The sequence below is a fragment of the Porphyrobacter sp. LM 6 genome (assembly GCF_001720465.1).
Classification (GTDB): Bacteria; Pseudomonadota; Alphaproteobacteria; order Sphingomonadales; family Sphingomonadaceae; genus Erythrobacter.
This window is the reverse complement of record NZ_CP017113.1, coordinates 2,030,619-2,086,965: the sequence shown is the minus strand read 5'-3', so window position 1 is coordinate 2,086,965 and position 56,347 is coordinate 2,030,619. Positions and strand designations below refer to the sequence as shown.

The 56,347-nt window shown below is 64.5% G+C and carries 54 protein-coding genes and 1 tRNA gene (2 of these 55 only partly in view); 34 read left to right on the top strand and 21 right to left on the bottom strand.

Annotated elements, in window-relative coordinates:
- The 15 genes from BG023_RS14755 to BG023_RS09930 form a co-directional block, all read left to right on the top strand.
- Positions 1-42, top strand: the 3' end of a protein-coding gene (locus tag BG023_RS14755; protein WP_150122852.1) for a zinc metallopeptidase. Its footprint begins 135 nt before the window's first position; only the last 42 of its 177 coding nucleotides appear in the window; its start codon lies beyond the left edge, outside the window; the stop codon is at positions 40-42.
- Entirely contained in the window at positions 42-1,334 is a 1,293-nt protein-coding gene (gene nuoF / locus BG023_RS09995; protein WP_069310319.1) for an NADH-quinone oxidoreductase subunit NuoF, read from the top strand. The genes BG023_RS14755 and nuoF overlap by 1 nt, the downstream gene beginning before the upstream one ends.
- Positions 1,334-3,349: an NADH-quinone oxidoreductase subunit NuoG gene (gene nuoG / locus BG023_RS09990; protein WP_069310318.1), complete on the top strand. Its 2,016-nt coding sequence runs from the start codon at positions 1,334-1,336 to the stop codon at positions 3,347-3,349. The genes nuoF and nuoG overlap by 1 nt, the downstream gene beginning before the upstream one ends.
- Positions 3,346-4,392, top strand: coding sequence for an NADH-quinone oxidoreductase subunit NuoH (gene nuoH / locus BG023_RS09985; RefSeq protein ID WP_069310317.1), 1,047 nt, complete (start codon positions 3,346-3,348; stop codon positions 4,390-4,392). Before nuoG ends, nuoH begins: the two co-directional genes overlap by 4 nt.
- A complete protein-coding gene (locus tag BG023_RS09980) occupies positions 4,389-4,802 on the top strand; it encodes a hypothetical protein (protein WP_069310316.1) in 414 nt (137 codons plus the stop codon). Before nuoH ends, BG023_RS09980 begins: the two co-directional genes overlap by 4 nt.
- 1 nt (position 4,803) lies before the next feature.
- Entirely contained in the window at positions 4,804-5,292 is a 489-nt protein-coding gene (gene nuoI, locus BG023_RS09975) for an NADH-quinone oxidoreductase subunit NuoI (RefSeq protein WP_069310315.1), read from the top strand.
- Positions 5,293-5,417: 125 nt separating this feature from the next.
- Positions 5,418-6,041, top strand: coding sequence for an NADH-quinone oxidoreductase subunit J (locus tag BG023_RS09970; protein WP_069310314.1), 624 nt, complete (start codon positions 5,418-5,420; stop codon positions 6,039-6,041).
- A complete protein-coding gene (nuoK, locus tag BG023_RS09965) occupies positions 6,038-6,343 on the top strand; it encodes an NADH-quinone oxidoreductase subunit NuoK (protein ID WP_069310313.1) in 306 nt (101 codons plus the stop codon). Before BG023_RS09970 ends, nuoK begins: the two co-directional genes overlap by 4 nt.
- A gap of 6 nt (positions 6,344-6,349) precedes the next feature.
- On the top strand, positions 6,350-8,338 hold the full coding sequence (nuoL, locus tag BG023_RS09960; RefSeq protein ID WP_069310312.1) for an NADH-quinone oxidoreductase subunit L: 1,989 nt from the start codon (positions 6,350-6,352) through the stop codon (positions 8,336-8,338).
- A 14-nt stretch (positions 8,339-8,352) separates the two neighbouring features.
- The gene (locus BG023_RS09955; RefSeq protein WP_069310311.1) at positions 8,353-9,918 is read left to right on the top strand and encodes an NADH-quinone oxidoreductase subunit M; all 1,566 of its coding nucleotides are present in this window, start codon (positions 8,353-8,355) and stop codon (positions 9,916-9,918) included.
- Positions 9,918-11,396, top strand: a complete 1,479-nt coding sequence (nuoN, locus tag BG023_RS09950) for an NADH-quinone oxidoreductase subunit NuoN (RefSeq protein WP_069310310.1) — start codon at positions 9,918-9,920, stop codon at positions 11,394-11,396. Before BG023_RS09955 ends, nuoN begins: the two co-directional genes overlap by 1 nt.
- Complete coding sequence (locus BG023_RS09945; RefSeq protein WP_069310309.1) at positions 11,393-12,103, top strand: biotin--[acetyl-CoA-carboxylase] ligase; 711 nt, start codon at positions 11,393-11,395, stop codon at positions 12,101-12,103. The genes nuoN and BG023_RS09945 overlap by 4 nt, the downstream gene beginning before the upstream one ends.
- A gap of 17 nt (positions 12,104-12,120) precedes the next feature.
- A complete protein-coding gene (locus BG023_RS09940) occupies positions 12,121-12,915 on the top strand; it encodes a type III pantothenate kinase (protein ID WP_069310308.1) in 795 nt (264 codons plus the stop codon).
- 23 nt (positions 12,916-12,938) lie between these two features.
- A complete protein-coding gene (locus BG023_RS09935) occupies positions 12,939-14,594 on the top strand; it encodes a ribonuclease J (RefSeq protein WP_190315750.1) in 1,656 nt (551 codons plus the stop codon).
- Positions 14,594-14,875 carry a DUF1467 family protein gene (locus BG023_RS09930; RefSeq protein ID WP_069310307.1) on the top strand — a complete coding sequence of 94 codons (282 nt, stop codon included), beginning with the start codon at positions 14,594-14,596 and terminating at the stop codon, positions 14,873-14,875. The genes BG023_RS09935 and BG023_RS09930 overlap by 1 nt, the downstream gene beginning before the upstream one ends.
- On the opposite strand, the gene BG023_RS09925 is transcribed toward BG023_RS09930, so the two are convergent.
- On the bottom strand, positions 14,876-17,428 hold the full coding sequence (locus tag BG023_RS09925) for an ATPase (RefSeq protein WP_069310306.1): 2,553 nt from the start codon (positions 17,426-17,428) through the stop codon (positions 14,876-14,878).
- Positions 17,429-17,497: 69 nt separating this feature from the next.
- Here BG023_RS09925 and BG023_RS09920 point away from each other — a divergent pair, with 69 nt between their 5' ends.
- The 4 genes from BG023_RS09920 (at position 17,498) to BG023_RS09905 (ending at position 21,506) form a co-directional block, all read left to right on the top strand.
- Entirely contained in the window at positions 17,498-17,809 is a 312-nt protein-coding gene (locus tag BG023_RS09920) for an Hpt domain-containing protein (RefSeq protein ID WP_069310305.1), read from the top strand.
- A 96-nt stretch (positions 17,810-17,905) separates the two neighbouring features.
- Positions 17,906-19,102: a hypothetical protein gene (locus BG023_RS09915; protein ID WP_069310304.1), complete on the top strand. Its 1,197-nt coding sequence runs from the start codon at positions 17,906-17,908 to the stop codon at positions 19,100-19,102.
- Positions 19,103-19,158: 56 nt separating this feature from the next.
- Complete coding sequence (locus BG023_RS09910; RefSeq protein WP_150122851.1) at positions 19,159-20,091, top strand: hypothetical protein; 933 nt, start codon at positions 19,159-19,161, stop codon at positions 20,089-20,091.
- A gap of 8 nt (positions 20,092-20,099) precedes the next feature.
- Complete coding sequence (locus tag BG023_RS09905; protein WP_069310302.1) at positions 20,100-21,506, top strand: sensor histidine kinase; 1,407 nt, start codon at positions 20,100-20,102, stop codon at positions 21,504-21,506.
- Between the two features lie 7 nt (positions 21,507-21,513).
- Here BG023_RS09905 and BG023_RS09900 read toward each other — a convergent pair whose 3' ends face one another.
- The 3 genes from BG023_RS09900 to gltX are packed head-to-tail and all read right to left on the bottom strand — an operon-like array spanning position 21,514 to position 24,480.
- Complete coding sequence (locus BG023_RS09900) at positions 21,514-21,702, bottom strand: hypothetical protein (RefSeq protein WP_069310301.1); 189 nt, start codon at positions 21,700-21,702, stop codon at positions 21,514-21,516.
- Between the two features lie 13 nt (positions 21,703-21,715).
- Entirely contained in the window at positions 21,716-23,002 is a 1,287-nt protein-coding gene (locus BG023_RS09895; RefSeq protein ID WP_069310300.1) for a citrate synthase, read from the bottom strand.
- Between the two features lie 41 nt (positions 23,003-23,043).
- Entirely contained in the window at positions 23,044-24,480 is a 1,437-nt protein-coding gene (gltX, locus tag BG023_RS09890; protein WP_069310299.1) for a glutamate--tRNA ligase, read from the bottom strand.
- Between the two features lie 65 nt (positions 24,481-24,545).
- Here gltX and BG023_RS09885 point away from each other — a divergent pair, with 65 nt between their 5' ends.
- Positions 24,546-26,834 carry a ComEC/Rec2 family competence protein gene (locus BG023_RS09885; RefSeq protein WP_069310298.1) on the top strand — a complete coding sequence of 763 codons (2,289 nt, stop codon included), beginning with the start codon at positions 24,546-24,548 and terminating at the stop codon, positions 26,832-26,834.
- Positions 26,835-27,031: 197 nt separating this feature from the next.
- Here BG023_RS09885 and lexA read toward each other — a convergent pair whose 3' ends face one another.
- From lexA to BG023_RS09840, 9 genes are all read right to left on the bottom strand, one after another.
- Entirely contained in the window at positions 27,032-27,718 is a 687-nt protein-coding gene (gene lexA / locus BG023_RS09880) for a transcriptional repressor LexA (RefSeq protein ID WP_069310297.1), read from the bottom strand.
- Between the two features lie 208 nt (positions 27,719-27,926).
- On the bottom strand, positions 27,927-28,949 hold the full coding sequence (locus tag BG023_RS09875; protein WP_335673834.1) for a molybdopterin molybdotransferase MoeA: 1,023 nt from the start codon (positions 28,947-28,949) through the stop codon (positions 27,927-27,929).
- 154 nt (positions 28,950-29,103) lie between these two features.
- Positions 29,104-29,577 carry a cyclic pyranopterin monophosphate synthase MoaC gene (gene moaC, locus BG023_RS09870; RefSeq protein ID WP_069310296.1) on the bottom strand — a complete coding sequence of 158 codons (474 nt, stop codon included), beginning with the start codon at positions 29,575-29,577 and terminating at the stop codon, positions 29,104-29,106.
- Complete coding sequence (trpC, locus tag BG023_RS09865; RefSeq protein ID WP_069311252.1) at positions 29,574-30,374, bottom strand: indole-3-glycerol phosphate synthase TrpC; 801 nt, start codon at positions 30,372-30,374, stop codon at positions 29,574-29,576. The genes moaC and trpC overlap by 4 nt, the downstream gene beginning before the upstream one ends.
- A 5-nt stretch (positions 30,375-30,379) precedes the next feature.
- Entirely contained in the window at positions 30,380-31,372 is a 993-nt protein-coding gene (trpD, locus tag BG023_RS09860; RefSeq protein WP_069310295.1) for an anthranilate phosphoribosyltransferase, read from the bottom strand.
- Entirely contained in the window at positions 31,369-31,980 is a 612-nt protein-coding gene (locus tag BG023_RS09855) for an anthranilate synthase component II (RefSeq protein ID WP_069310294.1), read from the bottom strand. The genes trpD and BG023_RS09855 overlap by 4 nt, the downstream gene beginning before the upstream one ends.
- The gene (locus tag BG023_RS09850; protein ID WP_233992983.1) at positions 31,977-32,792 is read right to left on the bottom strand and encodes a phosphodiester glycosidase family protein; all 816 of its coding nucleotides are present in this window, start codon (positions 32,790-32,792) and stop codon (positions 31,977-31,979) included. The genes BG023_RS09855 and BG023_RS09850 overlap by 4 nt, the downstream gene beginning before the upstream one ends.
- Positions 32,793-32,812: 20 nt before the next feature.
- Positions 32,813-34,345: an anthranilate synthase component I family protein gene (trpE, locus tag BG023_RS09845; RefSeq protein ID WP_442956765.1), complete on the bottom strand. Its 1,533-nt coding sequence runs from the start codon at positions 34,343-34,345 to the stop codon at positions 32,813-32,815.
- Between the two features lie 18 nt (positions 34,346-34,363).
- A complete protein-coding gene (locus tag BG023_RS09840) occupies positions 34,364-36,298 on the bottom strand; it encodes a peptidylprolyl isomerase (RefSeq protein ID WP_069310292.1) in 1,935 nt (644 codons plus the stop codon).
- 242 nt (positions 36,299-36,540) lie between these two features.
- On the opposite strand from BG023_RS09840, the gene tpiA reads away from it, so the two are divergent.
- The 3 genes from tpiA (at position 36,541) to BG023_RS09825 (ending at position 39,588) form a co-directional block, all read left to right on the top strand.
- On the top strand, positions 36,541-37,314 hold the full coding sequence (gene tpiA, locus BG023_RS09835; protein WP_069310291.1) for a triose-phosphate isomerase: 774 nt from the start codon (positions 36,541-36,543) through the stop codon (positions 37,312-37,314).
- A 121-nt stretch (positions 37,315-37,435) separates the two neighbouring features.
- Complete coding sequence (secG, locus tag BG023_RS09830) at positions 37,436-37,831, top strand: preprotein translocase subunit SecG (protein WP_069310290.1); 396 nt, start codon at positions 37,436-37,438, stop codon at positions 37,829-37,831.
- Positions 37,832-37,950: 119 nt separating this feature from the next.
- A complete protein-coding gene (locus BG023_RS09825; protein WP_069310289.1) occupies positions 37,951-39,588 on the top strand; it encodes a CTP synthase in 1,638 nt (545 codons plus the stop codon).
- A 397-nt stretch (positions 39,589-39,985) separates the two neighbouring features.
- Here BG023_RS09825 and BG023_RS09820 read toward each other — a convergent pair whose 3' ends face one another.
- Positions 39,986-40,471, bottom strand: coding sequence for an Hsp20 family protein (locus BG023_RS09820; RefSeq protein ID WP_069310288.1), 486 nt, complete (start codon positions 40,469-40,471; stop codon positions 39,986-39,988).
- 153 nt (positions 40,472-40,624) lie between these two features.
- Between BG023_RS09820 and grxC the strand changes: the two genes are divergently transcribed.
- The 4 genes from grxC (at position 40,625) to BG023_RS09800 (ending at position 42,293) form a co-directional block, all read left to right on the top strand.
- Positions 40,625-40,888, top strand: coding sequence for a glutaredoxin 3 (gene grxC, locus BG023_RS09815; RefSeq protein ID WP_069310287.1), 264 nt, complete (start codon positions 40,625-40,627; stop codon positions 40,886-40,888).
- Complete coding sequence (locus BG023_RS09810) at positions 40,888-41,709, top strand: carbon-nitrogen hydrolase family protein (protein WP_069310286.1); 822 nt, start codon at positions 40,888-40,890, stop codon at positions 41,707-41,709. The genes grxC and BG023_RS09810 overlap by 1 nt, the downstream gene beginning before the upstream one ends.
- Positions 41,710-41,715: 6 nt before the next feature.
- Positions 41,716-42,183 (top strand): DUF1178 family protein, encoded by a 468-nt coding sequence (locus BG023_RS09805; protein ID WP_069310285.1) that lies wholly within the window; start codon positions 41,716-41,718, stop codon positions 42,181-42,183.
- A gap of 33 nt (positions 42,184-42,216) precedes the next feature.
- Positions 42,217-42,293, top strand: a tRNA-Arg gene (locus BG023_RS09800).
- Between the two features lie 10 nt (positions 42,294-42,303).
- On the opposite strand, the gene BG023_RS09795 is transcribed toward BG023_RS09800, so the two are convergent.
- Entirely contained in the window at positions 42,304-43,509 is a 1,206-nt protein-coding gene (locus tag BG023_RS09795) for an MFS transporter (protein ID WP_069310284.1), read from the bottom strand.
- Positions 43,506-44,423, bottom strand: coding sequence for a haloalkane dehalogenase (locus tag BG023_RS09790; RefSeq protein WP_069310283.1), 918 nt, complete (start codon positions 44,421-44,423; stop codon positions 43,506-43,508). Before BG023_RS09790 ends, BG023_RS09795 begins: the two co-directional genes overlap by 4 nt.
- A 145-nt stretch (positions 44,424-44,568) precedes the next feature.
- Between BG023_RS09790 and BG023_RS09785 the strand changes: the two genes are divergently transcribed.
- The 4 genes from BG023_RS09785 to BG023_RS09770 all read left to right on the top strand — a co-directional run bounded on the left by BG023_RS09785 (position 44,569) and on the right by BG023_RS09770 (position 48,728).
- Entirely contained in the window at positions 44,569-45,738 is a 1,170-nt protein-coding gene (locus BG023_RS09785) for an acyl-CoA dehydrogenase family protein (protein ID WP_069310282.1), read from the top strand.
- Between the two features lie 105 nt (positions 45,739-45,843).
- On the top strand, positions 45,844-46,146 hold the full coding sequence (locus BG023_RS09780) for an FtsB family cell division protein (protein WP_069310281.1): 303 nt from the start codon (positions 45,844-45,846) through the stop codon (positions 46,144-46,146).
- Between the two features lie 146 nt (positions 46,147-46,292).
- Positions 46,293-47,360, top strand: a complete 1,068-nt coding sequence (gene pdhA / locus BG023_RS09775) for a pyruvate dehydrogenase (acetyl-transferring) E1 component subunit alpha (protein WP_069310280.1) — start codon at positions 46,293-46,295, stop codon at positions 47,358-47,360.
- A 3-nt stretch (positions 47,361-47,363) separates the two neighbouring features.
- Positions 47,364-48,728 carry a pyruvate dehydrogenase complex E1 component subunit beta gene (locus BG023_RS09770; RefSeq protein WP_069310279.1) on the top strand — a complete coding sequence of 455 codons (1,365 nt, stop codon included), beginning with the start codon at positions 47,364-47,366 and terminating at the stop codon, positions 48,726-48,728.
- A gap of 57 nt (positions 48,729-48,785) precedes the next feature.
- Here the strand turns inward: BG023_RS09770 and BG023_RS09765 are convergent, their stop codons facing one another.
- Genes BG023_RS09765 through BG023_RS09755 form a run of 3 tightly spaced genes read right to left on the bottom strand, consistent with a single transcriptional unit; the run spans position 48,786 to position 50,987 of the window.
- Entirely contained in the window at positions 48,786-49,250 is a 465-nt protein-coding gene (locus tag BG023_RS09765; RefSeq protein ID WP_083234645.1) for a TadE/TadG family type IV pilus assembly protein, read from the bottom strand.
- On the bottom strand, positions 49,250-49,702 hold the full coding sequence (locus BG023_RS09760) for a TadE/TadG family type IV pilus assembly protein (RefSeq protein WP_069310278.1): 453 nt from the start codon (positions 49,700-49,702) through the stop codon (positions 49,250-49,252). Before BG023_RS09760 ends, BG023_RS09765 begins: the two co-directional genes overlap by 1 nt.
- A gap of 1 nt (position 49,703) precedes the next feature.
- Positions 49,704-50,987: a TadE/TadG family type IV pilus assembly protein gene (locus tag BG023_RS09755; protein ID WP_069310277.1), complete on the bottom strand. Its 1,284-nt coding sequence runs from the start codon at positions 50,985-50,987 to the stop codon at positions 49,704-49,706.
- Positions 50,988-51,150: 163 nt separating this feature from the next.
- On the opposite strand from BG023_RS09755, the gene BG023_RS09750 reads away from it, so the two are divergent.
- Complete coding sequence (locus BG023_RS09750) at positions 51,151-51,930, top strand: hypothetical protein (RefSeq protein ID WP_150122850.1); 780 nt, start codon at positions 51,151-51,153, stop codon at positions 51,928-51,930.
- A gap of 45 nt (positions 51,931-51,975) precedes the next feature.
- Positions 51,976-52,434: a hypothetical protein gene (locus BG023_RS09745; RefSeq protein ID WP_069310275.1), complete on the top strand. Its 459-nt coding sequence runs from the start codon at positions 51,976-51,978 to the stop codon at positions 52,432-52,434.
- On the opposite strand, the gene trmFO is transcribed toward BG023_RS09745, so the two are convergent.
- Positions 52,435-53,820, bottom strand: coding sequence for a methylenetetrahydrofolate--tRNA-(uracil(54)-C(5))-methyltransferase (FADH(2)-oxidizing) TrmFO (trmFO, locus tag BG023_RS09740; RefSeq protein ID WP_069310274.1), 1,386 nt, complete (start codon positions 53,818-53,820; stop codon positions 52,435-52,437). It abuts the gene before it with no gap.
- Between the two features lie 77 nt (positions 53,821-53,897).
- Between trmFO and BG023_RS09735 the strand changes: the two genes are divergently transcribed.
- Complete coding sequence (locus tag BG023_RS09735; protein ID WP_069310273.1) at positions 53,898-54,563, top strand: lysoplasmalogenase; 666 nt, start codon at positions 53,898-53,900, stop codon at positions 54,561-54,563.
- Here the strand turns inward: BG023_RS09735 and gyrA are convergent.
- Positions 54,556-56,347, bottom strand: partial view of a DNA gyrase subunit A gene (gyrA, locus tag BG023_RS09730; RefSeq protein ID WP_069310272.1) — the 3' portion only. It continues 986 nt past the right edge of the window; 1,792 of the gene's 2,778 nt are visible here — the last part of the coding sequence; its start codon lies off the right edge, out of view; the stop codon is at positions 54,556-54,558. The two genes, BG023_RS09735 and gyrA, sit on opposite strands and share 8 nt — an antisense overlap.

Below are 56,347 nucleotides of genomic sequence, written 5' to 3'. Positions count from 1 at the left end.
CTGGTGCGGCTGAAGCGCGCCAAACAACAAGGGAAGCAGTGATGCTGGCGGATAAGGACCGCATCTTCACCAACGTCTATGGCTTTCAGGACTGGGGCCTGAAGGCAGCGCAGAAGCGCGGCGATTGGGACAACACCAAGGCACTGCTCGCGCGCGGGCCCGAGGCGATCATCGAAGAGATCAAGGCCTCCGGTCTGCGTGGTCGCGGCGGGGCAGGCTTCCCCACGGGTCTGAAGTGGTCCTTCATGCCCAAGGAATCGCGCGACGGCCGTCCGAGCTTCCTCGTCATCAATGCCGACGAATCCGAACCCGGTTCGTGCAAGGACCGCGAGATCATCCGCCACGATCCGCACAAGCTGATCGAAGGCGCGCTGATCGCCGGCTTCGCCATGCGCGCGCGCGCGGCCTATATCTACATCCGCGGCGAATACATCCGCGAGGCCGAGACGCTGCAGAAGGCGATCCACGAGGCCTATGCTGCCGGCCTGATCGGCAAGAACGCCTGCAAGTCTGGCTATGACTTCGACGTCTTCATGCACCGCGGCGCGGGCGCTTACATCTGCGGCGAAGAGACCGCCATGATCGAGAGCCTCGAAGGCAAGAAGGGCCAGCCGCGCCTCAAGCCTCCGTTCCCGGCGGGCGCAGGCCTCTATGGCTGCCCGACCACGGTCAACAATGTCGAGAGCATCGCGGTCGCGCCGACGATCCTGCGGCGCAGTGCGGCGTGGTTCAGCAGCTTCGGGCGCGAGAACAACAAGGGCACCAAGCTGTTCCAGATCAGCGGCCACGTGGAAAAGCCCTGCGTCGTCGAGGAATCGATGAGCATCAGCTTTGAAGAGCTGATCGAGAAGCACTGCGGCGGTATCCGCGGGGGGTGGGACAATCTGCTCGCGGTAATCCCCGGCGGCTCGTCCGTTCCGCTCGTCCCCGCCGCGCAGATCCGTAATGCGCCGATGGATTTCGACGGGCTCAAGGAACTGGGCTCGGGCCTCGGCACGGCAGCGGTGATCGTCATGGATAAGTCGACCGACATCGTCCGCGCGATCAGCCGCCTCAGCTACTTCTACAAGCACGAAAGCTGCGGCCAGTGCACCCCCTGCCGCGAAGGCACGGGCTGGATGTGGCGCATGATGGAGCGCCTGCGCACGGGCGATGCGGCGATCGAGGAAATCGACATGCTGCAGGAAGTCACAAAGCAGGTCGAAGGCCACACTATCTGCGCACTCGGCGATGCGGCCGCATGGCCTATCCAGGGCCTCATCCGCCACTTCCGCCCCGAGCTCGAGCGTCGGATCACCGAACATAACGCCAAGTTTGCAGAGGCAGCCGAGTAATGCCTAAGGTCACCGTAGACGGTCAGGAAATCGAGGTCCCGGCGGGCGCCACTGTCCTTCAGGCGTGCGAACTGGCGGGGAAGGAAATCCCGCGCTTTTGCTATCACGAGCGGCTGTCCATCGCGGGCAACTGCCGGATGTGCCTCGTCGAAGTGAAGCCCGGGCCGCCCAAGCCGCAGGCTAGCTGCGCGCTGCCCGCTGCCGATGGTCAGGAAATCCGGACCGACAGCCCGATGGTCAAGAAGGCCCGCGAAGGGGTGATGGAGTTCCTGCTCATCAACCACCCGCTCGATTGCCCGATCTGCGATCAGGGCGGCGAGTGCGACCTTCAGGATCAGGCGGTCGCCTATGGCCGCGGCGGCTCGCGTTTCCAGGAAAACAAGCGCGCCGTCACCGAGAAGTACATGGGCCCGCTGATCAAGACGATCATGACCCGCTGCATCCACTGCACCCGCTGCGTGCGCTTCTCTGAAGAGATCGCAGGCGTGGACGAAATCGGCGCGCTGTACCGCGGCGAGGACATGCAGATCACCACCTATCTCGAGCAGGCGGCGGCGCATGAGCTTTCGGCGAATGTGATCGATCTGTGCCCGGTCGGCGCGCTGACATCGCGGCCCTATGCCTTCGAAGCTCGGCCGTGGGAGTTGAAGAAGACCCTGTCGATCGACGTTTCGGACGCGGTGGGCGCGAACATCACGCTCCATTCCAAAGGCCGCGAAGTCATGCGCGCGCTCCCGCGCATCAATGACGACGTCAATGAAGAGTGGCTGTCGGACAAGGGCCGCTATCAGGTCGACGGCCTCACCAAGCGCCGCTTGGACCGCGTGTGGGTGCGCCGAGATGGCAAGCTCCAGCCGGCCGAGTGGACCGAAGCCTTTGGCATGATCAAGAGCGCGCTCGGACGGAGCAAGGCAAGCATCGCGGCGGTCGCGGGCGATCTGCTCGATGCCGAGACCATGTTTGCCGCCAAGGCGCTGGTCAACGCCTGCGGGTCGGAGCTGACCGAAGCGCGCCAGACGGGCATGACCTACGACGTGTCGAACCTCGCGGCGGTGAACTTCAATTCCACCTTTGCAGGCATCGAAACGGCTGACACCATCCTGATCGTGGGCAGCAATGTCCGCTGGGAGGCCGCGCTCCTCAACGTCCGCTTGCGCAAGGCGGTCAAGGCGGGGGCCAAGGTCTACATCATCGGCCCCGAATGGGATCCGACCTATCCGGCGACCTTCCTCGGCAATGACCTGAAGATCCTCAACCGCATCCCCAAGGAACTGGGTGATGCGATGAAGGCTGCCAAGCGCCCTGCGGTGATCCTCGGCGCGGCGGCACTCGCCAAGGGCGCGCTTCCGGCGGCATTGAAGCTGGTCGACAAATTCGATCTGGTGCGTGAGGGCTGGAACGGCTTCAACGTGCTGCACATTTCGGCCGCGCGCATGGCATCGCTCATGCTCGGCTTCACGCTGCCGGGCGGGATGGGCGACATCGCCGCCGCCAAGCCCAAGGTTCTGCTCAGCCTCGGCGCGGACGAGATGGACTATGCCCCCTACGCAAAGAGCCTGAAGGTCTATATCGGCCACCACGGTGACAAGGGAGCGCATCACGCCGACATTATCTTGCCCGGCGCATCCTACGCCGAGAAGGACGGGACATACGTCAACGCCGAGGGCCGGGTGCAGTTTGCCGAAAAGGCCGTCTTCGCCCCCGGTGACGCCCGTGAAGACTGGACGATCCTGCGCGCGCTCGCCGATGCGCTGGGTGTGACCGTCGGCTTCGACAGCTTCGGCGAGCTTCAGGCCAAGATGATCGCCGCCGTCCCCGCGCTGGGTGAAGAGGGCCTTGCCGATTACGGAGCGCTGCCCAAGGCAGATAGCGGCGCCAAGTTCGAGGGCGAGCTTGCGGGCTACCCGATCAAGGACTTCTACCTCACCAACCCCATCGCCCGCGCGAGCGAGGTGATGCAGCGCTGCTCGGATGAACTACTTCATGGCGCTGACGTTCGGGAGGCCGCGGAATGACCGCCTTTTTCCAATCCCTCGGCCTTAGCTACGACTGGGCGTGGACTGTCGCGACGCTGACCGGGATCATCGTGATCTCGCTGCTCGTTATGTTCAGCGTGGCGATGGTGATCTATGTCGACCGCAAGGTGCTCGGCGCGATCATGATGCGTCGCGGGCCGAACGTGGTCGGGCCGTTTGGTTTGCTCCAGTCCTTCGCAGACGGCCTCAAGGTCTTCCTGCAAGAGACGATCATCCCGAGCGCCGCGAACAAGGGCATCTTCCTGCTCGCGCCGATCATCACCTTCACGGTGGCGCTCGCCGCGTGGGCGGTGATCCCGTTTGACGCGGGCGTGGTGCTGTCAGACATCAACGTTGGTCTGCTCTACATCCTCGCGATCTCCTCGATGGGGGTTTACGGCGTCGTGATGAGCGGGTGGGCGTCGAACTCCAAATACCCGTTCTTCTCGGCGATGCGCGCCTCGGCGCAGATGATTTCCTACGAAGTTTCGATTGGCTTCGTGCTGGTGTGCGTGGTGCTGTTTGCGGGCACGTTCAACCTTTCGGGCATCGTTGGCGCGCAGAAGGGCTTCGGGCTGGGGCTGATCAATGCCTATGCCGTGCACCCGCTGCTGTTCCCGATGTGGGTGGTGTTCTTCATCTCGGCCCTCGCTGAAACCGCCCGCGCGCCCTTCGACCTCACCGAGGCCGAGAGCGAGCTCGTCGCGGGCTACCAGACCGAATATTCGAGCATGAGCTTCGCGCTGTTCTGGCTCGGCGAGTATGCCAACATCCTGCTGATGTGCTCGCTCAACACCCTGCTGTTTTGGGGCGGGTGGCTGCCGCCGCTCGACATTCCGGTGCTCTACATGGTGCCGGGGATCATCTGGTTTCTGCTGAAGACCTTCGTGTTCTTCTTCATGTTCAGCTGGATCTGGGCGACCGTGCCACGATACCGTTATGATCAGCTGATGCGTCTGGGCTGGAAGGTGTTCCTGCCGATGAGCCTGCTGTTTGTCGCGGCGACCAGCGGCTACCTGATGGCGACGGGGCATTTCGGATGATTGCCTTCGCTCTCCTCGCAGCCCTTGTCAGCGCCGATTGGCAGCCGCTGGAACTCGACAAGTTCCGTGCGCCTCCCTCAATGTTCTTTTGCAAGGGCAACGAGGCTGGGGCGGGCATTTTTACGGTGTTTTTCCGTCACGATGGTGACGTGAGCGTCGTTGATGTGACGAAGACCTCCGAATACCAGACAGACCAGATCAAGGATCGCTTTCACGATTTAGTTTACCGTGATCCGAGCAATGGCCGGTTCGACATCAAGATACCTGTGACTTCGGGAGCAAACAGCGCCGTGGTTGTGGTGACACTCGGAGATGGTCCAGAGCAGGCGACACTCCTCTGGTCGAACGGAACTACAGAATACTCGGCAGCGTGCACGGGCGCGCCCGTTCCCCCTGGACGGACAGAATGAAATGACCACAGTCTCCCACCTCATCAAGAGCTTCACCCTCTGGGAATTCCTCAAGGCGCATGCCTTGACGCTGAAGTATTTCTTCAAGCCCAAGGTGACGATCAACTACCCCTTCGAGAAGGCTCCGCTCTCGCCCCGCTTCCGCGGCGAGCATGCGCTGCGGCGCTATCCGAACGGCGAGGAACGCTGCATCGCGTGCAAGCTGTGCGAGGCCGTTTGCCCCGCGCAGGCGATCACCATCGAGAGCGAGCCGCGCGAGGACGGCAGCCGCCGCACCACCCGTTACGACATCGACATGACCAAGTGCATCTTCTGCGGCTTCTGCCAGGAAGCTTGCCCGGTCGATGCGATCGTCGAAGGGCCGAATTTCGAATACGCCACCGAAACCCGCGAGGAGCTGCTTTACGACAAGGCCAAGCTGCTTGCGAATGGTGACAAATGGGAACGGGCCATCGCGGCCAATCTTGAAGCCGACGCACCCTATCGCTAGGGCGCGCCGAAACAGAACAACACCCGCTCGGGCTGAGCCAGTCAAAGCCCTATGCGCAACTTGGGTTCAGTAAGGACGGGCCTCCGGCAAGCTCAGGTTGAGCGGATCGGAGGGTAGGGATCGACATGATACAGGCCATCGCCTTCTATTTCTTTGCGGCCATTGTCGTCGCCAGCGCCGTCATGGTGATCTGGTCGCGCAACCCTGTGCACTCGGTGCTTTGGCTGATCCTCGCGTTCTTCAATGCTGCGGGGCTGATGGTGCTGCTGGGGGCGGAGTTCATCGCGATGCTGCTGGTGATCGTCTATGTCGGCGCGGTCGCGGTGCTGTTCCTGTTCGTGGTGATGATGCTCGACATCGATTTCGCCGCGATGCGCGCAGGCTTCAGCCGCAATGCGCCGCTGGGTCTGGCGATTGCCGCGATCCTGCTCGCCGAACTGCTGCTGGCGGTGGGGGCCTATAACGCGGGTGGTCTGACGCTCGGCAAGCCGCTGGGTGATGCGGCGCAGCCGGCCGACGTCAGCAATATCGCGGCGCTCGGCGCACTGCTTTACGGCAAGTACATCCTGCTGTTCGAGGTGGCAGGGATCATCCTGCTGGTCGCCATGATCGGCGCGATCGTGCTGACCTTCCAGCCGCCCAAGCCCGGCGCCCGCGCACGCCAGGATGTCGGCAAGCAGATCCGCCGCCGGCCGGAAGATGCAACCGTTATGAAGAGCCCTGAAGTGGGCCAAGGGGTCGAGCTGTGATCGGCATCGAACATTATCTCACCGTCGGCGCGATCCTGTTCGTGCTCGGCGTGCTGGGGATCTTCCTCAACCGCAAGAACGTGATCGTCATCCTGATGGCGGTCGAACTGATCCTGCTCGCGGTGAACCTTAATCTCGTCGCCTTCAGCGCCTTCATGCAAGACCTTGTGGGGCAGGTGTTCGCGATGTTGGTGCTGACCGTGGCTGCGGCCGAGGCGGCGATCGGTCTGGCGATCCTGGTGATCTACTTCCGCACCCGCGGCTCGATCGCGGTCGACGATATCAACCGGATGAAGGGGTAACAGCCGATGCATCCGATCCTCGTCATCGTTTTTGCGCCGCTGCTGGCTGCCCTGATTGCAGGGCTCGGCAACCGCATGATCGGCAATGTCGCAGCCAAGAGCGTGACCACCGCTGGCCTCTTCCTTGCAGCGGCCCTCAGCTGGCCGATCTTCCTTGGCTTCCTTGGCGGCACGGCGACCCCCGAGGTCGTGCCCGTGCTGAAGTGGGTCCAGAGCGGCACGCTAACCTTCGATTGGGCGCTGCGCGTCGACACCATGACCGCGATCATGCTGGTCGTGATCAACAGCGTTTCAGCGCTCGTGCACCTCTACTCGTGGGGGTACATGGAGGAAGACCCGGATCAGCCGCGCTTCTTCGCCTACCTCTCGCTGTTCACCTTCGCGATGTTGATGCTGGTGACGGCCGACAACCTCGTCCAGATGTTCTTCGGATGGGAAGGTGTGGGCCTTGCCTCCTATCTGCTGATCGGATTCTGGTTCAAGAAGCCCTCCGCGGGTGCAGCCGCCATCAAGGCTTTCGTGGTCAACCGCGTGGGTGACCTTGGCTTCATGCTCGGGATCTTTGGCACCTATCTGGTGTTCCAGACCACCTCGATCCCCGAAATCCTTGCCGCCGCACCGGCGATGAGCGGATCGACGATCACTTTCGTGGGCATGCGCCTCTACACCATGGACATCCTGTGCATCCTCCTCTTCATCGGGGCGATGGGCAAGTCGGCGCAGCTGGGCCTTCACACGTGGCTGCCGGACGCGATGGAAGGCCCGACCCCGGTGTCGGCGCTGATCCACGCAGCAACCATGGTGACTGCGGGCGTGTTCATGGTGTGCCGCCTTTCGCCGATGTTCGAGACCGCGCCGACCGCGCTCACCATCGTCACCATCGTTGGCGCTTCGACCTGCTTCTTTGCCGCGACGATCGGCACCACCCAGTGGGACATCAAGCGGGTGATCGCCTATTCGACCTGTTCGCAGCTGGGTTACATGTTCTTTGCAGCGGGCGTGGGCGCTTATGGCGCGGCGATGTTCCACCTGTTCACCCACGCCTTCTTCAAGGCGCTGCTGTTCCTTGGTGCGGGCTCCGTGATCCATGCGATGCACCACGAACAGGACATGCGCTATTACGGCGGGCTTCGGAAGCACATCCCGCTGACCTTCTGGGCGATGATGGCGGGCACGCTCGCGATCACCGGGGTCGGTATCCTCGGGGTGTTCGGGTTCGCGGGCTTCTATTCCAAGGACGCGATCCTTGAAGCCGCCTACGCACGCCACAACGGGGCAGGGCAGTTCGCCTTCTGGGCGGGTGCGATCGCTGCGCTGCTGACGAGTTTCTATTCCTGGCGTCTGATGTTCCTCACCTTCTGGGGCAAGCCGCGCTGGATCGAGAGCGAGCACATCCAGCATTCGGTTCACAAGACCCCCGAACAGGCGGGCGAGGACACTACGGGCGGCTATCATCCGCATGAAAGCCCGCTGCCGATGCTGGTTCCGCTCGGGGTGCTGGGCATCGGCGCAGTGCTGGCGGGCTTTGTCTTCCATCACGAGTTCATCGATGGCGCGGCCTTCTGGGGCGGGTCGATCTTCTACAACGAGGACCTGATCCATGCGATGCACGGCGTGCCGCTGTGGGTGAAGCTGACCGCAACGGCGGTCATGCTGATCGGCCTTGCGGGCGCATACCTCGCCTATATCGCCAAGCCCGATATCCCGGCGAAGTTCGTCAAGACCTTCTCCGGCCTGCACAACTTCGTCTTCCGCAAGTGGTACTTCGACGAGCTCTATGACGCGATCTTCGTGAAGCCTGCCTTCGCGCTCGGCCGCGCGTTCTGGAAGCTCGGCGATATCGGCACGATCGACCGCTTCGGTCCCAACGGCATCGCCTGGGTGGTCGAGCGGTCCTCGGTCGCGGCCAAGTCGATCCAGTCGGGCTACGTCTACACCTATGCGTTGATCATGCTGCTCGGGCTGGTCGCCGCTGTCACCTACGTTCTGCTTTAGGAGCGCGCTTCGTAATGGAAGGCCTTCCCATCCTGTCGCTGATGATGATCGTGCCGCTGGCCGGTGCGGCGGCGTGCCTGTTTTCGCCCGCCAACGCCGCGCGCTGGATCGCGCTCGGGGCGACGCTTGTCACCTTTGCGCTCGGCATCGTCCTGTGGTCGAATTACCAGATCGGCGGCCCGCAGTGGCAGTTCCAGGAAGAGGCCGACCTCTTCGCCGGCTTCAAATATGCCCTGGGGATCGACGGGATTTCGCTGCTGCTGATCATGCTCAGCGTGTTCCTGATGCCGATCTGTATCCTCGCCAGCTGGGACGCGATCGAAAAGCGCGTGGGCGAATACATGGCCGCGTTCCTGCTGATGGAGGTGCTGATGATCGGCACCTTTGCCGCACAGGACCTGTTCCTGTTCTACGTCTTCTTCGAGGCGGGCCTTATCCCGATGTACCTGATCATCGGGGTGTGGGGCGGGGACAACCGCATCTACGCGAGCTACAAGTTCTTTCTCTACACGTTGCTCGGCTCGGTGCTGATGCTGATCGCGATGTTCTGGATGGTGGCCCAAGCCGGCACGTCCGACATTCCGACCCTGATGCAGACCAACTTCCCGCCGGAAGCACAGACGTGGCTCTGGCTGGCGTTCTTTGCGAGCTTTGCCGTGAAGGTGCCGATGTGGCCGATGCACACTTGGCTGCCGGACGCGCACGTGCAGGCGCCGACCGCAGGTTCGGTGATCCTTGCCGGCGTGCTGCTGAAGCTCGGCGGTTATGGCTTCATCCGTTTCAGCCTACCGATGTTCCCTGAAGCCTCGGCGCAGTTTGCGTGGCTGGTGTTCGCCCTTTCGATGATCGCCGTGGTCTACACCTCGCTGGTTGCGCTGGTGCAGTCGGACATGAAGAAGCTCATTGCCTATTCCTCGGTCGCGCACATGGCGATTGTCACGGTCGGGCTGTTTGCCTTCAACGTGCAGGGCCTCGAAGGTGCGATGATCGTGATGCTGAGCCACGGGCTCGTGTCGGGCGCGCTGTTCCTGTGTGTGGGCGTGATCTACGACCGCCTCCACACCCGCGAGATCGCGCGTTACGGGGGGCTTGCGATCAACATGCCCTATTATGCGCTGTTCTTCCTGCTGTTCACGATGGCGTCTATCGGCCTGCCGGGGACCAGCGGCTTCGTCGGCGAGTTCCTGTCGCTGGCGGGCATTTACCAGACCTCGAGCCTTGTCGCGCTGGTCTCTACCACCGGGATCATCCTTGGTGCGGCCTATATGCTCTACCTCTATCGCCGCGTGGCGTTTGGCGGTCAGACCAATGAAGACGCCGCCGCCATGCCCGACATTTCGGCGCGCGAATGGGTGATGATGGCACCGATTGCCGCAGCGGTGCTGTGGATGGGTGTCTATCCCGAAAGCTTCCTCGCGCCGATGCGCGCGGACATCGCCGTGCTTGATGCGCGCATTGCCTCGGCCGCTCCGGTGAGTGACGCCGAGCTGGCGCCTGGTACGCCGCGTGCGGAGGCGGCCAACGCGTTGTCGCATCACAAGGGCACGGAACACGAAAGCGCCAAGGAGGGCGCGCACTGATGGATTTCGCTCACTCCTTCGGCCTCGTCATCCCCGAGCTGCTGCTGAGCGGCGCAGGGCTGCTGTTGCTGCTCGTCGCCGCCTGGGGCGGTGACAAGGCTGCGCGCCCGATAGCCATCGCCGCCGCTGCCGCGCTGTTCGGTGCAGGCATCCTGCTCGTGCCCGGTCTCCATTTCGGTATCGATGGCCCGGAGACGACGGCGTTCGGCGGCCTCCTCAAGGTCGATAGCTTCGCGCTTTTTGCCAAGGCGCTGATCTACCTCGCGGCCATTGGCGCGTTGATGGTCGCGCCCGCGTTCTTCAACAGTGCGGCTGCCGGCACGGAGCGCGGGATGCGTGCCGAATATCCGGTGCTGGTGCTGTTCGCTGCGGTCGGCATGAGCATCATGGTTTCGGCCAATGACTTCATGAGCCTCTATCTCGGGCTCGAGCTGAACAGCCTCTCGGCCTATGTGCTCGCCGCGATCCTGCGGCGCGATACCCGTTCGGGCGAAGCGGGTCTCAAGTACTTCGTGCTTGGCGCACTGGCCTCGGGGATCCTGCTTTACGGCATGAGCCTGCTTTACGGCTTTACCGGTGGCACGGCCTTTACGGCGGTGCGCGCCGGGTTGACCGGAGAGATGGGCACCGGCTCGCTGTTCGGGGTAATCTTCGTGCTGTCGGGCCTTGCCTTCAAGATCAGTGCCGTGCCGTTCCACATGTGGACGCCCGACGTGTATGAAGGCGCGCCGACCCCGGTCACCGCCTTCTTCGCGACCGCACCCAAGGTCGCCGCCGTGGCGCTGACCGCGCGGGTGGTGTTCGAAGTGTTCGGCGCACAGGTCGCCGCGTGGCAGCAGATCGTGATGTTCACGGCGCTCGCCTCGATCGTGTTCGGCGCGCTCGGGGCGATCGGGCAGGAGAACCTCAAGCGCCTGCTGGCCTATTCCTCGATCAACAACATCGGCTTCATCCTGCTTGGCCTTGCGGTCGCCAATGCCGAAGGCGCGAGCGCGATGCTGGTGTACCTGTTCATCTACGTCGCCATGAGCCTCGGCAGCTTTACCGCGCTGCTGATGCTGCGGGACGGAGACGGCGCGCTGTTCGAAACTTTCGCCGATATCCGCGGGCTCTCGGTCACGCGGCCGGCGATTGCCTGGGCGCTGCTGGTCTTCATGTTCAGCCTTGCCGGTATCCCACCGCTGCTCGGCTTCTTCGCCAAGTTCGCGGTGTTCCAGGCGACGGTAGAGGCCGGACTGGTGGCGTTTGGCGCCATCGCGATTGCCGCCAGCGTGATCGGGGCGTTCTACTACATCAAGTTCGTCAAGGTGATGTTCTTCGATGAGCCCGCGGGCGTCGTCACCGGTAAGAGCGGCGCGGCGCATTGGGTGTTGCTGTTCCTGACGGCCGCGATTGTCTCACCGCTCGGCTACCTCCTGACGCCGTCGCTGACCGATCTGGCCGACAAGGCGGCTGCCTCGCTGTTTCTCGCAGTTTGATCGAGATCGTCGCACAGACCGGTTCGACCAACGCTGATCTCGCAGAGAAACTGCGTTCGGCAGAAGGTTGGCCCGAGGGACATTGGCTGGTCGCCCGCCGACAGATCGCTGGTCGCGGCCGACAGGGGCGCGAATGGTTCGATGGGGCGGGCAACTTCATGGGCTCGACCGTCGTCGCGCTGGGCAAAGGTAATCCGCCACCGGCTTCGCTCAGCTTTGTTGCCGCGCTGGCCGTCCATGATGCGGTTGCAGCTGCTCTTGCAGACGATGCCGAACTGGCGCTCAAGTGGCCTAACGATGTGCTGCTGCACCAGGGCAAGCTTTCGGGCATCTTGCTTGAAATGGTGCGCGATCATGTGATCGTCGGCATCGGCGTGAATTTGGCCCGCGCGCCTCAACTGCCCGACCGCAAGACCGCAGCGCTCGCCGATCTTCGCCCGCCGCCAGAGGTAGCGGATTTTGCCTCTGCACTGGCCGTTGCGTTCGCGCAGCGGTTGAGTGACTGGCGGAACCACGGCCTCGCGGCGACGCTTGCTGCCTTTCTTCAGCGCTCAATTCATGCGCAGGGCTCGCCGGTTACGGTTCATGACACTGACGGCTCAAAGCTTTCGGGCACCTTTGCTGGACTGGATGAATCCGACGGAGCCTTGCGCCTGCGCTTGGCGGATGGCAGCGAACGTGTCATTCGCGCTGGCGACATATCCTGAAGGAAGGAACGCATCCGATGCTGCTTGCCGCTGATGTCGGGAACACCAATGTTGTCTTCGCGCTGTTCGATCTGCACGACGATGGCACGCACGCCATTCGCGCGCGCTGGCGGATCGCCACCGATCCGCGCCGGACGGGTGACGAATATGCCGTTTGGCTGCTCCAGCTGCTCAAGATCGAGGGCGTCGAGCGCGAGGAGATCACCCAGATCATCGTCGCCTCGGTGGTGCCGCGCGCCGACCACAACCTTACCGTCCTGTGCGAGAAGTATTTCGGTATCACCCCGCTCTTCGCCGGGCAGGGAACCGCGCGTTGGCGGTTCGAAATCGATGTCGATCAGCCGTCGTCGCTCGGCGCTGACCGCGCTCTCAACATCCTCGCCGCGCACCACAAGTATGGCGGCGACCTGATCATTGTCGATTTCGGCACGGCCACCAAGTTCGAGGCGGTCGACTTTACCGGCGCCTACAAGGGCGGTTCGATCGCTCCGGGGATCAACCTCTCGCTCGATGCACTCGTCGGCAAAACGGCCAAGCTGCCGCGTATCGCCATCCGCGCACCTGCCAGCCGCAGCGTCATCGGCCGCAATACCGAGGACCAGATGCTGATCGGCGTGTTTTGGGGCTATGTCGCGATGATGGAAGGCATGGTCGCCAAGATGAAGACCGAGATCGGCCGCCCGGCCAAGGTCGTGGCGACCGGCGGCCTTGCGATCCTGTTCGATGATGCGACCGAAATTTTCGACCATGTCGATGCCGATCTGACCTTGGACGGCCTCGCAATCCTTGCTCGCCAGGCCGAAACCGCCTGAGCTTTGCCAACGTAAGAGACAATGTGAAAAACGATTTTTCCCCTGAAGACGAATTGCTGTTCCTCGCGCTGGGCGGTTCCGGCGAGATTGGAATGAACGTCAATCTCTACGGCTGTCAGGGCAAGTGGCTGATGGTCGATCTCGGCATGACCTTCTCGGGCAATGAATATCCGGGTGTCGATCTGGTGTTTGCCGATCTCGACTTCATCGAGGAACGTAGCGCTGACCTGATCGGAATTGTGCTGACCCACGCGCACGAGGATCACATCGGCGCGGTGCCCTATTTCGCGGGCGAGCTCGGCGTGCCGCTTTATGCCACGCCGTTCACCGCCGATCTTGTCGCGCGCAAGCTTGAGGAAGCGGGGCTGCTCGGCAAGGTCGAACTTAACATCGTGGGCGAGGATGACGGGCCGCTGCAACTTGGGTCGTTCACCGTGACCTATCTGCCGCTGGCACACTCGATCGCCGAGGGAAATGCGGTCCTGATCGATACCCCGCACGGCCGCGTGTTCCATACCGGCGACTGGAAGCTCGACGAGGAACCGATCATCGGGGAGCCCACCACCGAGGCGGATCTGCGCGCGATCGGTGCGGAAGGCGTGCTCGCGCTGGTGTGCGATTCGACCAATGTCTTCAATCCGAAGCCCTCGGGCTCGGAAGGTGCGGTGCACCGGGCGTTGATGGAAGAGGTCGCTCGCCACACCGGCAAGCGGGTCGTCGTCACCACCTTTGCTAGCAACGTAGCCCGCCTCCAGACGCTCGGCGACGTTGCGCGCGAGACTGGGCGACAGATCTGTGTAGCGGGCCGCTCGCTCGACCGGATCATCGAGGTCGCGCAGGACAATGGCTATCTTGCGGATTTCCCTACACCCGTCGATTTCGACACTGCGATGGGCCTCCCACGCGGGCAGGTTCTGATCATCGCGACCGGCGGGCAGGGCGAACCCCGCGCGGCGCTCGCACGGATGGCGGAGAACAACCATCCGATCGAGCTCACCGCGGGCGATGTCGTGCTGTTCTCCTCGCGCCAGATTCCCGGTAACGAAATTCCGATCGGCCGCATCCAGAACCAGCTCGCCGCGCGCGGAATCACGATGGTGACGGACCGTCAGGCATTCATCCATGTGTCGGGCCATCCCGGACGGCCAGAGCTTGAAGCGCTCTACGAATGGCTTCAGCCCGAAATCCTCGTGCCAGTGCACGGTGAGATGCGGCACATGGCCGAACAGGCGCGCGTCGGTAAGGCCTGCGGCATCCCCTCGCAGGTGGTGCAGAAGAACGGCGATCTGGTCCGCCTTGCGCCGGGTAAGCCGGGCAAGCTGGCCGAGGTGCGCGCCGGTCGTCTGGTGCTCGATGGCGATATCATTGCGCCCGCCAATGGCGAGGCGATGACCATGCGCCGCCGTATCGCCGCAGAAGGCGTGCTGGTGGTGGTTCTGACCCGCGGCAACCAGCCGGTGATCGAGGCAATCGGCCTGCCGCTCGACGAGGACCTGCCGGAATTCATCGAGGAAGCCGCCGGCGACGTGCTTACCGCGATTGGACGCCTCAAGGGCAAGGATGCCCGCGATCCGGCAGCGATCCATGAGGCAGCGCGCCTTGCCGCGCGCCGGGCCGTGCAGCGCTGGTCGGGCAAGCGCCCGCAGGTTCGGGTGGTGATGCCGGGCGGAGAGGCCTGATGGCGTGGACCTCGATCGCGGCGATCTATTTCCTGTTTTTCGTGATGAGCGCCTTCATCATGCTGCCCTTCGGTGTGCGAACGGCGGACGAGGCAGGGGTCGCGAAGGTGCCGGGGCAGGCGGATAGCGCTCCCGTCAATTTCCAGCCCGGGAAAGTGGCCACGCGAGCATCCGTGGTGGCAGCGGTCGCGACGGCGCTCTTCGTCGCCAATTACCAGTATGGCTGGATTACTGCCGCCGACATCGATTTTCTGCCCAAGCCACCGGCGGCCGCGCGCTGATCAGCGCAGCCGCTGGATCGCCTGCGCCAGCGCCACATAGAGCTTGCCGATTTCCGATCCCAGCACCGTCACCGAAAGCGTGTGGCCATCGCGGGTCGAGAGCAGGGTGCGTAGCATTGCCTCGAAATCGTGGATGTAGCGATTGACGTTGGCGCGGAAGTCTTCGTCATCGCCGTAAAGCGTGGCGATATCCCGTGCGGTGCCGTTGTCGATCAGGCGCACTGCGCGGCGCGTAAAGATGCCGCGATCGCCCTTGAGATAGGCATCCCACGCTGTATCGCTGACTTCGGTGGCGAGCGCGGTGGTGATGTCGATTGCCGCCGAGTTCAGGCTCTCGGTGATCAGCGCCATGCGACGCGAGAAGTCGTTATTGACCTGTTCTTCGGCCAGTTCGCGGGTGCGGGCGACGCGTTGTTCAAGATTGCCGGTCAATTCGTTGACCCGTGCCAATTGGTCGCGCAGCTGCACCACTGCTTCACGTCCGACGCCGGAGGCGTGAGCCGCTGATTGTTCGAGCTTCCCAATCGTTGCTGCTGCCTCGTTACGCAAGGCTCGCTCCAGCGCCTCGACCGCTTCGGTGCCGATCCGCTCCGCAAGGAGGATGGCCTTTTCGCGGGCGCCTTCATCCAGCGTTGCAAAGGCCTTGTCGATGGCTGCTTCGAGCGTTCCGAGCGACTCGAGTAATTGGGCGTGGGTTTGCGTGGCGAGCGTTCCGCTTTCCTCGGCCAAGCGGACAAATCCGCTGCGCAGACCCTGTAGGCGGGCGAGAGCGTCTTCGGTTTCGCTGGCAAGCTGGGTCTTGAGGCCGGCGATGGCGATTTCGGCCGCATCGATCTCGCCGCGGGTCTGCACCAGATATTCCGATAGATCGGTGCCATGCTGGCTCGAACGGAGCATCAGCTGGTTCACCTTGTCGGCGCGGGCTTCAGCTTCGCTCAAGGAGGCATCGGCTGCCGCGATGGCCGCCGGAAGCTCCTCGCGGGTCGAGCGCACGCCGGACTGGATGATTTCGAGCAGGCGGATGCCGCTTTCGGTCAGGCGCGTGAGGCGGGCCTCGGTATCCTGCAAGGCGGCGCGCTTTTCGGCCAGCTGCTGGTCAAGCGTGCCGAAGCCCGCCGTGAGGCTTGCACGCGCGCTCTCGCCGTGTTCGCCGATAGCGATCATCACCTTGCCAAGCTGATCAATCTTCTCGGCAATCGCCTCGCCTTGAGCGAGCAGCTTTTCGGTATCGGCAATTTGCGCCTCGCGCCGCTGGGCGAGGGCATCGTCGAGCGCGCTCAGACGCTGCGACAGGACCTCGCTGGCCTGTGCTTCATGGGTATCGAGCGCCGCCTGACGTTGTTCGATCTGCTCGGCCAAGGCACGGCTGCGCTCGGCCATCTGGTTTTCGAAGGTCTGCACTTCGGCGCGCAGCGTGGCGATCCGCTCGCTCGCGGCGGCGCCGTTGGCGCGGTCGACTTCGTCGATCATCGCCAGCTTGGCGAGCAAGCCTTCGTGAACCTGCGCGATGCTCGCTTCAAGCTGTTCCTGAGTGGCGCTGCTGGCTGCGCGCAGGCGCTCTGCAATCGCTTCGGTCGCCGAGGCGGTTTCCTGCGCGCGTGCTCCAAGCGCGGCGAGCGCCTCGTTCTCCAGCTCATCAATCTGCGTGCGATAGGCTTCCGCATCGGCCTGGAGGGCGACGAAGCGTTGCGATACCAATGCCTCGATCCGTCCGAGCTGGTCTTCGAAACCGGCAAGCGTTGCACCCACCTGCGTGCCAAGGCGCGTGACCTGCTTTTCGCTGGCGGAACCGAAGGTGTTGAGCCGTTCGAACCCGGCCACCAACCGCTCGAGCTGGTCCTGCGCGTTGCGACCGGCCCCGCCGATCTGGTTGGCGACATCGCGCGCCGCATTGGCCACGACCGGAAGATCATCGCGCAGCCGATTCATGTTGCCCAGCGCTGTTTCGCTGGTCGCCCCGATCGCATCGACCTGAGCCCCGTTGTTCACGATCAGCGTCTGAAGCTCGGCCGCATGGGTGGAGATCCGTTCGGCCGCAATCCGGCCCAGCGCCTCAAGATCGCGCGACTGTGCAGCGAGGAATTCGCGCGCAAGGCTCAGCTCGCGGTTGACCACCTTGAGGCGGGCTTCAAGCGCTGCGCTTTCCTCGCGCATCAACGCTGCGCTGGCAGCAAATCGCCGCGCTTCCGCCTGTGAGGAGCGCATTGCCAGCAACCAGACAACGCCGATCAGCGCCACCGGCACGGACCATTGCACCAGCCATGTCGCCCAGGTCGCGGGTGCAGCGCCGGCCAGCATCGCGGTCTGGTGCGCCCAGCCGAAGAAACCGGTCCAGCCGGCGACGGTGATGAAAGCAAGGGAAGGGGCCAGCCAACCGAAACGTGACGCAGAAGCGGTCTCTTCGGCCGTATCAAGCCATTCCTCGGACGCCTCAAACTCGGCCGCGTTTTCTTCCGCAGAGCTCTCTACCGAACTTTCGGTTTCACCCGTGCCCGTAGCGGTATCGTCGCCGCGCCCGCGCCCGAAAGCGCGCATCTGATGTCGTCCTGCCATAGGCACCTCATACCACAGGCGGAATCGGGATAAACCCCGCTTTAACCCAATTCAGCCTATCGGAGCTTTATGGCTTACGATGGTGGTGCTCTCGATGCGACGCTGGCTGCTGCAGCCGGCAACGATCCCGCGCTGATGCGCGAGCTTCGTGCTGCCTTTCTCGAGAGCGCCCGCAGCCAACTCGATCTGCTCAAGCGCGCGCGGTGCGATGGCAACTGGAACGTGGCTGCGATGCGGATCAAGGGGCTGGCCGCCAGTTTCCATGCAGACGAATTGCTCCAGGCAGCCGAATTTGCGCTCAACGCTGCACCTGGCGAGCCGATGGCGATCCGCGAAATTGAAGCCGTGCTGACCCGTTTCTCGCGCTCGGTCGCCCGCTGACAACAGGGATCCGCGCGCATTGCCGCGTTGATGCTTGAACGATCTGCCTGAAACCGCCAATCCTGGGCCTGCCTTGCGGGATGGGATGGGGGAACGATGCGGACCGGCCTGATTGCAGCGAATGTTCGCACCCCTGATGGAGAGCTGCGCGCCGAGCTGATGCTCGCCGGACGCAGTGTGCTGGCATGGCAGATCGACCTGCTGCGCGCTCTTGATGTCGAGCGGATCATCTGCCTGTGTGACGCGCCGACCAGAGAGATCCTGAACCTTCAGCATGAAGTTGAAGGGGCAGGGCTCACGTTCCAGGCGCTCAAAGGCTTTGCCGCACTTCCCGCGCTGGTTCGTGCCGAAGACGATCTCGTCATTCTGCGCGATGGCCTCGTGCCCGATGCGGCGGTCGTCAAGGCAGTCTCGGCCGCTGGGGAGACCATCAGGCGTATGGTCATGGCCCTTCCTGCCGAGCACGCTCTGGTTCAGGCTCATCCCGACGATTTCGAGCGTATCGATGCCATTCGCCATTGGGCGGGGTTGCTGGTGATGCGCGGCGCTCCGGTGCAACAACTGGCCGACTTTCCGGGCGATGCCGATCCGGTGTCGGTGCTGTTGCGCCTTGCGCTGCAAGCCGGGACCCCTTGCCAAATGCTCGACGCCGCGCAGGCGAGCGAGGGGCGTTGGCTGCTGGCCGATAGTGCTGGCGCAGTGACGCGTTATGAGCAGGCGCTGATCGCGAGCGCCGCCCCGCTGACAGATTGGCGCGCGCCCCTTGTAAGCCTTGCGACGTTACTGGTTCAGCAACTTGCACCGCGCGGCATGGCGCAAGGCGCACAGATCGCCGGGTTCGTAGCGCTTATCCTGTTGCTGACAGGGGTTGGTGTCGCTGGTCTTGGCTCGGCGCCGGCCGGGCTTGGCGTGGCGGCCGCTGGCAGCTTTGCGGGTCGGATCGCGCTTGCTTATGCCGCGCTGGCGGCGAGCTTGCGCCGAAAGTCGGGGCGTGGGCGAGGTCGGGCCTTGTTGACGCTCGCAGTCGATGGCCTTGGTGCGGCAACCTTGTGGTTCGCGCTCGCTCCCTGGCCGCAATGGCAGCCACTCGCGATCTGCGGCCCGCTTCTGATCGGGCTTGCGCGCCTTGCCGAAACGAGCGGGCCACAACCCGTTGCGGCCCTAGCATCCGACCGGACAAGCCTGCTTGCCGTTCTCGCCGTGGCTGCGGTGATGGGAGTTTTTCCGGTTGCGGTTGCCGCGCTGTGCACGCTTTTGTTGGCCGCTTTGCTACTGCAAGCCCGCCCGAATTGAACTAACGCCGCCTTAACTATCCCTCCGCTATCTATGCAAGGATGGGCGAAGACACCATGGACCTGGCCGCCGACCGCAATGTCGAGGCGCTCCTGAAGGGCGAACTCGCGCGCGAGTACCGCGCGGTGTCGGCTGTTGTCCCGGTGCTGCGCCATCTGCTCGCCAGCGATGCACAATCGATGCTCAGCGATGCAGTGCTCGCGCGGGTCCGGGGCATGATGAGCGATTGCGCCGCGCAGCTGCTCGCGGCGAGCGAGGGACGCGATCCAGCCGCCCGTATGGCCCATCCTGGCGATCCCGTCGTGATCGACCGCTGGACGGACGCGCTGATGCAGGATGAAGCCTTGCTCGGCTTCTGTCACGCCCTCGCGCTCGAGGCCGTGCTGGCCGAACGCTTCCAGCAGCGCCATGCCATCGATCCGGTGCTCAGCCCGCTGCTGCAGGAACTGATTGCCTCGCCCGATCCGGGTGTCGCAGCGCTGGCAATGAGCACACTGGCAGCGCAGTCGCGGTTTCTCCAGACCCAGCGCCGGATGGAACTGCCGCTGGGCGAACTTCCTGCCGAGCTATTCTTCGCTGTCATTGCACGGTGTCAGGGGCTGGTCGCCGATCCCGCCGCACGCAGCCGAATCGCGCTGCTGCAGCAGAGCTATGACGAAGCCAGCAGCCGGCTTGGCCTTCTGGCACGGCTCGTCGCCGCCATGCGACAGGGCGCGTTTGCCGCGCTTGCGCTTGATCATGCGGGCATTGCGCTGTGCGCGACCACATTGGCGGCTCGGCATCGACAATCGCACGGGGAATGGGTGCTGGCGTGCCACGAAGGGCAGGGCATCCGGTTCGCACTGGCGTTGCGGGCAGCAGAAGTGGCGCTTCCCGTGATTGAACGGCAATTCGCGCTGGTGGAGCCCTCGGCCCGCCTTCCGCGGGCAATTGCGGAGCTTTCGGCCGAACGGGCCGCCGCCCTGCTTGCCGCAGGGGGCGGGATGTGAGCCGCGTCATGGATCGCCACGAAAACCTCTTGGGCGCGTGCGGACTGACCGACGCGCGTGATCATCTGCTGAGCGCTGACGAGGCGCTCGCGGAACTTCAGGAGCGATGCGGCGGCGATGTGCCCGGCACGCTGGCCATTCCCGAGCTGCTTGCCCTCGTGCAGCAATCGCGCCGCATGGGCCTGAAGCTGGCGCGCAATTTCACCGCCTTTGACGGCGAATCCTTGGTGAGCGGCTTTGTACGCATCCATCCGCTAGGCGAAGCGGAAGGTGGGGGATGCGAATTGCTGGTCGAGAACTGGCAGCGCAGCGCGCTCGCGGCACCCGGCAGTCGTGAATTGGCCGAAACGATGGACGCGATTGACCGGGCCACTGCGGAAGTCAGTGCCCGGCTCGATGCGCAGCAGCGGGTGCAAGTGCTGAGCACGCTTGCGACCGATGCCGCAGAGCTTCAGGCCGCGGCGCTGGCACAGCCGGGAATCCCCTGGAGCGATCTTGTCGAACTGGCAGCAGTCAGTCATCATCAGTCGCTTCACTGGCGGCTGCTCGATGGCACCTTGTGCCGATTTGCCGGATCGCGGCGTAACTGGCGCATTCGCCTGATCCCGCTCGGCCCGGACGTGCACAGCCCGGCCGGCTTTGAGCTCTTGCTGATTGCCGAGGAGCCGCTGGTTGCAGGTGCATCGCAAGGACCGGACGAGGGAGCAGGGAGCGGGGATGCCTCTCCCACGCGGCTGATTGGCTCGGCGCTCACGCCGGTGCTTCGCCAGCCGATCGCCCGCATCATCGCCAATGCCGAAACCATCCGCGCGCGCCTCGCGGGGCCGCTCCGTGATGAATACAGCGAATATGCCGGAACAATCGCAAGCGCCGGGCAGCACCTGTCCGCGATGCTCGATGATCTGGCCGATCTCGAAGTCGTCGAGACCCCGGGCTTTGCCACTGCGCGCGAACCGGTCGATCTTGCCGATGCGGCGACGCGGGCCGCAGGCATTCTCGGCGTACGGGCGCAGAACCGCGATACGGTGCTCGAAATGGTTGCCGCCTCGGGGGAAACTATCGCGATCGCCGAATTCCGCCGGGTGCTGCAGATCCTCATCAACCTCATCGGAAATGCGATCGCCTATTCGCCGGCGGGCAGCACCGTGCGGATCGCTACTGAACGGATGGCGTCGGGTCAGGTGGCGGTGAGCGTCGCGGATGAAGGCCCGGGCGTAACGCCCGAGCAGGCCAGCCGCATCTTCGACAAGTTCGAACGCCTGGGGCGGGACAGTGACGGCGGCAAGGACAAGGGATCAGGCCTAGGCCTGTTCATCTCGCGGCGACTGGCCGAAGCAATGGGTGGCACTCTGACAGTCACCAGCGCCGAAGGGGGCGGGGCGCTGTTCCGGCTTGAACTGCCCGCGCAGCAATAGCTGCGCGTCAGCCGCCGCGCGGACGACCGAGCCACACCACCAAAGCTCCGATAGCTGCAGTGATCGCCCCGTAAAGCGCCCATTCGCGGCGCGCGAGCATGAAGCTTTCCGCAGGCCAGGTCAGCAGGCCAAGGCCCTGTAGAGCCCAGATGGTGCCCAGCACGATCAGCACACCGCCAATCACTCTGAGCACCATCGGGAAAGCTCGCTTAGCGCTGGCTCAGCGGAACATAGTCGCGCTGGGTCGGGCCGGTATAGAGCTGGCGCGGACGACCGATCTTCTGGCCGGGGTCCGAAATCATTTCGTTCCACTGGGCCACCCAGCCCACGGTGCGGGCGAGCGCGAACAGCGCGGTGAACATGGTGGTCGGGAAGCCGATCGCCGAGAGGATGATGCCCGAATAGAAATCGACGTTCGGGAACAGCTTCTTCTCGATGAAATAGGGATCGTTGAGCGCGATCTCTTCGAGCCGCAGCGCGGTTTCGAACAGCGGATCGGTGACCTTGAGCGCGTCGAACACCTCGCGCACGGTCTTCTGCATCACGGTCGCCCGCGGATCGTAGTTCTTGTATACGCGGTGACCGAAGCCCATCAGGCGGAACGGATCGTTCTTGTCCTTGGCACGCTCAATGTAGTGCGGAATCTTGTCGGGCGTCCCGATTTCCTTGAGCATGTTGAGGGCGGCCTCGTTCGCGCCGCCATGCGCCGGGCCCCATAGGCAGGCGATGCCGGCCGCGATGCAGGCAAACGGGTTCGCGCCCGAGGACCCTGCAAGACGCACGGTCGAGGTCGAGGCGTTCTGCTCGTGGTCGGCATGGAGGATGAAGATCCGGTCCATCGCGCGTTCCACCGCCGGGATCACCTCGTACTCTTCGGCCGGAACGCCGAAGGTCATGCGCAGGAAGTTGCCGGTATAGGACAGCTTGTTGTCCGGATACATGAAGGGCTGGCCGACCGAATACTTGTAGGCCATCGCCGCGATCGTCGGCATCTTCGCGATCAGTCGGTGCGATGCGATCATGCGCTGCTGCGGATCGGAAATGTCGGTGCTGTCATGGTAGAACGCCGACAGCGCGCCAACCACGCCGCACATCACCGCCATCGGGTGCGCGTCACGGCGGAAGCCGCGATAGAAGGTCATCAGCTGCTCGTGCAGCATGGTGTGGCGGGTGATGGTGTAGGTGAAGTCTGCGAGTTCCTGCTGGCTCGGCAGTTCGCCGTTGAGCAGCAGGTAGCTGACTTCCATGAAGCTCGAATCTTCGGCCAGCTGCCCGATAGGATAGCCGCGGTGGAGCAGCACGCCCTCATCACCATCGATGTACGTCAGCGCGCTTTCGCAGCTCGCGGTCGAGGTGAAGCCGGGGTCGAAGGTGAACGCGCCCGTCTGTGCGTAGAGCTTGCGGATGTCGATCACGTCCGGGCCGGTGCTGCCTTCGAGCACCGGATAATCGAAAGTCTTCCCGCCGATTTCGAGTTTCGCCGTCTTGTCTGCCAAGATCTATCTCCTGTCCATAATCCCTGCTATCGCCCGCGGCGTCACGCAGCCTGCGCGTCGAGCCGAGCGAGAGCTTCGTCCCGGCCCAGAAGGACCAGAACATCGAAAATCCCGGGTGATGTGGTCGTCCCGGTCAGCGCCGCGCGCATCGGCTGCGCCAGCTTGCCGAGACCCAATCCAAGCTCCTCCGCAAGCGCCTTCGTAGTGGCTTCGAGTGCCTCGCTTGTCCAGTCGTTTTGCGCTGCAAGTGCGGTGCAAATGCTGCGCAAGATGGTGCGTGCTTCGCCTTCGAGCAGCTCGGCCGCCTTCTCCGTCATTGCAAGCGGGCGCTTGGCAAACAGAAATGCCGCGCCTTCAGTGATTTCATTGACGTTCTTGGCGCGCACCTTGAGTACCGGCATGGCGCGGGTGAGCAGTGCTTCGTCGGCCGTTTCGCCGATCCGGGCCGCAACCAGTGCCGCCAGGCGCGCATCGTCGGCCTCGCGCAGGTAGTGGCCGTTGAGATTCTCGAGCTTCTTGAGGTCGAAGCGCGAGGGGCTCTTGCCCACGCCGTCGAGATCGAACAGCCCGATGGCTTCCTCGCGCGTGATCTCCTCGCGGTCGCCGTGGCCCCAGCCCAGACGCAGCAGATAGTTGAACAGCGCTTCGGGCAGGATGCCGAACTCGTCACGATAGGCCTCGACACCCAGCGCGCCGTGGCGCTTGGACAGCTTGGCGCCGTCCGATCCGTGGATCAGCGGGATGTGGGCGTAGATTGGATCGGGCCAGTTGCCCTCTATATCGTTCATCGCGCGGATGATCGGCAGCTGGCGGAAGGCGTTGTTTAGGTGATCATCGCCGCGGATCACATGGGTCACACCCATGTCGTGATCGTCGACCACGACCGCGAGCATATAGGTCGGCGTCCCGTCTGCACGCAGGATGATGTAGTCGTCGATTTCCTCGTTCTTCACCGTCACCGCGCCCTGCACCCGGTCGTGTATGGTGGTCTCGCCTTCGTTGGCCGTCTTGATCCGGATGGTGAAGGGCGCGCCTGCGGGCGCTTCGGCAGGATCGCGATCGCGCCAGCGCCCGTCATAGCGCAGCGGCTTCTTGTTCGCGCGCTGCTCCTCGCGCATGGCCTCAAGCTCTTCAGGCGTGGCAAAGCACTTGTAGGCATGGCCGGCCTTGAGCAGCTGCCACGCGACTTCGGCATGGCGTTCGGCGCGGTCGGACTGGAACAGCGGCGGGGCATCGAAATCGAGCCCGAGCCAATCGAGCCCTTCGATGATGGCGTCGATCGCATCCTGGGTGGAGCGCTTGCGGTCGGTATCTTCGATCCGCAGCAGCACGCGTCCGCCGTGGTGGCGGGCGTAGAGCCAGTTGAACAGCGCTGTGCGCGCCCCGCCGATATGCAGATAGCCGGTGGGCGAGGGCGCGAAGCGGGTGACGACGCCGCCGGTGGTGCCAGTGCTGTCCGTGCTGCTTTCGCTTGCCATGAACGATGACTTCCTGTTCACTTTGAGCGGCTTGGCGATGATCAGGCTGTCGGGGGGACAAGCCGATGCGCGATGTGCCGCTCATTCCGATGGGGGACGATCCGGGCGGCAGCGACGCCGCTGGCGGAGCAATGCCGCGCCCTTGGCAGGACGCAGGGCCAATGTCCAGCATCGGCAGCGGCGCAGGCGGCTCTTCACCCGGAACCCGTATGGCGGATGCAGCCGAGGCTTTCCTCGCCCAATCGGGATTTGATCGTGCCCCATGGCTGGCGGTGGTGTTTGCGAGCGGCATTCTGGCGTGGTTCGCTTTGCCGGGGCCATGGCAATGGTGCGCGGCGATGGCCGGGGGAGTGCTCGCGGCGCTCGGCGCCTTGGCCGTGTGGCCGCTTGGCAGCCTCGCCGACGAGACGCGGGGCAATCTTCGGATGGCGGTGATCGCGGCCGGACTGGTGTTCGCGCTCGGTGTCGGCGTGATCTGGGCACGTTCGGCGATTGTGGGGGCCGAACCGATCGCGCGGCCTTCCTTCTCTCAACTTCACGGGACCGTGCTCGAACGCGAGGATGAACCTGCCGAAGGACGCTTGCGACTGACGCTGGCCGTGCGCGACGCTGAAAGTGGGACGGCGCGCAAAGTCCGGGTCAATGTTCCGCTTGACGCGTTCGGACCCGAGGGTGTTCCGACGACGCTGGGCGAGGGCGCCACTGTCCGGCTTCGGGCGCGGCTGATGCCGCCCGCTCCGCCAATGCTGCCAGGGGCCTATGATTTTGCCCGTGCCGCATGGTTCAAGGGCCTTGCCGCGACCGGAAGCGCGGTGGGGCCTGTCGAGATTATCAAATCTGCGCCGGACGCCGGTTCCTTGGCCAAGATTCAGCGCGCGCTGGCGGCCCATGTGCGTTTCCGAGTGGAGGGATCGGCAGGCACAATCGCGGCCGCGTTTGCCAGCGGGGATAGGGGCAGCATCAGCGAGACTGACCAGATCGCGATGCGCGATGCGGGTCTGACGCATCTCCTGTCGATCAGCGGGCTCCACGTCAGCGCGGTGATTGCGGCAGCCTATGTGGTGGTGCTGCGGCTCCTTGCGCTGTGGCCTGCGCTCGCCTTGCGGGTGCGACTGCCGATCGTCGCGGCCGCGAGCGCGGCGGTTGCGGGGATCGGCTATACCTTGCTTACCGGCGCGGAGGTGCCGACAGTCCGCAGCTGTGTCGCCGCCCTGCTGGTGCTTGGCGCTCTGATGCTCGGACGCGAGGCCTTGTCGTTGCGGATGGTCGCGGTTGCCGCCGGCGTGGTGTTGCTGCTGTGGCCCGAAAGCGCCATCGGCCCGAGTTTTCAGATGAGCTTTGCCGCGGTGCTGGCGATCATCGCGGTCTCCACCAGTGCGCCAGTACGGGCCTTCCTTGCCCCGCGCGACGAGCCATGGGCGGCGCGGATGGGTCGGCGCGTCGTGATGCTGTTTGTGACCGGTGTGGTGATCGAACTCGCGCTGATGCCGGTGGTGCTGTTCCACTTCCACCGTGCGGGGCTTTACGGCGCGGTGGCGAATGTGGTGGCGATCCCGCTGGTGACCTTCGTCTCGATGCCGCTGATCGCGCTGGCCCTCGCGCTGGATACCGTGGGAGCGGGTGCGCCGGCGTGGTGGCTGGTCGAGCGCTCGCTCGCGCTGCTCTTGGGGATCGCCCATTTCACTGCGGCGCAGGCGGGCGCGGTGCGGCTGATGCCGCAGATTAGCGGGTGGGCGATTGCGCTGTTTGCGCTCGGCGGCTTGTGGCTGGCGCTATGGCGCGGACGGGTGCGACTTGCGGGGCTTGTGCCGGTTGTGCTGGCGAGCGGGCTGGTGGCGCTGACCCCGATCCCGGATCTGCTGGTCGCCGGCGACGGGCGGCAGGTGGGGATCACAATGAGCGCACCTGATGGAACCCGCCATCTGCTCTCCCTGCATAACAGCCGGTCGACCTACACCCGCGACAATATGATGGAGCTCGCCGGGGTTGCGGGCGAGCCGCTAGTCCTCGCCAATTGGCCGGGGGCGCGCTGTTCTTCGGCGTTCTGCGTCATGACCATCCGGCGGGGTGGGCGCGACTGGGTGATCCTGCTGGCGCGGGGGCGCGAGCAGGTCGAGGAGCGGGCTTTGGCGGCGGCGTGCGGGCGGGCGGATATTGTCGTTTCGGAGCGGTTTCTGCCGCGCGCCTGCCAGCCGCGCTGGCTCAAGGCCGATCGCCGCTATCTGGAAGAGAGCGGGGGGCTTTCGATCAATCTGGAGGATCAGACGATCACCCGCGTGGCCGACAGCCAGGGGACGCATGGCTGGTGGAAGGCGGGCCAGAACGACCGCAAACGGCCATCTGGCGGAGGCTAAGGGGGGGCTAGCGGGGGTCTAGAGGGGGGCTAACAGGGGTCTAGAAGGGGTCTAAACCGGGCTAAATCACCGCTTTTCGTGGAACATTTTCGACTAACACTATGTAAGTCCGAGAAAAACAGGCCGGGGTCAATGTTCCACGCCGGATAGAAACCGCAGGTGTGGTCTCAAACGGCCGACCCCGGCCCGATTTGCAATCAGTGGTAGCGCCGCAGCAGGCCTGCGAGCTTGCCCTGCACCTCGACCTCGTCGGGGCGGTAATATTGCGGATCATAGGCGGCGTTGGCGGGATCGAGCCGCACCTGCGCGCCTTCCTTGCGCAGATATTTGAGCGTCGCTTCTTCGCCGCGCACCAGCGCGACCACAATCTCGCCATCGCGCGCAGTATTGGTCCGCCGCACCAGCGCGAAATCGCCGTCGAAAATCCCGGCTTCGATCATCGAATCGCCCGACACCTCGAGCGCGTAATGCTCGCCCGGGCCAAGCAGCGCAGCGGGCACCGGCAGCGTGCTCTGCCCTTCGAGCGCCTCGATCGGCGCGCCTGCGGCAATCCGGCCGTGCAAGGGCAGTTCGATCACATCGTTCGCCGCTTCGGCCACGCGCGGGGCGGGGGCGGGCATGGAGACCACATTGCCACCCGCCGCCGCATTGCCGCGCGCCGGCGTCACATCCTCGGGCTGGCGCACCACTTCGAGCGCACGGGCACGGTTGGGCAGACGGCGCAGGAAGCCGCGTTCTTCCAGAGCGGAAATCAGGCGGTGCACGCCCGACTTGCTCTTCAGATCGAGCGCTTCCTTCATTTCTTCGAAACTCGGCGAAATCCCGGTTTCTTCCAGCCGCTGCTGGATGAAACGGATCAGTTCGTGCTGCTTGGCGGTCAGCATTGATCACAACTCCCTTGGTCGCACGACGCCCGCGCTTCGCGGCTCTGCCGTGCCAGTCCCATTGCGTGCTGCCAGAGGCACCCACTCGCCGGAACGGAAAGCGGTGCTTTGCCTGCACGGGCCGTGCACCGATAAGGTGAACGAACAAGGAACAAGTAGGCAACCTTGATAGCCGAGTCAAGCGCACCCGCTGGCAAAGCCGCAGAGTTCAGCCATTCTGGAGCGGGAACACCCGTACCGGTTCGCCCGCAGGCACCGCCGGCGCATGTGCAGGGCGGTCGATCAGGCAATCGGCGGCGGCCAATGCACTCAAAGCGGAGGAATCCTGCGATCCGGCCAGCCGCACCGCGCCGCCATCGGTCACCGCGCGCAGGAATTCGCGGCGCGGGCCGATGGCGGGCAGGGCCTCTCCAGCGGGCATCGTTAGGCTGCGCGGCAGCGGATCGGCATCGCCTTGTGCCGCGCGCACCAGCGGCAGGGCGAAGAGGAAGGCGGTCACAAAGCTCGACACCGGATTGCCCGGCAGGCCGAGGATCACCTGCCGGCCTCTGGTCGCCACCAGCAGCGGCTTGCCCGGCTTGATCGCGACCTTCCAGAAAGCGGTTTCCGCGCCCCAAGCGGCGAGCGCGGGCTTGATCAGATCGTGATCGCCCACCGATGCCCCGCCCGAAGTAATGAGGATGTCGGCCGCCTTGGCGCGCTCCAGCGCGCCAGCGAGCGCGGCCATGTCATCGCCCACCGGGCCAAGCCGCAGCACCTCGCACCCCAGAGGCGCGAGCATGGCCGCGATCATCGCGCCGTTGCTGGCGGGGATCTGGTGCGGGAGGCAGTGGGCGGGATCGGCGGCGAGCTCGTCCCCGCTGTCCAACACCGCGACAGTGACGCGCCGCGCCACGCTGACCTCGCCGCGTCCTGCCGACAGCGCCAGCGCGATGCGGCCAGCGTTGATACGGGTGCCGCGCGTGAGCAGGCGGGTGCCCTCGACAAAATCGAACCCGCGCCTGCGGATATGGCGTCCTGCTGGCGGATATTCGGTAGCGGTGACGATGCCGCCCTCTACGCCTGCATCTTCTTGGAGCAGCACGCGGTCCGCCCCGTCAGGGACGATTGCCCCGGTCGATATCCGCGCGCATTGCCCCGCGCCCAGCGATCCTGGGAACGGCGTACCGGCCCGGCTTTCGCCCACGAGCGTCCAAGGCCCTTCGCCGGCGCCCAGCGCATAGCCGTCCATCGCGGACAGATCGGCGGGGGCTGGGTGCGCGCGGCATGGACATCCTCGGCCAGCACGCGGCCGAGCGCTGTTTCGACGGGGATACGCTCTGAACCAAGCACCGGAGCGAGCGCGAGCAGCCGCGCCTGCGCCTCTTCCAGTGACAGCGGTGCGGTCATTCAGGCGCTTTCCAGTCGCCCGATTTGCCGCCGCTCTTGGCGATCAGGCGGATGCTGTCGATGACCATGCCCTTGTCGATCGCCTTGGCCATGTCGTAGATTGTGAGGAGTGCCACAGAAACCGCTGTCATCGCCTCCATTTCGACGCCCGTGCGCCCGGTGAGGGAGGCCGTGGCGGTGGCGCGGATGGCGCTCTCTTCGTAATCGAAATCGATGTTCACCGCTTCGAGCCCGAGCGGGTGGCACAGCGGGATCAGATCGCCGGTGCGCTTGGCGGCCATGATACCCGCGATGCGCGCCGTCCCGAGCACGTCGCCCTTGGGGGCGTTGCCTGCGCGGATCGCCTCCAGCACTTGCGGAGACATGGTGATCCGTCCGGATGCAACAGCGCGCCGCGGCGTGGCGGGCTTGCCGCCGACATCGACCATGCGCGCCGCGCCGTCTTCGCCAAGGTGCGTGAGCTTGCTCATGCCGCCTGTTCTGCGCCGAGCAGCGCGCGGGTGGCACTCGCAATATCGTCAGCGCGCATCAGACTTTCGCCGACGAGGAAGGTGCGAACCCCTGCCGCTTCGAGCCGCTGGCAATCGGCATGGGTGTTGATCCCGCTCTCGCCGACCAGCAGCGTGCCTTCGGGCGCCAATGGGGCGAGGCGTTCGGTGGTGGCGAGGCTGGTGGTGAAGGTTTTCAGGTCGCGGTTGTTGACCCCGATCAGGCGCGATTTCAGCACCCGCGCGGCGCGCTCCATCTCCGCCTCGTCATGCACTTCGACCAGTACATCCATGCCAAGCTCGCGCGCGGCGGCCTCGATCTCGGCCATGGCGCTATCCTCTAGGGCGGCGACGATGATCAGGATCGCATCGGCCCCGATGGCGCGGGCTTCGAGGCATTGCCACGGATCGACCATGAAATCCTTGCGCAGCACCGGCAGATTGCAGGCGGCGCGGGCGGCGACGAGGTAATCCTCGTGCCCCTGGAAATAGGGCGCGTCGGTGAGCACGGAGAGGCAAGCGGCACCCCCGGCCTGATAGGCTGCGGCGTGATCGGCGGGGCGGAAATCGGCGCGGATCAGGCCCTTCGACGGGCTGGCCTTCTTGATTTCGGCGATCAGGGCATAGCCGCTGGCGGCACGCGCGCGCAGCGCCGCCTCGAACCCGCGCGGCGCGCTTTGCGCGGCGGCAGCGGCGGTGAGTTCGGCCAGCGTCGTCGCGGGTTTGCGCGCGGCGACTTCCTCGCGCTTGGTCGCGCAGATTTCCTCAAGCTTGTTCATCGCGCTCATACCGCCAGATCGATCCATTTTTCGAGCAACACCTTGGCGCGGCCCGAATCGAGCGCTTCGGCGGCCATGGCAACGCGCGTCGCCCAGTCCTCGCCGCGTCCGGCGACCATCAGCGCGCCCGCCGCATTGAACAGCACCGCATCGCGATAGGGGCCGGGCACGCCCATCAGCAGCGCCTTCAGCGCCACCGCATTGTGCTTGGCATCGCCGCCGCGGATCGCTTCGACGGGGGCGTGGGGCAGGCTTGCGACCCGCGCATTGATGCGCTCCATGATGAAGCCGTTGCCTGTGACCACCGCAACCTCGTTGCCGCCCGCAAGGCTCAGCTCGTCGAGCCCCTCGTCGCCCGAGACAATCAGCGACTTGCCGGTGCCGAGCCGCGCCAGCGCGCCGGCGTAGATCGGCACATAGGCGGGGCGCGCAATGCCGATCAGCTGGCTGGTGACCTTCGCGGGGTTCGACAGCGGGCCCATCAGGTTGAAGATCGTGCGCTGGCCGATACGCGTGCGGATGGGCTGGATGCGCGCCATCGCCGGGTGGTGGTTGCGGGCGAAGAGGAAGCAGATGCCGATCTCTTCGAGCGTCCGCTCTGCTGTGCGCCCGGCAGCATCCATATCGAGACCGAGGGCTTCGAGCGTATCCGCCGCGCCTGCCTTGGAACTCGCCGCGCGGTTGCCGTGCTTGGCGACCGGCACGCCGCAGGCCGCGACGACAAGGCTGACGGCGGTCGAGACATTGAGTGTGTGGTGCCCGTCACCCCCCGTGCCGCAGACGTCGATCGCGCCTTCGGGGCCTCTAATCGGGATCAGCCGCGCCCGCAGCGCCCGCGCCGCGCCGGCGATTTCGTCCGCCGTCTCCCCGCGTGCTGACAGGGCAACAAGGAAGCGCTCGATCTCGGTTTCCGAAGGCGCGCCGTCGAGCAGGACGCCGAATGCGGCTTCGGCCTCGGCTTCGGAGAGCGGCGCGGCGACATCGGGCAGCAGGCTCATGCGCGCAGCCTTTCGGGCAGCACCGGCTCCATCCCGCACAGCCGCACGAAGTTCGCGAGCAGGGCGTGGCCGTGCTCGGTGGCGATGCTTTCGGGGTGGAACTGCACCGAGTGGATCGGCAGGCTTGCGTGGCGGAAGCCCATCACGCTGGGGTGATCGCTCCCCGGCGTTTCGGCATGGGCATTGGCGATCAGCTCGTTCGGAACGTTGACCACCTCAAGACTGTGATAGCGCGTCGCGGTGAAGGGGCTGGGCAGCCCGGCGAACACGCCCGTCCCGTCATGGCTCACCGGAGAGGTCTTGCCGTGCATCAGCCCGCCGCGCACGACCTGCCCGCCGAAATGCTGGCCGATCGCCTGGTGGCCCAGACACACGCCCATCAAGGGCTTGCCGCTATCGGCACAGGCCGCGACCAGATCGAGGCTGATCCCCGCCTCGTTGGGTGTGCAGGGGCCGGGGGAGATCAGGAAGCCGGTCGCATTGGTCCGAAGCGCCTCGGCAGCGGTCAGCGCGTCATTGCGCTCGACACGCACCTCGGCCCCCAGCTCCATCAGGTAATGGACGAGGTTGAAGGTGAAGCTGTCGTAATTGTCGATGACGAGAATCATTGCGCCTTCGCCTCTTCGCGTTTCGTCACCACGATGATCGGGCCGACGCGGCCCTCGTCCTGCCTGCCGGTCGCCGGATCCCATAGCGAGGATACCTGCCCGTCGAGATAGAGTGCGTTCGATACCTTGAGCTCGTCGCGATAGAACCGCGCCAATTGCCCGAAGCTGATCGGCCCGCCCGAAATCACGAAATGCGCCTTGCCGCTGGCATCGACGCCCACGCCGTTGCGGATCGCCCTGGAGGGGCCATCGTCCTGAATGTCAGGGTGAAGCTTGCCATCCACCAAAAGCAACGGGCCGGATTGCGTCCCGAATTGCGGGCGGTCACCCACGGTCTCGAAGAAGGTGTTGCTCCCCAGCACGCGCCATTGGCCGCCTGAGCCGAAGAACACCCCGTTGGGCTTCATGTAGAAATTGCCCTCACCGTTCTCGCGGTTGAGCTCCTTCAGGCGCTCGCCATTCTCGACATAGTAGCCGATGGGCTTCAGATCATCGCCATACATCCCGCCATTGATCGCAAAGGCGATGGTGGACGCATCGACCGTGCCACTGAAGGTCAGCAGCGAACCGAAGGGCTGCTTGTCCGGCCCGAGGTTCGCCATTCCGATGCGGTGCTTGGCCGGATCGGCGATGCAATGGGTTAGCGGCACACTCTCGAACACAACTGCGCGGCAGGCCGAGGGACCGCCGGTCGCTTGCGTGGCCTTGGCCGAGGGCGAGGCCTTGGGCTGCGAGCCATCGAGCTGCGAGCGCACCACGGGCTCGCCCGCCGGAGGATCGGAGCAGGCGGCAAGGGCGAACAAGCCGGCCATGCAAAGGAAAGCGGCGCGCATCACTGGCCATACCCCGGTTCGCCCGCCACGCGCACCGCCTCGCGTGCGGCGGCGATCAGCGCGCCGGACTTGGCGCGGCATTCGGCGAGCTCGTAATCAGGGTCGCTGTCGGCAACGATGCCGGCGCCCGCCTGCACGTGCATCACCCCGTCCTTCACCACCGCGGTTCGCAGCACGATGCAGCTATCGAGGCTGCCGTCGGGCGCGAAATAGCCCACGCCCCCGGCATAGGCCCCGCGCGTTTCGGGCTCCAGTTCGGCAATGATTTCGCAGGCGCGGATTTTCGGCGCACCGGAGACCGTTCCCGCCGGGAAGCCTGCGAACAGCGCGTCGAGCGCATCCTTCGACGGATCAAGCTCGCCCACGACATTGCTGACGATGTGCATCACGTGGCTGTAACGTTCGATGGTGAAGCTGTCGGTGACTTCGACCGTCCCCGCCGCTGCTACGCGGCCCACGTCATTGCGCCCGAGATCAAGCAGCATCAGATGCTCGGCGCGCTCCTTGGGATCGGCGAGCAGGCTGGCTTCGTTCGCGATGTCCTCGTCGCGGGTGGCGCCGCGTGGACGCGTTCCGGCGATGGGGCGGATGGTGACTTCGCCCTCTCGCACCCGCACGAGGATTTCGGGCGAGGAGCCGACCAGCGCAAAGCCCGGCAGATCGAGGAAGTAGAGGAAAGGCGAGGGATTCACCCGCCGCAGCGCGCGGTAAAGCGCCAGCGGGGGCAGGGTGAAGGGCGCGGTAAAGCGCTGGGCCAGCACCACCTGGAAGATGTCGCCTGCAAGGATGTAGTCCTTCGCCTTCAACGCCATCGCCTTGTAATCGTCGGGCGCGATCACCGGCACAAGATCGGGCAGGGCGGAAGGCACGTCCTCGGCCGCTACGGCAGGCAGCGCCGTGCCGAGCTGGCTGAGCGTCGCATCGATCCGCTCGCCCGCGCGTTCGACTGCGGCGGCCGGATCGCTCGCTTCCCAGATCGGCGCGATGGCGAAGAGCACATTGGTCAGCCCGTCGAACACCAGGATCACCGTGGGGCGCACGAACAGCATGTCGGGCAGTTCAAGCGCGCTGTCGGGCGCGCGCGGCAGGGTTTCGACCAGACCGATGGTTTCGTAGCCGAGATAGCCTACAAGGCAGGCGAGGGCGGGCGGCAGGCCTTCGGGCATGGGATCGACCCGGCACGTCGCCGCGAGATCGCGCAGGGCGGAAAGGGCATCGCCCGCGCAGGGGCTGAAGGTTTCGCGGTCGAGCTTCCAATTTTGGTTGATCTCCGCCGTGTCGCCCTTCGCGCGGAACACCAGATCGGGGTCGAGCCCCAACAGGCTGTAACGCCCGCGCACTTCGCCGCCTTCGACCGATTCGAGCAGGAAATCGCCGCGCCCCGGCACGATCAGCCGCCGCGCCGCACCCACCGGCGTGTCACTGTCGGCAATGATCCGCCGCCACACCAGCGCCGGACGCCCTGCGGCAAGCGCCTGGACGGCAGCGGCGGCGTTTTCGGGCAGGCCTGCGGGCGGAACGGCGGTGGTCACGAAGCGATCAGACCTGCGTCACTGCGCGCCGGTGAGCTGCTTGCGGAGCGTCGCGATGGCTTCGTCGTTCTTGGTCACGCCCAGCTCCGCGCGCATCGCGGCGGTGGCCTGACGGCGATACTCGTCGGCCAGCGCCGGGCTCAGCTGCTGGCGCGCCTGCTGGACAAGACCGGGCTCGCTCTCGACCGGGCTGGTGCTGATGTCCTGCAGGCTCACGACATACCATCCGAGATTGCGCGGCGCCTCGAGCACCTTGACCGAGCCTTCGGCCATGCTGAACAGCAGCACAAGCGGAGGCGGGAGGGCGCCCCGCCGGTTGGCAAGCAGCTCGCGGCGTTCAAGATCGATCACGTCGCGTTCGATACCGGGGCGCTTTTCGGCAGCCATGGCGGCTTCGACCGGCGTCTTGGCGCGCAGCTTGGCGGTGATGCGGTCCGCTGCGGCACGGGCGAGGGTGGCACCCTGCGCGCGCTTCCAGCCGTCAAGCGCGGCGGCGCGCACTTCTGCCAGGGGAGGAGCGGAGGCTTCATCGACGCGCGCGACTTCGAAGATCACGAACTGCTGACCCGGTACGATTTCGGCCAACTGGGGCTCGCTCTCTTCCATCTGGAACGCGGTGGTGAGCACCGGCACCAGCTGCGGGACGATCTGCACGCCGGGCTGGCCGAAGGCCTGACCATTGGCGAGCAGCGCGGGCGTGGTTTCGACCTTCAGACCATAGGCCTTGGCGACTTCGGCAAGCGCGGTGCCGCCATCGATTTCGCTTTCGATTTCGGCGGTCATGTCGGCCACAGCGGTGCTGCGCTTCTCGGCCTTGAGGGCGGCGGCGATTTCAGCCGTCGCCTGCGCAAGGCTGCGCGCCGGGATGCGTTCGATCTGGTCGACCCGCGCGACATACCAGCCGAGCGTGCCTTGCGCGGGCTCGACGATGCCGCCCTGCGCGGCCTTGAAGGCGGCTTCGGCAAAGGCAAAGCTGGTCGAACCGGACAGTGCTTCGCGGCTTTGCAGTTCGGTCTTGGAGGCAGTGAACCCGGCTTCGCGCGCGGCCGCTTCCAGCGAGACACCACCGCGGATGCGGGCGGCGAGCGCCTTGGCGGCATCCTGTGTCGGCACCACGAAGCTGGTCAGCGCACGGCGCTCGCTCGCCTGATACTTCACCGCGTCACGCTTGTAGCGGGCGGTGATTTCGGCTGCGGTCGGGGTGTCGTTGACCTTCAGGGTATCATTGCCGAACACCGCAAAGCGCAGCGTGCGCCGTTCGGGGCGGATGAACTGGGTGCGGTTGTCATTGTACCAGGCGGTCAGTTGCGCCTCGGTCGGGTTGCCAGCCGGGGCGAAGGCGGTGCTGGGGATCAGCACGATCTCGCCCTTGCGTCGTTCGAGCACGAGCGAAGCATATTGACGCGCGATCTTTTCGGGCAGAACCGGCGCGGCGATGGCAGGCTTGAGCAATTGCTGCTCGATCAGTCCGTCGGTAAGATCGCGGCGGAAGATGGCATCGCTCAGGCCCCGCTGGCGCAGCGCCGCCTGGTAGGCCTGGACATCGAACTCGCCAGTCAGCCCGCGGAAAGCGTCGATCTGGAGGATCTCGCTGTTCACCAGGTTCTCGCCCGCGCGCAGGCCGTATTTCTCCCCATAGGCACCAATCGCATAGCGATCGATCAGCTGGCGGATCACCTCGTCCAGCCCGCCTTCCTGCACGAACTCGGGCATGGTCAGCGTGGGGTTCTGCTGACGCACCTGATCAAGCGCGGTGTTGGCGGCCATCGACACATCCGACAGCGGAATTCCCTCGCCGCCTACGACGGCGGCGCGATCGGAGCTGGACACGCCGCCGAAGGTCGATCCGGTGATATCCGAAGCCGCGAAGGCCAGCGCCATCAGCGCAAGGAACGCAAGAACGATCGGCAAACCGATCTTCGACTGGAAAAACCGGCGAAAAAACGAAATCATTGCGTGTCTGACCCACCCGAGGCTGGCTGATGGCGGGACGGCAGGCATCCCGCAGGTTCGCCGCAAGGGGCGCGGCGCTGGCGGCTTTATAGTCCCTGCGTCCCGGCGGCAACAGGTTCCCATGCGTTTTGACTAGTGGAACGTCCTCGGCTAGCGGACGCGGCCCCGGACCACTACAGCGGCAACAGAATCGCGATCCGGGCTTGCTAAGCCTCTCAATTTACACAGTGCAGGACGAACCCATGACCCGCCGACCCTATATTGTCGGAAACTGGAAGATGCACGGCACCCGCGCGATGCTCTCCGAAGCGCGTGCAATCGACCGCGCCGCCCAGCGTCACATGAAGGTGGAGGTGGCGCTCGCGCCGCCTTACACGCTGATTCACCCGATCCACCGCGAAGCCGAACAGATCGCCGTCGGCGCGCAGGATTGCCATCATGCCGATGGCGGTGCCTACACCGGCGATATCTCCGCCGCGATGATCGCCGATGCGGGCGCGAAGTTCGTGATCCTCGGGCATAGCGAAAGGCGCACAGGCCACAACGAGACCGACGCGCTGGTGCGCGCAAAGGCCGAAGCCGCCTTTGCTGCGGGCCTGCGCGTCATCATGTGCTGCGGCGAGAGCGCGGAAACGCGCGAATCGGGCAAGGCCATCGCCTTCGTGACCGAGCAGCTGACCGCATCGCTGCCCGCGCTCGCCGATCTGCCGGGCGACATCGCCGAGCGGCTCACCATCGCTTACGAACCGATCTGGGCGATCGGCACCGGCACGGCCGCGACTACCGGGGATATAGCCGAGATGCACGGCGCTATCCGCAAGCTGCTGGTCGATCTGTTCGGCGAAGAGCAGGGCGCTGAAGTGCGGATCCTCTATGGTGGCTCGGTCAAGCCTGAGAACGCTGCGGAAATCTTCGCCGTGCCCGACGTCGGCGGTGCGCTGGTTGGCGGGGCGAGCCTGACGGCGGACAGCTTCATGGGCATCGCGCTCGCCGCAAGCGAGCCGTTCGAAGTCTGACAGCTCTGCCGCCGCAGGGCGAGCCGAGGCCGCGCGCACTTGCCGCGCGGCGGTGATCGCCCTACATGGCCCCCAGATTTTTCATCCGGGCGCGGCTGCGCCCTTTTGCCGAGATTGCTTCATGTCGCTGTTTATCTTCCTCACCGTGATCCAGGCCATCGTGGCCGCTGCGCTGGTCGGCGTTGTCCTGATGCAGCGCTCCGAAGGGGGCGGGCTGGGGATCGGCAGCAATCCCGGCGGTGCTTTCGGCGCGCGCGGGGCGGCAGATTTCCTGACCCGTGCGACCAAGTGGCTGGCGATTGTCTTTGTCGCAATGTCGATCCTGCTCGCCGCGCTCGCCGTGCGCGAAGGCAAGGTGGACGGCGTGACCACCACGCTTGACCGCGCAGCCCCGGCGCCGCTCGATCCGCTGGCTGACCCGGCCGCCGGCCCTGCATTGCCGGCTACGCCTGTGCCGGCCGCTCCGGCACAGACCGCGCCTGCGGCTCCTGCCGGCGGGGACCCGCTCGCCGAGTAATACCGCCGCCGGATAGGGCGCTATCCGGCTTCCGATTGCAGAGCATTGTGGATGGCGAGGCATTCTCGCCCGCAAAGTGCTTGCCCCGAATCCCCCTGTTTGCTTAAGGCCCGAATCCCATGGCGCGGTTCATTTTTATCACCGGCGGCGTGGTCTCCTCGCTCGGCAAAGGTCTCATGGCAGCCTCATTGGCGAGCCTGTTGCAGGCGCGTGGCTACAAGGTCCGCATCCGCAAGTTTGATCCCTATCTCAACGTCGATCCGGGCACGATGAGCCCCTATCAGCACGGCGAGGTCTATGTGACTGACGACGGGGCGGAAACCGACCTCGATCTCGGCCACTATGAGCGCTTCACCGGCGTCTCTTCGCGCCAGAGCGACAACATCACGTCGGGCCGCATCTACCGCGACATCATCGCCAAGGAGCGCCGCGGCGATTATCTTGGCGCGACCGTGCAGGTGATCCCGCACGTGACCGACGCGATCAAGGAATTCGCGCTCGCCGATCAGGGCGACCATGATTTCATCCTGTGCGAAATCGGCGGGACGGTGGGCGACATCGAATCGCTGCCCTTCATGGAAGCGATCCGCCAGCTTCGTAACGAGCTTGAGCCGTTCCAGACTGTCAGCGTCCACGTGACTCTGGTGCCGTACATCAAGGCCGCGGGCGAGCTGAAGACCAAGCCGACCCAGCACTCGGTGCGCGAGCTGGCGAGCCTCGGCATCAAGCCCGACATCCTTCTCTGTCGCGCCGAACATCCGATCCCCGAAGGCGACCGCCGCAAGATCGCCCAGTTCTGCAACGTGCGGACCGAGGCGGTGATTCAGGCACTGGATGCGCCCTCGATCTATTCGGTGCCGCAGCAATATCACGCCGAAGGACTCGACCGCGAAGTGCTGCGCGCCTTCGGCATCACAGACGCGCCCGAGCCCGATATGTCGGCCTGGAACGACGTGACCGACCGCTACTTCAACCCTGAAGGCGAAGTCACGATCGCGGTGGTGGGCAAGTATGTCGGCCTGCCCGATGCCTACAAGAGCCTCAACGAGGCGCTGGTTCATGGCGGGCTCGCGAACCGGGTGCGGGTCAACATCAAGTGGATCGATGCCGAAATCTTCGAATCCGATGACAGTTCGGCGATCGTCTCGGCGCTTGAGCCGATGCACGGCATTCTGGTGCCCGGCGGCTTCGGCGAGCGTGGCAGCGAGGGCAAGATTGCCAGCGTGCGCTTTGCTCGCGAGCGCGATGTGCCGTTCTTCGGCATTTGTCTGGGCATGCAGATGGCCTGTATCGAAGGCGCGCGCGCGGCCGGTTTCGACAAGGCGTCCTCGACTGAATTCGGCCCGACCGATACGCCGGTGGTGGGCATCATCTCGGAATGGATGAGCAAGGAAGGCCTCCAGCAGCGTGCCGAGGGCGGCGATCTGGGCGGCACGATGCGTTTGGGCGCCTATCCGGCCAAGCTCAGCCCCAACAGCCACACCTCGCGCATCTATGGCGGCGCGGAGCTGATTTCTGAGCGCCACCGTCACCGATACGAGGTCAATAGCGCCTTCATCGAGCCGCTGGAGAAGCAGGGACTGATCTTCGCAGGCATGTCGCCTGATGGGCTTCTGCCCGAAATCGTCGAACGGCCCGACCACCCGTGGTTTGTTGGCGTGCAGTTCCATCCGGAGCTGAAATCACGCCCCTTCGACCCACATCCGCTGTTCGCCGGTTTCATCGCTGCCGCGCTCGAACAGTCGCGACTCGTCTAGGGTTTTCAGCCGGGGTTTCGGCAGGTTGTGCAGGCCGCCGGGCGCTGGCTAACGACGGCTCGCAATCCTTTGTTTCCGCAACGGGACTTTTCCTGTCGCTTCCTTACAAGCTTTGGAAATTGCGCTTGCCAGTTCTTGCCAATTCGCCTTATGCGCATGGCGTGTTTCAGGCTTTGGTAGGAACCCGGAGCTAGGGCTTTTTCCCGGCTCCTGATGATAGGCGGAAGGTCGTTCCGAAAGGACGATTTACCCTCGGTACCTGCACAAGAGCTTGTCCGGTTTTGTCCGTCTTCTGCGACCCGGACGGATAGGACCAGACAGGGCGGCGCAAGTCGCAAGGGGCGGATCTCACGATCCGCCCCTTTTCATTCGAATTTTGGTTTGGGTTTGGCGCGCCTCACGCGGCGCTGGCGGCCTTGTCGTCATCCTCGCTGGGCGAGGGCACGGCCGAAAGCTGCGCGGTGCCGCCGATCGCGATCTTGCGCGGCTTCATCGCATCGGGGACTTCGCGCACCAGATCGATGATCAGCAGGCCGTCGGCCAGATCGGCGCGCTCGACCCGCACGAAATCGGCGAGTTCAAAGCGGCGCTCAAACCCGCGGTTGGCGATGCCGAGGTGGATCAGCTCCGAACCATCCTCGATCTCCTCGCGCTTGCGCCCTTGCACGACGAGCAGGTTCTGCTGAGCGGTGATGTCGATGTCGGTCGGACGGAAGCCCGCCACCGCGAGGGTGATGCGGTAATTGTCCTCGCCGCGGCGCGAGATGTTGAACGGGGGATAATTGTCGCCGGCGTTGAGCCGCGCCTGGTTTTCGAGCAGGTCGAACAGGCGATCAAAGCCCACGGTCGAGCGGCGATAGGGGGTGAAATCGAAACGGGACATAGCGCAAATCCTCTTCACATGAGCAATTTGGTTCGTGTTGCGGGCCTGCCGGATGCAGCACCCGCTTTGCCGCCGTTCCCGTTTCCCAAGGCTGGCGAAACGCGGCGACTGTGCTTATCTGGTTGCGACACACGCGCTTTCAAGAGGGACATGATGGCTGCGCCTCAGATCGACATTTACACCAAATTTGCCTGCCCCTTCTGCGTGCGCGCCAAGCGCCTGCTGACCGAGAAGGGCGCTGTCTTTACCGAATATGACATCACGCTGGGCGGGGCCAAGCGCGCCGAAATGCTCGCCCGCGCTCCCGATGCGGTGACAGTGCCGCAGATCTTCATCGGCGATGTGCACGTGGGCGGTTCGGACGAACTCGCCGCGCTCGAGCGCGAAGGCAAGCTCGACGCGCTGCTGGCGGGCTGATGCCGAAAATCGCGCTTCTGCAAATGTGTTCGGGCATCGACCCGGCGCACAATTTCGCGGTGATCCGCGATGCCGTTGTCGCCGCGCGCGATGGTGGGGCTGAAATGCTGTTCACACCGGAAATGTCGCTACTGCTGGATCGCAACCGCGCGCGGGCGGCGGCGCATATCGTGCCGCAGGACGCCTCGCCCTTCGTGCCGATGCTGGCCAATCTGGCGCGCGATACCGGCGTTACGATTGCACTGGGATCGATGGCAGTGGCGGCAGGCGGCGGGAAGAACGCCAACCGCTCGATGCTGTTTGCGCCTGGGGCGAGCGCGCCGGTCACCTATGACAAGATGCACATGTTCGATGTCGATCTCGCAAGCGGGGAGAGCTGGCGGGAGAGCAACGCTTACGAGGCGGGGCGCGCGGTGGTCAGCATTGATGACACCCCTGTCGGGCGGCTCGGGCTGACGGTGTGCTATGACCTGCGCTTTCCCGCGCTGTTCGGCGCATTGGGCGATCGGCGCTGCGATGCGATCGCGGTGCCGGCGGCCTTTACCAAACCCACCGGCGCTGCGCATTGGCACGTCATGCTGCGCGCCCGCGCGATCGAGGCGAGCGCCTTTGTCATCGCCGCCGCGCAGGTCGGCGAGCATGAGGATGGGCGCGCCACCTATGGCCACAGTCTTGTCGTCGATCCGTGGGGCGAGGTGCTGCTCGACATGGGCGGGGAAGCGGCGGGCCTCGGCTTCTGCGACATCGATCTTGCCCGCATTGCCGAAGTCCGCGCGCAGGTGCCTTCTCTTACCAACCGCCGCGCAATCCCCAAATCCTGACCTGCCATGATCGTTTTCGACCTTGCCTGCACCCACGGCCACCGCTTCGAAGGCTGGTTCGGCTCCTCGGGAGATTTCGAGGACCAGCGCGCACGTGGTCTCCTCGTCTGTCCGAACTGCGGTTCGGGCGAGATCAGCAAGGCACCGATGGCCCCTGCGGTTCCGGCCAAGGGCAACAGCAAGCCAGCTTCTGCCCCTGCCGCTGCAACACAGCAGCTCGCCAATACGCCCATGCCGCCCGAGATGCAGAAGGCGCTCGCTGCGCTGGCCAAGGCACAGGCCGAAGCGCTGAAGAACTCGACCTGGGTCGGCGACAAGTTCGCCGAGGAAACCCGCAAGATGCACTATGGCGAGCGCGAGGAGGCGCCTATCCACGGGCAGGCGAGCCTCGCCGAAGCCAAGGCAATGATCGAGGAAGGCCTGCCGGTTGCCCCGCTGCCGTTCCCGGTGGCGCCGCCCGACAAACTCAATTGATTGGAAAGCCCGCGCTGCTATTGATCGCCGCGGGACCCCGTAGCTCAGCAGGATAGAGCATCAGATTCCTAATCTGAGGGCCGCGCGTTCGAATCGCGCCGGGGTCACCATTCCCCCAGGTCAGGCTTTGCTCGCCGCCCAGCGCCGCTCTGCCAGCAGCGACAGGGCGACCACGCCGCCCGACATCGCCAGCAGCAGCGCACATGTCGCCGCCCAGCCGCCCAGGTCGTATATTGAGGTGCCAGCGGCGCTGCCGATCGCGCCGCCTACGAACATTGTTACGATGTAGGATGTGGTCAGCCGGGTGCGGATATCGGGGGCGAGAGTGAACAGCGTCATCCGCCCGGTCACGTCCACGGTCGGGCCGACCATATTGGTCAGCAGCAACGGCACCAGAACACTCCAGATGCCGAAGCCCAAGGGGTAGTAGAGCGCTACCCCTGCAAACTGCACCACGGCCGCCACCAGCCGGGCCTTGCGCGGGCCGACCTTGTCCGCCCAGCGACCAAGGCGCGGCGTGGTGAAAATGCTGATCGCTGCCACCCCGGCGAGATAGCCGACATCATCCGTGCCATAGCCCAGCGCGGGGCTGGTCAGATGCAGCGCCAGCGCCAGCCAGCTGGCGGTGAAGATTGCGAAGTTCAGACCCTGGATCGCCGCCGAAATCCGCATGTCCGGATAGCGCGCGGCGAGCGTGAAGACCGACGCTATCAGCGCGCCATACCCGGTGGCGGGCTGCTTGAGTGCAGTGCCTTCGCTTCGCATCGCGATCGGTAGAAAGGCGGTTACCGCCGTCATGATCGCCAGCGCACAGATATACACGGTGTGCCAGTCGGCGTGCTCGGCAATGATGCCTGCCCCCATGCGCGCCACGAGGATTCCGAAAATCACGCCTGCGGTGAGCTGCGCGGTCACTTGCCCAAGCCGTTCAGGCGCGACGCGTTTCGAGGCGAAGGCGGGGATCAGATAGGGCGCGATGGTGAAGAAACCGAGCAGGGTGGAAGCGGCGGTGAACAGGACGAAATCCGGCGCAATCACCATGCCGCCAAGGCACAGCGTCTGCCCGGCGACAAAGATTAGGCACAGGGTGCGGTTGGAATAGAAGTCCCCCAGCGGCAGCAGCAGCAGGATACCAAGCGCCAGCGCCAGCTGGTTGAGCGCGGGCACCAGACCGATCTCGGCCTCGCCCACGCCGAAGGCGCGCGCCACCTCGCCAATGATCGGATGGATATAATAGGCATTGGCAGTGACGACCGCGATCGTCACCGCCAGCGCCCATTCCTGCGCGCGGGTGAGATAGGCAAGGGGAGGCGCGGGGTCGTTCAAGCGAGGAAGCCCGCCAGCCTTGCCATGTCGATGACACCTTGCGCCAGTTCCGAAGGGCGATCTTCCTGGCTGAAGTGGCCGCACTTCGCCAGCATCGCATGGGGCTGTCCTTCCGCCCCCTTGATGCGTTTTGCGAGCAGCGGGCCGGCCATGCCCAGCACCGGATCATCCTCGCCGAACAGCGTCAGGAAGGGCTTGTCGAAACCCGCAAGCCCCTCCCACGCTGCGATATTGTCGGCAACGCCGTCCATGCCATCCTCGACCGGCACCAGCTGCGGGAAGGCCCGCGCGCCGGCCTTGCTGGGTTCGTCGGGGAAGGGCGCGTCATAGGCGGCGACTTCGGCCGGCGAGAGCTCCGATTGGCAGCCGCGATCCATGATTCCGCCGATCTTGAAATCGGGCGAGGAGCGGGCGAATTCGCGCCATGCGAGGAAACCGGGCGAAGCTTTGCCCCCGCCGGTCGGCAGAAAGGTGTTGCTGGCGACGACGAAGGCGAAGCGTTCGGGTTCCTGCCCGACCATCCGCAGGCCGAGCAGCCCGCCCCAGTCCTGGCAGAACAACCCGGCTTGTTGCGGCACCACGGCATCGCGCCATTGCCTCAGCCAGTCGACGTGGCGGGCGTAGGTGTAGAAGCCCTGATCATCCGGCTTGTCGCTCTTGCCGAACCCGATGAGATCGGGCGCGAGGCAGCGAAACCCTGCATCGACGAGCAGCGGGATCATCTTGCGATAGAGGTAGGACCACGAAGGCTCGCCGTGAAACAGGAGCAGCGGCGGGGCAACCTTCGGACCTTCGTCAAGGTAATGCATCTTCGCCGCGAGGCCATCGCCAAGGTCGATCGTCAGCCAGTTCTCGGCAAAGGGGTAGCCCGGCAGGTCGGCAAAGCGGGCGGGGTCATGGGTGATGATCTTCATGGATGGTCCTCCCTCGATGGTTGGTCAGTAGCAGATCGAAACGGGATTGCCATGATCCGTGTCTTGTCCGAAAGCACCCAAATTGGTGAGGTGGACTTGGGGAGCGCGAGCAGGCAAGTCACCCGCCGCCAACAGGAGGAAATGCGTGTCCAAACCCGCTCACGAGCCCGAGGAACTCGCCGAAATCCGCCGTGCGGTGCGTGCGCTGTGTGACGGGTTTCCCGGCGAATACTGGCGGGCCAAGGACGCCGTGCGCGAATATCCGGCGGAATTCGTCGACGCGCTGACCAAGGCGGGCTTTCTGGCCGCGCTGATCCCTACCGAACACGGCGGCAGCGGCCTCAGCCTTGAGGCGGCTTGCGTGATCATGGAGGAAATCCAGGCAAGCGGGTGCAACGGCTCATCCGCTCACGCACAAATGTACATCATGAACACGCTGCTGCGGTATGGCTCACCCGAGCAGAAGGCGGCCTACCTGCCGCGCATCGCGAGCGGAGAGCTTCGTTTGCAGGCGTTCGGGGTGAGCGAGCCGACCAGCGGCACTGACACCCTGAGCCTCAAGACCCGCGCGGTGCGTGATGGCGATCACTATGTCATCAACGGCCAGAAGATCTGGACCAGCCGCGCCGAATATTCCGATCTGATGCTGCTGCTCGCCCGCACCACCCCGCGCGAGGAAGCGGCCAGCAAGACCGAAGGCCTCTCGATTTTCCTCGTCGATATGCAGGCCGCGCTGAAAAACGGCATGACGGTCAAGCCGATCCGCACGATGATGAATCACTCGTCCTGCGAGGTGTTTTTCGATGATCTGCGCATCCCCGCCTCGGCGTTGGTGGGTGAAGAGGGCAAGGGCTTCCGCTATATTCTCTCCGGAATGAATGCCGAGCGCATCCTGATCGCTGCCGAGTGCATTGGCGATGCCAAATGGTTCATCGAGAAGGCGACCGGCTATGCCAAGGACCGCAGCGTGTTCGCCCGCCCCATCGGGCAGAACCAGGGCGTGCAGTTCCCGATCGCGCGCTGCTATGCCCAGATGCGCGCCGCCGAGCTGATGGTGCACCACGCCGCTCGGGTTTACGATGAAGGCGGCAATCCGGGCGAAGAAGCCAATATGGCAAAGCTCCTCGCGTCCGAAGCCAGCTGGGCGGCCGCGGATATGTGCGTCCAGACATTTGGCGGTTTCGGTTTTGCCGAGGAATACGACGTCGAGCGCAAGTTCCGCGAGGCGCGGCTTTATACCGTGGCGCCGATCTCGACCAACCTCATCCTGTCCTATCTCGCCGAGCACGTTCTGGGCCTGCCGCGCAGCTATTGATCCGCGCGGGCGACACGGAATTGTGCGCGGCGCAGCGCAAGACCCTTGCAGCGACGCGGCAAGTGTGATTCTGTCGATCATGCGACAAGGGGAACAGGCTCAGTAATGCGAAACGTCGGACCGGATGGCAGGCTCAAGCGCAATCTTGCGCTGCTGGCGCTGGTGCTGCTCGGCGGGTTTGCCGTGGCTGGCCCGACCGGCCTGCTTGCCTGGAGCGAGAACAGCACCGCGCTCAAACAGCGCGAGGCAGAAATTGCGCGCCTCACCCAGCAACGCGATGCGCTTCGGAATCGGGTGATGTTGCTCGATCCGCAGGCCGCCGATCCCGACCTTGCGAGCGAGCTTGTGCGCGAACAGCTCGGCGTGATGCGCGAAGACGAAGTGGTTGTTACACTCGAAGACGAGTGAACTAACCGAAAATTTCACATCATCCTGATTTCGTATGCGGGCGCGGCTTCCGCTACGGCTTGGCGTTGCGCGGGTGGGGTCTGACTGCCTATAGAACTCTCATGCGCTTCTCCTCCCCATGAGCGCGCCAGAGAGAGGGATTGATCTTGGCCAAACAGCCCGCGAAACCGTCCGCCAAGGCTGCGGACGATAGCGATTTCATCCTGCATTCGTTGCAGGACGCCTTCGAAGCGAAGAAGCGCTATGCCGCCACCGAGGCGGAGATGATGGAATTCTACCGCCAGATGCTGCTGATCCGCCGCTTCGAGGAGAAGGTCGGCCAGCTTTACGGCCTCGGCCTGATCGGCGGTTTCTGTCACCTCTATATCGGGCAGGAAGCGGTCGCGATCGGCCTGCAATCGGCACTCGATCCGGAGCGTGACAGTGTCATCACCGGCTACCGCGATCACGGCCACATGCTTGCCTACGGGATCGATCCCAAGGTGATCATGGCCGAGCTCACGGGCCGCGAAGCCGGAATCTCGAAGGGCAAGGGCGGGTCGATGCACATGTTCTCGACCGAGCACAAATTCTATGGCGGGCACGGCATCGTCGGCGCGCAGGTGGCGCTCGGCGGGGGCCTTGCGCTCGCGCACCAGTACAACGAGGATGGGGGTCTGTGCCTCGCCTATTTCGGCGACGGTGCGGCGAACCAGGGGCAGGTCTACGAGACCTTCAACATGGCCGCCTTGTGGAACCTGCCGATCGTGTTCGTGGTCGAGGACAACCAGTACGCGATGGGCACTGCGTCCAAGCGGTCTTCGGCGGAAACGCGCTTCTACCGCCGCGGCACCGCGTTCCGCATTCCGGGCATGGAAGTGAACGGCATGGACGTGCTCGAAGTGCGCGCCGCTGCCGAAGTCGCCTTTGCCCATGTGCGCGCCGGCAAGGGGCCGGTGCTGATGGAGTGCAACACCTACCGTTATCGCGGCCACTCGATGTCCGACCCGGCCAAGTACCGCACCCGCGAGGAAGTCCAGGAACAGCGCGATCACCACGATCCGATCGAGGGCCTCAAGAAGACCCTGATCGAGGCGGGCAAGACCGAGGACGAGTTGAAGGCCATCGACAAGGCGATCCGCGCCGAAGTCGCCGCCTCGGCCGATTTTGCCGAAACCTCGCCCGAACCTGCAGCAGGTGAACTCTACACCGATGTGCTGGTGGAGGAGTATTGAGCCATGGGTATTGAACTGAAGATGCCGGCGCTTTCCCCGACGATGGAGCAGGGTACGCTCGCCAAGTGGCTCAAGGCAGAAGGCGACCGGATCGAGCCGGGCGACATCATCGCCGAAATCGAGACCGACAAGGCGACGATGGAATTCGAGGCGATCGACGAAGGCGTGCTCGAGAAGATCCTCGTGCCCGCCGGAACCGAGGATGTTGCAGTGGGCGCGGTGATCGCGTTGATCGCGGGCGAGGGCGACGTTGCTTCACCTGCCGCCGCAGCGCCGGAACCTGCCGCTGCCGTGGCTGCTCCTGCGCCCGCTCCCGCCGCCAAGGTCGAAGCCCCGGTTCGTTCGGCGCCCGTTGCCGATCCGGCGATCCCTGCCGGTACCGCGATGGTCAGCACCACGGTGCGCGAGGCACTGCGCGATGCGATGGCCGAGGAAATGCGCCGCGACCGCCGCGTCTTCGTGATGGGTGAGGAAGTCGCCGAGTATCAGGGCGCCTACAAGGTCACGCAAGGGTTGCTCGCCGAATTCGGCCCCAAGCGCGTGATCGATACGCCGATCACCGAATATGGCTTTGCCGGGATCGGTGCGGGCGCGGCGATGGGGGGCTTGCGTCCGATCGTCGAGTTCATGACCTTCAACTTCGCGATGCAGGCGATCGATCACATCATCAACTCGGCTGCTAAGACCAACTACATGTCGGGCGGCCAGATGCGCTGTCCGATCGTGTTCCGCGGCCCCAATGGCGCCGCCTCACGCGTCGGCGCGCAGCATAGCCAGAACTACGGTCCGTGGTACGCCAGCGTGCCCGGCCTGATCGTCATCGCACCCTATGATGCGGCCGATGCCAAGGGCTTGATGAAGGCCGCGATCCGTTCGGAAGATCCGGTGGTCTTCCTCGAAAACGAGCTGGTCTATGGCCGCAGCTTCGATGTGCCCGATGTCGAGGATTACGTGCTGCCGATCGGCAAGGCGCGGATCATGCGCGAGGGCAAGGACGTCACCATCGTCAGCTATTCGATCGGAGTCGGCCTCGCGCTGGAAGCGGCCGAGACGCTGGCGGGCGAGGGGATCGATGCCGAAGTGATCGATCTTCGCACCCTGCGTCCGCTCGACAAGGACACGGTGCTCAAGAGCCTTGCCAAGACCAACCGGTTGATCGTGGCCGAAGAAGGCTGGCCGACTTGCTCGATCGCATCCGAGATCATCACCATCTGCATGGAGGAAGGCTTTGACCACCTCGATGCGCCGGTGCTGCGGGTGTGCAACGAGGATGTGCCGCTGCCCTATGCTGCCAACCTCGAAAAGCTCGCGCTGATCGATGCCAAGCGCATTGCCGAAGCTGCGCGCAAGGTCTGCTACGCCGGATAAGCAAACGCGCCGGTTGCCACATGAGGCAACCGGCGCGCTTTTGCTTTGTTCGCTTGATCAGGTCGGGTTGGGCACAACCCAGACCGAGCGGTTATAGCGGATCACGCTGAGCGGAAGATCCACTCCCGGAATGAAATCGGACAGGCGGTAAGCCATCGCCACGTTAATTCTGGTGGCCCCGGTCACGCGGATAGAAGCGGCGCGGGTAACTGTGATGTTCAACCGGTCAGGGTTGAGCAGATAGGGTGCGTTGGTCGAAAGGCCCAGCATCACCGAACGGATCTGGTCGTCGTCGAGCTGGTTTTCCTTCTGGTATTCAACCATCACGAACCGCGCGCCGTCCGACGCGAGCGACTGCACAGCATTGTAGTTCTGCAGATAGATGCCAACCTGCAGCACGCCGAACAGGACCATCAGGAACAACGGCCCGAGCAGGGCGAATTCAATCACCGCAGCGCCGCTGCGCGAACGCGCCAGCCTGCGGGCAATGGTCACCGATTTGCGGCGGATTCTGTGCATCATCACGACACCTGCACTCTGCGCTGGACGGAGAAATTGATGGGCTGGCCGATCCCCATGTAGGTCCAGACCGGCTCGTAGGTGTCGGTGACGTCGAGATTGATGTACGATGACATCGGTTCGTCGTCGGCACAAAGGGTTGGGCTCGCGACCAAGTCCGCGTCTGCATTGCAGCGATAGCTCTGCGTCAACCGGATGTCGTCGCCGGTAAGGTTCAACGAGTTGCGCAAGATGTTGCGGATATCCGCGACATTGGTTTCGGCACCCTGGTTCGTTGCGAGAATGATAATCTCGCTTTCGTTAGCGGCGCTTTGCAATTCGTGCTGACGCGCGATCATCCTGCCGACCTCGAAGATGCCGATCGTCATGAGGATCAGGATCGGCAGCACGAAGGCTGTCTCGATCGCGAAGGAACCGCTCCGGTCCCCGGTAAGGCGATGGAACAAGCGGGTCATGTTACGCCACCATCCGCACGCGCGGCAGGGCGGTGCCGGCTTCGGTCGTCTCATCGATCGGGCACAGCGTTTCGAGATAGGCACCACCCAGAATGTTGATGGTATAGGCCGAAATCTGGAGACATTGCGCCGAGACGTTGGCGGTGCCGTTCACCTGAAGGTCGCCATCGGGAAGATAGATCAGCCCTTCGATCAGCGAGTTGGAGTTGCCGTTGAAGATGTGGCTGCCGGTGGCATTGTTGTTGCGATCCTCGAATACGAGGATGCCGGCAAGTTCATTCGCCTGCGAGGCATAGGCGGTGCCGGCAAATTGCGAGGCTGTCATCGGCGTGAGGTTGATCGCATTGGCATTGCCCTGGCCGCCAAGCTTGAGCTCGGCTCCGTTCTTGAGCACGAACATCACGCCCGAACCGGTCACGGTTGCGTTGTGAGTAAGGTCAAGTTCGCCGCCGTCGATCACGTAGATGCCGGGCGCGAAGGTGGTGTTACAGGCAATCCGGATCCCGCGATAAGTGCCGGGCAGCAGTGAAGCCTGCCGGTTCCGCGCCTGGCCAGTACAGTTGTAAGTACGGCGCGTGGGGTTATCCGGCGGCACCAGATCGGCATAGGCATCGCGCAGGCCGCGCACGTTTTCGGCGATGATGTCCTCGTGCTCGGGGTCGGTTGAATCGACCGTCCCGCAGGTCGCAATCGAGTCGGTATCGACGTCAGCCGATCCGTCGATGACAATTGCGTCGTCGTCGCAAGACAAGGCGGCAAGGCCACAGCGTGCGCGGATCGTCGCGTTACCGCCAATGTCGGTGCCGGTGCCGTCTTCACGCAGCGAAATGAGGCAGGCGTTATAGGTCGCGCCGCCTTCAAAGGTCGCTTGCGCGCGGACACGCACGGTCGCAGCCTCACCGGTCAGGAAGCTCGAGAACGGAAGCAGACGGGTCGCGGTCGAGCTGACCACGACACTGTTTTCGCTGCCGCCACCAAAGTCGGCGAGGGCAATCAGGGGATCGCTATCGAACCCGCTGACCTGCTGCACATTGGCATCATATTCCTGCCGGGCACGCAGGGCATAGTTGGCCTCGCTGTCAGGGTCGGACATGGCCCAGGCGCCCGCATAGGCGGCCTGGTCGACCGCGTGCTGCAATTCGCGCTTCCACATGTACCACTGCGCGGTATCGACCGCGAAGCCGGCACCGCCGATCAGTACCGGAAGACCGGTCGCCACAATGATGAGGGCATTGCCGCTGGTGCAGGCTTTCAGCTTCGACACCAGCTGTCCGAGAAATGCCATCGTTGCGCCTCCTGAATTGCTCAAAACAACCTTCGCTGCCGTCTTAGGCCGCTTGTGCTTTTTTATTTCCTAACGCCCACGGTAAATGCGCGTTCAGGGGCCGGAACGCGGTTTCACGTTCCCCCATCCTTCCAGCCCTCTACTCGCAACACGTAAGCGGAATGTGGAGGAGGATGGTTATCAAAGGGTGAACTGTCGCAGCTCGGCAAACATCCTGGTCATTATCGCGGCCGGGGACAGAGCGCTTGCCATTGCCGAAAGGCGGCGGCTAGTCGCGAGGGCGATGAACGACGAAAGCCCCGAAATCCTGGTGCCGGAAATGCGGCTTGCGCTGGCATGGAGCCCGCCGCAGCTGCGCGCGCCGTTAACCACAGTATTTCAACTTGACCGCCGCCTCGCGCGCATCGTCGCCCGCACGACCGAACCCATGCTGGGGCAGATGCGGCTTGCCTGGTGGCGCGAGGCTCTCGGTAAACCTGTCGCAGAAAGGCCGCGCGGCGATGCGGTTCTTGATGCGATCGGCAGGGATTGGGCCGCGCGCGAGGCATCGCTGGTGGCAATGGTCGATGCATGGGAGGTGCTCGTGACGAGCGAGACACTCGGTCGCGCGGAAATCGAGCAGTTCGGCCGCGGGCGGGGTGCCTTTTTTGCGGCGCTTAGCGACGAGGACACCGAAGAAGCCGGGGCTCTTATCGCCGCAGCCGCTTTCCGCTGGGCGCTTGCCGATGCGGCTGCCAGCGTATCCGACCCCGAGGAGAAAGCGCGCCTTGTCGAGATCGGGCTGTCTGGCGGTGCGACTGGAGACAGATTGCCCAAAAGCCTGCGCGGACTTGCCGTGCTTGATGCCCTTGCCGCGCGCGCGCTGCGCCGCGGGGGGCGTCCGCTGATGGAGGGAAGGGGGGCTCCGCTCGCCGCGCTGCGGGCCGCTATCTTTCTGAGGTGATTAGGTATATTTGCGTAGGCCAATGCAGCAACAGGGGGCAGACCGTTGCGACAAGTGGTGCTCGGAGTCTTGGGTGGCCTCGTCCTTGCGGGGGTCGGGGTGTTCTGGTGGCAGGGCCGCGCTGCGGTTGAATCCGCCCCGCCACCACCCGCCGCCGAGCCATCCCCAGCGTCCGATATGCTGCCAATCGCCGATCCCGGCGCCATGAAAGGCCCTGCACCGCCTGAAGTGAGCGAGCTCAGCCGCGAGGAGCAGCGCTTCTTCCGCTATGATCGTAACCGCGACCGGCTGATTACCCGCAATGAAATGCTCTCGACCCGCTCGGATGCCTTCCGCGATCTCGATGCCGACGGCAACAATCTGCTGACCTTCGAGGAATGGGCGGTGACCACGATCGACCGCTTCGAGAAGGCCGATGCCGACGGGAATGATCGCCTCACCCCGCGCGAATTCGCCACAACCGCCCCCAAACCGGCGGCAAGGAAACCAGCCTGCAAGTGCTGATCAGGCCGGAACCGCTTCGCGGGCCTCGCTGATCCAGCGCGCCAGATCGGCCTTGGCGCGGCTCGTATAGGCTTCCTTGCGCGCCTTCTTGCCGACATCGTGGAGCGGCGGGAACAGTCCGAAATTGACGTTCATGGGCTGAAAGGTCTCGGCCTCGGCGTCACCCGTGATGTGGCTCAAAAGTGCGCCCAGCGCAGTGGTAGCGGGGAGAGGGCGCCAATCGCGCCCGGCCAGCTCGGCTGCGGTCATCATGCCGGCGACCAAGCCGATGGCAGCGCTTTCGACATAGCCCTCGCACCCGGTCACCTGTCCGGCAAAACGGATATTCGGCGCGGCCTTGAGCCGCAATTGGCGGTCGAGCACTTGCGGCGAATTCAGGAAGGTGTTGCGATGCAAGCCGCCCAACCGTGCGAATTCGGCGTTCTCCAGCCCCGGGATGGTGCGGAACAGCTCGATCTGCGCGGCATATTTGAGCTTGGTCTGGAAGCCGACCATGTTCCACAGCGTGCCGAGCTTGTTATCCTGCCGCAGTTGCACGACAGCATAGGGCCAGCGGCCTTGCGGAAATTCCGGCGTCACATCAAACGGATTGTCGAGACCCACACCCTTCATCGGCCCGTAGCGCAGCGTTTCCACTCCGCGCTCGGCCATCACCTCGATCGGCATGCAGCCGTCGAAATAGGGCGTATCCTTTTCCCACTCGCGAAACTCGGTCTTCTCGCCTTCGATCAGCCCGCGGTGGAAGGCGAGGTACTGCTCCTGCGTCATCGGACAGTTGATGTAGTCGCCGCCCTCGTTCGAGGCCGAGGTGGTCTTGTTCCAGCGCGACTGGATCCAGCACTTCGACAAGTCGATCGAATCGTAATGCACGATGGGGGCAATGGCATCGAAGAACGCAAGGCGCTCACTGCCTGTGGCGCGCACGATGCTTCCCGCGAGCGCCTCGGCGGTGAGCGGTCCTGTGGCAACGATGGTAAGCCCGGCATCGGGCAGGACATCCACCCGCTCGCGCACGATGGTGATATTGGGATGCTGCGACAGCGTTTTTTCGACTTCGGCCGAGAACACGTCGCGATCAACGGCCATCGCGCTGCCGGCCGGAACGCGCGCCACTTCGCCAGCGCGCATGATGAGGCTGTCCAGCATCCGCATCTCGTGATGCAGCAGGCCGACCGCGTTCTTGGTGTCATCGTCCGAACGGAATGAGTTCGAGCAGACCAGCTCGGCAAGGCCGTCCGTTTGGTGCGCCGGGGTCATTTCGCCTGACCCGCGCATCTCCGAAAGCCGCACTTTCACACCGGCACGGGCGAGCTGCCACGCTGCCTCGCTCCCGGCGAGACCGCCGCCGATGATGTGCACATCGTGCATAGTCGCTGTTGCCGTCATGGCAGGGCAGGTAATTGCGTGTTAGCTCCCCTGCAAGCACAAGAGTGGCAAGGCTCAGTGTGAGGAGGCAGGTAGCAATGGCGAAACAGGCACTGATCGAACAGCGGCCTTGGCTGCTGGCGAGCCTTGCGTCGGCAACCGCGTTCTATTTCCTCAGCGACAATCCGATCTTCGAGGGCACCTGGGGGATCCTGGCAAAGGGGGCATCGGTCGGATTGCTGGCGCTGTATGTGCTGCTGCGCGTGCCGCATAACCGGCACGGGCTCGACGGGGTGTTGCTGGTCATTGTGCTGCTGTTCGGCGCGGCGGGTGATGTCGCGATCGAGCTCGATTTTGTCACCGGCGGCGCACTGTTCGCGGCCGGACATTGTGTCGCCACGGTACTCTATGTCCGTAATCCGCGCGCGCGTCACTCGCCGAGCCAGAAGTTGCTAAGCCTCGCGCTCTTGGTCGCCACGCCGCTCGTCAGCTATTTCCTTAGCGGGCGGGTCGAGGTTGCGATCTATGCTGCGTTCCTCGGCATGATGGCGGCAAGCGCCTGGTACAGTCGCTTCCCGCGCTATCGCGTCGGCACGGGCGCGGTGCTGTTCGTGGTCAGCGACTGGCTCATCTTCTCGCGCCTGGGCCCCATCGATCTTGGCGCGCTGCCCGATCTGCTGATCTGGCCGCTCTATTATGGCGGACAGGTGATGATCGCGACCGGGATCGTGCAGTGTCTCAGGGGCGAACAGCCGGTCAGGTGACCGGCTGTTCGCCGCCTTCAATCTCGCTTTCCGTCTCGCCGCTATCGTCGTCCGCGCTTTCATCGATCAGCGCCGCGCCGACAATGTGCTCGTCCTTGGCGACATCGAAGATGCGGATGCCCGAAGAGCCGCGCCCGGAGATCGAGAAGCCCTTGAGGTTCTCGAACCCGCCTTCGACGAGGTGGCGGAAATCGATGGCAAGGCGGATCAGCTTGGCCTGATCGGTGACCAGCATGAGCTGCGAGCCGTGCTTGACCGGGAAGCTGGCGACCACCGGGCCATTGCGTTCAGGGTTGCTTTCGGGCGTGCCGATGTTGGTAATGCCCTGACCCCCGCGTCCGGTGGTGCGATATTCATAGGCCGAAGAAATCTTGCCATAGCCATTGGCGGTTATGGTGAGGATGAATTCTTCCTTTTCCGCCATGGTGGCAACCTGCTCGGCCGGCAGGGTCGGCGCGACATCGTTGTTCTTCCACGCCGCCGCGCGCAGATAAGCCTCGCGTGTTTCCATATCCGCAGTGAGCGGATCAAGCACCGCTAGGCTGACAACCTTGCCGCCCTTCTTGAGGCTCATGCCGCGCACACCGATACCGGTGCGGCTCTTGGTTTCGCGCGCGTCGGTCGCGGCGAAGCGGATCGCCTTGCCGCTGTCGCTGGCGAGGAAGATTTCCTGCTCCTCGGTCAGCAGCTCGACCCCGATCAGACGGTCGCCTGAGCCCTCGACGAAGCCCATCGCGTATTTGCCGGCGGTGGGCACGTTGCTGAAGGCATCCATCGAATTGCGGCGCACCATCCCCTGTTCGGTGGCGAAGACGATGTTGAGGTTCGCCCACGAGGATTCATCCTCGGGCAGGGGCAGCACGTTGGTGACGCGCTCATCCTCGCCGAGTGGCAGGAGGTTGACCATCGGGCGCCCCTTGGTCTGTGGTCCGCCCTCGGGCAGCTTCCACACCTTCATACGGTAGACGCGGCCGGTGTTGGTGAAGAACAGCACCGGATTGTGGGTGCTGGTCACGAACAGTTCGACGACGGCATCCTCGTCCTTGGTCGCCATGCCTGAGCGGCCCTTGCCGCCGCGGCCCTGGGCACGGAAGGTCGCGAGCGAGGTGCGCTTGATGTAGCCGCCGTGGGTGACGGTTACGACCATTTCCTCGCGCTCGATCAGGTCCTCGTCTTCCAGCCCGTCCCACGCCGGCGCTATTTCAGACACACGCGGGGTTGCATAGGTGGCGCGGATTTCCTCGAGCTCGGTGCGCATCACGCCGTAGAGCTTCACGCGGTCGGCAAGGATCGAGAGAAACTCCTCGATGGCCGAGGCGAGTTCCTTCAGCTCATCGCCGATTTCATCGCGGCCCAGCGCGGTCAGGCGGTGCAGACGCAGTTCGAGGATCGCCTTCACCTGCCGTTCGGACAGGCGGTAAGTTCCGCCGCTCTCGTCATCGGAAGGATCGATCGCTTCGACCAGGCGGATGTATTGCGCAATGTCCCCGATTGGCCATTCCTTGGCGAGCAGGCGCGAGCGCGCCTCGGCCGGATTGCGCGCGCTGCGGATCATCGCCACGACTTCATCGAGGTTCGAAACCGCGACCACGAGGCCGAGCAAGAGGTGCGCCCGTTCACGCGCCTTGTTGAGTTCGTATTTGGTGCGGCGGGTGATCACCTCTTCGCGGAAGACGATGAAGCTCTGGATGATGTCGCGCAGGGTCAGCGTTTCGGGGCGCCCGCCGCGGATGGCCAGCATATTCGCCGGGAAGGAGGACTGCGCGGGCGTGTGACGCCAGATC

Coding starts and splice junctions, on each gene's coding strand:
- nuoF (WP_069310319.1), top strand. CDS start 42: ATGCTGGCGGATAAGGACCGCATCTTCACCAACGTCTATGGCTTTCAG.
- nuoG (WP_069310318.1), top strand. CDS start 1,334: ATGCCTAAGGTCACCGTAGACGGTCAGGAAATCGAGGTCCCGGCGGGC.
- nuoH (WP_069310317.1), top strand. CDS start 3,346: ATGACCGCCTTTTTCCAATCCCTCGGCCTTAGCTACGACTGGGCGTGG.
- BG023_RS09980 (WP_069310316.1), top strand. CDS start 4,389: ATGATTGCCTTCGCTCTCCTCGCAGCCCTTGTCAGCGCCGATTGGCAG.
- nuoI (WP_069310315.1), top strand. CDS start 4,804: ATGACCACAGTCTCCCACCTCATCAAGAGCTTCACCCTCTGGGAATTC.
- BG023_RS09970 (WP_069310314.1), top strand. CDS start 5,418: ATGATACAGGCCATCGCCTTCTATTTCTTTGCGGCCATTGTCGTCGCC.
- nuoL (WP_069310312.1), top strand. CDS start 6,350: ATGCATCCGATCCTCGTCATCGTTTTTGCGCCGCTGCTGGCTGCCCTG.
- BG023_RS09955 (WP_069310311.1), top strand. CDS start 8,353: ATGGAAGGCCTTCCCATCCTGTCGCTGATGATGATCGTGCCGCTGGCC.
- nuoN (WP_069310310.1), top strand. CDS start 9,918: ATGGATTTCGCTCACTCCTTCGGCCTCGTCATCCCCGAGCTGCTGCTG.
- BG023_RS09940 (WP_069310308.1), top strand. CDS start 12,121: ATGCTGCTTGCCGCTGATGTCGGGAACACCAATGTTGTCTTCGCGCTG.
- BG023_RS09930 (WP_069310307.1), top strand. CDS start 14,594: ATGGCGTGGACCTCGATCGCGGCGATCTATTTCCTGTTTTTCGTGATG.
- BG023_RS09925 (WP_069310306.1), bottom strand. CDS start 17,428: ATGGCAGGACGACATCAGATGCGCGCTTTCGGGCGCGGGCGCGGCGAC.
- BG023_RS09920 (WP_069310305.1), top strand. CDS start 17,498: ATGGCTTACGATGGTGGTGCTCTCGATGCGACGCTGGCTGCTGCAGCC.
- BG023_RS09915 (WP_069310304.1), top strand. CDS start 17,906: ATGCGGACCGGCCTGATTGCAGCGAATGTTCGCACCCCTGATGGAGAG.
- BG023_RS09910 (WP_150122851.1), top strand. CDS start 19,159: ATGGACCTGGCCGCCGACCGCAATGTCGAGGCGCTCCTGAAGGGCGAA.
- BG023_RS09905 (WP_069310302.1), top strand. CDS start 20,100: ATGGATCGCCACGAAAACCTCTTGGGCGCGTGCGGACTGACCGACGCG.
- BG023_RS09900 (WP_069310301.1), bottom strand. CDS start 21,702: ATGGTGCTCAGAGTGATTGGCGGTGTGCTGATCGTGCTGGGCACCATC.
- gltX (WP_069310299.1), bottom strand. CDS start 24,480: ATGGCAAGCGAAAGCAGCACGGACAGCACTGGCACCACCGGCGGCGTC.
- BG023_RS09885 (WP_069310298.1), top strand. CDS start 24,546: ATGCGCGATGTGCCGCTCATTCCGATGGGGGACGATCCGGGCGGCAGC.
- lexA (WP_069310297.1), bottom strand. CDS start 27,718: ATGCTGACCGCCAAGCAGCACGAACTGATCCGTTTCATCCAGCAGCGG.
- BG023_RS09875 (WP_335673834.1), bottom strand. CDS start 28,949: ATGGACGGCTATGCGCTGGGCGCCGGCGAAGGGCCTTGGACGCTCGTG.
- moaC (WP_069310296.1), bottom strand. CDS start 29,577: ATGAGCAAGCTCACGCACCTTGGCGAAGACGGCGCGGCGCGCATGGTC.
- trpC (WP_069311252.1), bottom strand. CDS start 30,374: ATGAACAAGCTTGAGGAAATCTGCGCGACCAAGCGCGAGGAAGTCGCC.
- trpD (WP_069310295.1), bottom strand. CDS start 31,372: ATGAGCCTGCTGCCCGATGTCGCCGCGCCGCTCTCCGAAGCCGAGGCC.
- BG023_RS09855 (WP_069310294.1), bottom strand. CDS start 31,980: ATGATTCTCGTCATCGACAATTACGACAGCTTCACCTTCAACCTCGTC.
- BG023_RS09850 (WP_233992983.1), bottom strand. CDS start 32,792: ATGGCCGGCTTGTTCGCCCTTGCCGCCTGCTCCGATCCTCCGGCGGGC.
- BG023_RS09840 (WP_069310292.1), bottom strand. CDS start 36,298: ATGATTTCGTTTTTTCGCCGGTTTTTCCAGTCGAAGATCGGTTTGCCG.
- tpiA (WP_069310291.1), top strand. CDS start 36,541: ATGACCCGCCGACCCTATATTGTCGGAAACTGGAAGATGCACGGCACC.
- secG (WP_069310290.1), top strand. CDS start 37,436: ATGTCGCTGTTTATCTTCCTCACCGTGATCCAGGCCATCGTGGCCGCT.
- BG023_RS09825 (WP_069310289.1), top strand. CDS start 37,951: ATGGCGCGGTTCATTTTTATCACCGGCGGCGTGGTCTCCTCGCTCGGC.
- BG023_RS09820 (WP_069310288.1), bottom strand. CDS start 40,471: ATGTCCCGTTTCGATTTCACCCCCTATCGCCGCTCGACCGTGGGCTTT.
- grxC (WP_069310287.1), top strand. CDS start 40,625: ATGGCTGCGCCTCAGATCGACATTTACACCAAATTTGCCTGCCCCTTC.
- BG023_RS09810 (WP_069310286.1), top strand. CDS start 40,888: ATGCCGAAAATCGCGCTTCTGCAAATGTGTTCGGGCATCGACCCGGCG.
- BG023_RS09805 (WP_069310285.1), top strand. CDS start 41,716: ATGATCGTTTTCGACCTTGCCTGCACCCACGGCCACCGCTTCGAAGGC.
- BG023_RS09790 (WP_069310283.1), bottom strand. CDS start 44,423: ATGAAGATCATCACCCATGACCCCGCCCGCTTTGCCGACCTGCCGGGC.
- BG023_RS09780 (WP_069310281.1), top strand. CDS start 45,844: ATGCGAAACGTCGGACCGGATGGCAGGCTCAAGCGCAATCTTGCGCTG.
- BG023_RS09770 (WP_069310279.1), top strand. CDS start 47,364: ATGGGTATTGAACTGAAGATGCCGGCGCTTTCCCCGACGATGGAGCAG.
- BG023_RS09765 (WP_083234645.1), bottom strand. CDS start 49,250: ATGATGCACAGAATCCGCCGCAAATCGGTGACCATTGCCCGCAGGCTG.
- BG023_RS09760 (WP_069310278.1), bottom strand. CDS start 49,702: ATGACCCGCTTGTTCCATCGCCTTACCGGGGACCGGAGCGGTTCCTTC.
- BG023_RS09755 (WP_069310277.1), bottom strand. CDS start 50,987: ATGGCATTTCTCGGACAGCTGGTGTCGAAGCTGAAAGCCTGCACCAGC.
- trmFO (WP_069310274.1), bottom strand. CDS start 53,820: ATGACGGCAACAGCGACTATGCACGATGTGCACATCATCGGCGGCGGT.
- BG023_RS09735 (WP_069310273.1), top strand. CDS start 53,898: ATGGCGAAACAGGCACTGATCGAACAGCGGCCTTGGCTGCTGGCGAGC.